The organism is Flavobacterium sediminilitoris, from assembly GCF_023008245.1.
Classification (GTDB): Bacteria; Bacteroidota; Bacteroidia; order Flavobacteriales; family Flavobacteriaceae; genus Flavobacterium; species Flavobacterium sediminilitoris.
In genome coordinates, this window is the sequence record NZ_CP090145.1 from 1,441,788 (window position 1) to 1,499,458 (window position 57,671).

General features: G+C 29.0%; 49 protein-coding genes and 1 tRNA gene (2 of these 50 cut by a window edge). 22 read left to right on the forward strand and 28 right to left on the reverse strand.

Going from position 1 to position 57,671, the window contains the following annotated elements:
• The 6 genes in view from LXD69_RS06495 to LXD69_RS06520 are tightly spaced (at most 43 nt apart) and all read left to right on the forward strand, a layout consistent with a single transcriptional unit that may run on beyond the window.
• Nucleotides 1–641 carry the 3' end of a lysine N(6)-hydroxylase/L-ornithine N(5)-oxygenase family protein gene (locus tag LXD69_RS06495; RefSeq protein ID WP_246918360.1) on the forward strand. The gene continues 691 nt to the left of window position 1, outside the view, so the window shows 641 of its 1,332 coding nt (coding positions 692–1,332); its start codon lies off the left edge, out of view; it ends in the stop codon at nucleotides 639–641.
• Nucleotides 642–648: 7 nt separating this feature from the next.
• Complete coding sequence (locus LXD69_RS06500; RefSeq protein ID WP_246918362.1) at nucleotides 649–1,764, forward strand: heparan-alpha-glucosaminide N-acetyltransferase domain-containing protein; 1,116 nt, start codon at nucleotides 649–651, stop codon at nucleotides 1,762–1,764.
• 43 nt (nucleotides 1,765–1,807) lie between these two features.
• A complete protein-coding gene (locus tag LXD69_RS06505) occupies nucleotides 1,808–4,234 on the forward strand; it encodes a GNAT family N-acetyltransferase (protein ID WP_246918363.1) in 2,427 nt (808 codons plus the stop codon).
• Nucleotides 4,235–4,250: 16 nt separating this feature from the next.
• A complete protein-coding gene (locus tag LXD69_RS06510; RefSeq protein WP_235270949.1) occupies nucleotides 4,251–4,847 on the forward strand; it encodes a GNAT family N-acetyltransferase in 597 nt (198 codons plus the stop codon).
• A 2-nt stretch (nucleotides 4,848–4,849) separates the two neighbouring features.
• Nucleotides 4,850–6,640 (forward strand): IucA/IucC family protein, encoded by a 1,791-nt coding sequence (locus LXD69_RS06515; RefSeq protein ID WP_246918364.1) that lies wholly within the window; start codon nucleotides 4,850–4,852, stop codon nucleotides 6,638–6,640.
• A gap of 21 nt (nucleotides 6,641–6,661) precedes the next feature.
• Nucleotides 6,662–8,059 carry an MATE family efflux transporter gene (locus tag LXD69_RS06520; RefSeq protein WP_246918365.1) on the forward strand — a complete coding sequence of 466 codons (1,398 nt, stop codon included), beginning with the start codon at nucleotides 6,662–6,664 and terminating at the stop codon, nucleotides 8,057–8,059.
• Here the strand turns inward: LXD69_RS06520 and LXD69_RS06525 are convergent.
• Nucleotides 8,056–9,495, reverse strand: coding sequence for a nucleoside recognition domain-containing protein (locus LXD69_RS06525; protein WP_045969809.1), 1,440 nt, complete (start codon nucleotides 9,493–9,495; stop codon nucleotides 8,056–8,058). The genes LXD69_RS06520 and LXD69_RS06525 overlap by 4 nt on opposite strands.
• A gap of 150 nt (nucleotides 9,496–9,645) precedes the next feature.
• Between LXD69_RS06525 and LXD69_RS06530 the strand changes: the two genes are divergently transcribed.
• The gene (locus LXD69_RS06530) at nucleotides 9,646–12,591 is read left to right on the forward strand and encodes a S8 family serine peptidase (protein WP_246918366.1); all 2,946 of its coding nucleotides are present in this window, start codon (nucleotides 9,646–9,648) and stop codon (nucleotides 12,589–12,591) included.
• 47 nt (nucleotides 12,592–12,638) lie between these two features.
• Here the strand turns inward: LXD69_RS06530 and LXD69_RS06535 are convergent, their stop codons facing one another.
• The 4 genes from LXD69_RS06535 to LXD69_RS06550 all read right to left on the reverse strand — a co-directional run bounded on the left by LXD69_RS06535 (nucleotide 12,639) and on the right by LXD69_RS06550 (nucleotide 15,591).
• A complete protein-coding gene (locus tag LXD69_RS06535; protein WP_045969807.1) occupies nucleotides 12,639–13,352 on the reverse strand; it encodes a 3'-5' exonuclease in 714 nt (237 codons plus the stop codon).
• 17 nt (nucleotides 13,353–13,369) lie between these two features.
• Nucleotides 13,370–14,536, reverse strand: a complete 1,167-nt coding sequence (locus LXD69_RS06540; RefSeq protein WP_246918368.1) for a serine hydrolase domain-containing protein — start codon at nucleotides 14,534–14,536, stop codon at nucleotides 13,370–13,372.
• A 58-nt stretch (nucleotides 14,537–14,594) separates the two neighbouring features.
• Nucleotides 14,595–15,065: a methylated-DNA--[protein]-cysteine S-methyltransferase gene (locus LXD69_RS06545; RefSeq protein WP_045969803.1), complete on the reverse strand. Its 471-nt coding sequence runs from the start codon at nucleotides 15,063–15,065 to the stop codon at nucleotides 14,595–14,597.
• A gap of 76 nt (nucleotides 15,066–15,141) precedes the next feature.
• Nucleotides 15,142–15,591, reverse strand: a complete 450-nt coding sequence (locus tag LXD69_RS06550) for a DUF1573 domain-containing protein (RefSeq protein WP_045969801.1) — start codon at nucleotides 15,589–15,591, stop codon at nucleotides 15,142–15,144.
• 180 nt (nucleotides 15,592–15,771) lie between these two features.
• Between LXD69_RS06550 and LXD69_RS06555 the strand changes: the two genes are divergently transcribed.
• Both LXD69_RS06555 and LXD69_RS06560 read left to right on the forward strand, forming a co-directional pair.
• Entirely contained in the window at nucleotides 15,772–17,040 is a 1,269-nt protein-coding gene (locus tag LXD69_RS06555; RefSeq protein ID WP_045969798.1) for a sensor histidine kinase, read from the forward strand.
• Nucleotides 17,033–17,716, forward strand: a complete 684-nt coding sequence (locus LXD69_RS06560; RefSeq protein ID WP_045969796.1) for a response regulator transcription factor — start codon at nucleotides 17,033–17,035, stop codon at nucleotides 17,714–17,716. Before LXD69_RS06555 ends, LXD69_RS06560 begins: the two co-directional genes overlap by 8 nt.
• Here the strand turns inward: LXD69_RS06560 and LXD69_RS06565 are convergent.
• Nucleotides 17,713–18,102, reverse strand: coding sequence for a c-type cytochrome (locus LXD69_RS06565; RefSeq protein WP_246918370.1), 390 nt, complete (start codon nucleotides 18,100–18,102; stop codon nucleotides 17,713–17,715). The two genes, LXD69_RS06560 and LXD69_RS06565, sit on opposite strands and share 4 nt — an antisense overlap.
• A gap of 149 nt (nucleotides 18,103–18,251) precedes the next feature.
• On the opposite strand from LXD69_RS06565, the gene LXD69_RS06570 reads away from it, so the two are divergent.
• Nucleotides 18,252–19,181 carry an HU domain-containing protein gene (locus tag LXD69_RS06570; protein ID WP_045969794.1) on the forward strand — a complete coding sequence of 310 codons (930 nt, stop codon included), beginning with the start codon at nucleotides 18,252–18,254 and terminating at the stop codon, nucleotides 19,179–19,181.
• A 67-nt stretch (nucleotides 19,182–19,248) separates the two neighbouring features.
• A complete protein-coding gene (locus tag LXD69_RS06575) occupies nucleotides 19,249–19,758 on the forward strand; it encodes an acyl-CoA thioesterase (RefSeq protein ID WP_045969792.1) in 510 nt (169 codons plus the stop codon).
• Between the two features lie 51 nt (nucleotides 19,759–19,809).
• Here LXD69_RS06575 and LXD69_RS06580 read toward each other — a convergent pair whose 3' ends face one another.
• Genes LXD69_RS06580 through LXD69_RS06595 form a run of 4 tightly spaced genes read right to left on the reverse strand, consistent with a single transcriptional unit; the run spans nucleotide 19,810 to nucleotide 23,116 of the window.
• Complete coding sequence (locus LXD69_RS06580) at nucleotides 19,810–20,505, reverse strand: ABC transporter ATP-binding protein (RefSeq protein WP_045969789.1); 696 nt, start codon at nucleotides 20,503–20,505, stop codon at nucleotides 19,810–19,812.
• Nucleotides 20,506–20,549: 44 nt separating this feature from the next.
• A complete protein-coding gene (locus LXD69_RS06585; RefSeq protein ID WP_246918372.1) occupies nucleotides 20,550–22,019 on the reverse strand; it encodes a DUF5687 family protein in 1,470 nt (489 codons plus the stop codon).
• A 58-nt stretch (nucleotides 22,020–22,077) separates the two neighbouring features.
• Nucleotides 22,078–22,779: a hypothetical protein gene (locus LXD69_RS06590; protein WP_045969785.1), complete on the reverse strand. Its 702-nt coding sequence runs from the start codon at nucleotides 22,777–22,779 to the stop codon at nucleotides 22,078–22,080.
• A gap of 1 nt (nucleotide 22,780) precedes the next feature.
• Nucleotides 22,781–23,116 carry a PadR family transcriptional regulator gene (locus tag LXD69_RS06595; protein ID WP_045969783.1) on the reverse strand — a complete coding sequence of 112 codons (336 nt, stop codon included), beginning with the start codon at nucleotides 23,114–23,116 and terminating at the stop codon, nucleotides 22,781–22,783.
• 128 nt (nucleotides 23,117–23,244) lie between these two features.
• Between LXD69_RS06595 and LXD69_RS06600 the strand changes: the two genes are divergently transcribed.
• The gene (locus LXD69_RS06600) at nucleotides 23,245–24,297 is read left to right on the forward strand and encodes a ferredoxin--NADP reductase (protein WP_246918373.1); all 1,053 of its coding nucleotides are present in this window, start codon (nucleotides 23,245–23,247) and stop codon (nucleotides 24,295–24,297) included.
• A gap of 38 nt (nucleotides 24,298–24,335) precedes the next feature.
• Here LXD69_RS06600 and LXD69_RS06605 read toward each other — a convergent pair whose 3' ends face one another.
• Nucleotides 24,336–24,557 (reverse strand): winged helix-turn-helix transcriptional regulator, encoded by a 222-nt coding sequence (locus LXD69_RS06605; RefSeq protein ID WP_319800293.1) that lies wholly within the window; start codon nucleotides 24,555–24,557, stop codon nucleotides 24,336–24,338.
• A 10-nt stretch (nucleotides 24,558–24,567) separates the two neighbouring features.
• Between LXD69_RS06605 and LXD69_RS06610 the strand changes: the two genes are divergently transcribed.
• Nucleotides 24,568–24,741 carry a hypothetical protein gene (locus LXD69_RS06610; RefSeq protein ID WP_246918374.1) on the forward strand — a complete coding sequence of 58 codons (174 nt, stop codon included), beginning with the start codon at nucleotides 24,568–24,570 and terminating at the stop codon, nucleotides 24,739–24,741.
• Nucleotides 24,742–24,825: 84 nt separating this feature from the next.
• Here LXD69_RS06610 and LXD69_RS06615 read toward each other — a convergent pair whose 3' ends face one another.
• From LXD69_RS06615 to LXD69_RS06630, 4 genes are read right to left on the reverse strand one after another with little or no spacing between them, the layout of a single operon-like run.
• Nucleotides 24,826–28,311, reverse strand: a complete 3,486-nt coding sequence (locus LXD69_RS06615; RefSeq protein WP_045969778.1) for an efflux RND transporter permease subunit — start codon at nucleotides 28,309–28,311, stop codon at nucleotides 24,826–24,828.
• A gap of 8 nt (nucleotides 28,312–28,319) precedes the next feature.
• The gene (locus LXD69_RS06620; protein WP_246918375.1) at nucleotides 28,320–29,483 is read right to left on the reverse strand and encodes an efflux RND transporter periplasmic adaptor subunit; all 1,164 of its coding nucleotides are present in this window, start codon (nucleotides 29,481–29,483) and stop codon (nucleotides 28,320–28,322) included.
• A 12-nt stretch (nucleotides 29,484–29,495) separates the two neighbouring features.
• Nucleotides 29,496–30,836, reverse strand: coding sequence for a TolC family protein (locus LXD69_RS06625; RefSeq protein WP_045969776.1), 1,341 nt, complete (start codon nucleotides 30,834–30,836; stop codon nucleotides 29,496–29,498).
• A gap of 3 nt (nucleotides 30,837–30,839) precedes the next feature.
• A complete protein-coding gene (locus LXD69_RS06630; RefSeq protein WP_045969775.1) occupies nucleotides 30,840–31,442 on the reverse strand; it encodes a TetR/AcrR family transcriptional regulator in 603 nt (200 codons plus the stop codon).
• A gap of 261 nt (nucleotides 31,443–31,703) precedes the next feature.
• On the opposite strand from LXD69_RS06630, the gene LXD69_RS06635 reads away from it, so the two are divergent.
• From LXD69_RS06635 to LXD69_RS06655, 5 genes are all read left to right on the forward strand, one after another.
• Entirely contained in the window at nucleotides 31,704–34,262 is a 2,559-nt protein-coding gene (locus tag LXD69_RS06635; RefSeq protein ID WP_246918376.1) for a DUF5686 family protein, read from the forward strand.
• A 69-nt stretch (nucleotides 34,263–34,331) separates the two neighbouring features.
• On the forward strand, nucleotides 34,332–36,746 hold the full coding sequence (locus LXD69_RS06640) for an efflux RND transporter permease subunit (protein WP_246918378.1): 2,415 nt from the start codon (nucleotides 34,332–34,334) through the stop codon (nucleotides 36,744–36,746).
• Between the two features lie 31 nt (nucleotides 36,747–36,777).
• Nucleotides 36,778–38,226 carry an asparagine--tRNA ligase gene (gene asnS, locus LXD69_RS06645; protein ID WP_045969769.1) on the forward strand — a complete coding sequence of 483 codons (1,449 nt, stop codon included), beginning with the start codon at nucleotides 36,778–36,780 and terminating at the stop codon, nucleotides 38,224–38,226.
• A gap of 73 nt (nucleotides 38,227–38,299) precedes the next feature.
• Nucleotides 38,300–39,763 carry an RNA polymerase factor sigma-54 gene (gene rpoN, locus LXD69_RS06650; RefSeq protein WP_045969767.1) on the forward strand — a complete coding sequence of 488 codons (1,464 nt, stop codon included), beginning with the start codon at nucleotides 38,300–38,302 and terminating at the stop codon, nucleotides 39,761–39,763.
• 36 nt (nucleotides 39,764–39,799) lie between these two features.
• On the forward strand, nucleotides 39,800–40,411 hold the full coding sequence (locus tag LXD69_RS06655) for a hypothetical protein (protein ID WP_246918380.1): 612 nt from the start codon (nucleotides 39,800–39,802) through the stop codon (nucleotides 40,409–40,411).
• Here the strand turns inward: LXD69_RS06655 and LXD69_RS06660 are convergent.
• From LXD69_RS06660 to LXD69_RS06710, 11 genes are all read right to left on the reverse strand, one after another.
• Nucleotides 40,406–41,083, reverse strand: coding sequence for a porin family protein (locus tag LXD69_RS06660; protein WP_045969761.1), 678 nt, complete (start codon nucleotides 41,081–41,083; stop codon nucleotides 40,406–40,408). The two genes, LXD69_RS06655 and LXD69_RS06660, sit on opposite strands and share 6 nt — an antisense overlap.
• Nucleotides 41,084–41,173: 90 nt before the next feature.
• Nucleotides 41,174–41,644, reverse strand: a complete 471-nt coding sequence (locus tag LXD69_RS06665) for an ExbD/TolR family protein (protein WP_045969759.1) — start codon at nucleotides 41,642–41,644, stop codon at nucleotides 41,174–41,176.
• A 23-nt stretch (nucleotides 41,645–41,667) separates the two neighbouring features.
• A complete protein-coding gene (locus LXD69_RS06670; RefSeq protein ID WP_246918382.1) occupies nucleotides 41,668–42,276 on the reverse strand; it encodes an ExbD/TolR family protein in 609 nt (202 codons plus the stop codon).
• 2 nt (nucleotides 42,277–42,278) lie between these two features.
• Complete coding sequence (locus LXD69_RS06675) at nucleotides 42,279–42,701, reverse strand: hypothetical protein (RefSeq protein ID WP_052705255.1); 423 nt, start codon at nucleotides 42,699–42,701, stop codon at nucleotides 42,279–42,281.
• A 24-nt stretch (nucleotides 42,702–42,725) separates the two neighbouring features.
• Nucleotides 42,726–43,526, reverse strand: a complete 801-nt coding sequence (locus LXD69_RS06680) for a MotA/TolQ/ExbB proton channel family protein (protein WP_045969755.1) — start codon at nucleotides 43,524–43,526, stop codon at nucleotides 42,726–42,728.
• A gap of 78 nt (nucleotides 43,527–43,604) precedes the next feature.
• Nucleotides 43,605–43,692 (reverse strand) — tRNA-Ser (locus tag LXD69_RS06685).
• 74 nt (nucleotides 43,693–43,766) lie between these two features.
• Nucleotides 43,767–44,792, reverse strand: coding sequence for an asparaginase (locus LXD69_RS06690; protein WP_045969753.1), 1,026 nt, complete (start codon nucleotides 44,790–44,792; stop codon nucleotides 43,767–43,769).
• Nucleotides 44,782–45,918: a 1-acyl-sn-glycerol-3-phosphate acyltransferase gene (locus LXD69_RS06695; protein ID WP_045969751.1), complete on the reverse strand. Its 1,137-nt coding sequence runs from the start codon at nucleotides 45,916–45,918 to the stop codon at nucleotides 44,782–44,784. The genes LXD69_RS06690 and LXD69_RS06695 overlap by 11 nt, the downstream gene beginning before the upstream one ends.
• A gap of 65 nt (nucleotides 45,919–45,983) precedes the next feature.
• Nucleotides 45,984–46,751 carry a TatD family hydrolase gene (locus LXD69_RS06700; protein ID WP_200894150.1) on the reverse strand — a complete coding sequence of 256 codons (768 nt, stop codon included), beginning with the start codon at nucleotides 46,749–46,751 and terminating at the stop codon, nucleotides 45,984–45,986.
• Between the two features lie 110 nt (nucleotides 46,752–46,861).
• Complete coding sequence (locus LXD69_RS06705; RefSeq protein ID WP_246918384.1) at nucleotides 46,862–47,593, reverse strand: tetratricopeptide repeat protein; 732 nt, start codon at nucleotides 47,591–47,593, stop codon at nucleotides 46,862–46,864.
• A gap of 1 nt (nucleotide 47,594) precedes the next feature.
• On the reverse strand, nucleotides 47,595–48,179 hold the full coding sequence (locus LXD69_RS06710) for an RNA polymerase sigma factor (RefSeq protein WP_045969745.1): 585 nt from the start codon (nucleotides 48,177–48,179) through the stop codon (nucleotides 47,595–47,597).
• 122 nt (nucleotides 48,180–48,301) lie between these two features.
• Here LXD69_RS06710 and LXD69_RS06715 point away from each other — a divergent pair, with 122 nt between their 5' ends.
• The 4 genes from LXD69_RS06715 (at nucleotide 48,302) to LXD69_RS06730 (ending at nucleotide 54,382) form a co-directional block, all read left to right on the forward strand.
• Entirely contained in the window at nucleotides 48,302–49,330 is a 1,029-nt protein-coding gene (locus LXD69_RS06715; protein WP_246918386.1) for a hypothetical protein, read from the forward strand.
• Between the two features lie 85 nt (nucleotides 49,331–49,415).
• Nucleotides 49,416–51,425, forward strand: a complete 2,010-nt coding sequence (locus LXD69_RS06720) for a DUF7849 domain-containing protein (protein ID WP_246918388.1) — start codon at nucleotides 49,416–49,418, stop codon at nucleotides 51,423–51,425.
• The gene (locus LXD69_RS06725; RefSeq protein ID WP_246918391.1) at nucleotides 51,406–53,985 is read left to right on the forward strand and encodes a CHAT domain-containing protein; all 2,580 of its coding nucleotides are present in this window, start codon (nucleotides 51,406–51,408) and stop codon (nucleotides 53,983–53,985) included. The genes LXD69_RS06720 and LXD69_RS06725 overlap by 20 nt, the downstream gene beginning before the upstream one ends.
• Nucleotides 53,945–54,382, forward strand: coding sequence for a retropepsin-like aspartic protease (locus LXD69_RS06730; protein WP_045969739.1), 438 nt, complete (start codon nucleotides 53,945–53,947; stop codon nucleotides 54,380–54,382). Before LXD69_RS06725 ends, LXD69_RS06730 begins: the two co-directional genes overlap by 41 nt.
• Nucleotides 54,383–54,449: 67 nt before the next feature.
• On the opposite strand, the gene odhB is transcribed toward LXD69_RS06730, so the two are convergent.
• Both odhB and LXD69_RS06740 read right to left on the reverse strand, forming a co-directional pair.
• Entirely contained in the window at nucleotides 54,450–55,670 is a 1,221-nt protein-coding gene (gene odhB / locus LXD69_RS06735) for a 2-oxoglutarate dehydrogenase complex dihydrolipoyllysine-residue succinyltransferase (RefSeq protein WP_246918392.1), read from the reverse strand.
• Between the two features lie 72 nt (nucleotides 55,671–55,742).
• Nucleotides 55,743–57,671, reverse strand: partial view of a 2-oxoglutarate dehydrogenase E1 component gene (locus LXD69_RS06740; RefSeq protein WP_246918393.1) — the 3' portion only. The gene runs 843 nt beyond the window's last position; only the last 1,929 of its 2,772 coding nucleotides appear in the window; its start codon lies beyond the right edge, outside the window; the stop codon is at nucleotides 55,743–55,745.

Sequence of the window (57,671 nt, forward strand, 5' to 3'; positions counted from 1 at the left end):
TGGACTATAGTAAATTAACTCTTGAAATGACCTCTCCGGAGTATGTAGACTATTTTTATAATTTACCCGAAAACAAAAGAGAAGAATTGTTAAAAGAACAAAAAATATTGTATAAAGGAATTAATAAAGATTTAATAGGGAATATTTTTGATACTATATATAGTAAAAAAGTGATTAAAGAAATAGATGTTAATTTAAGAACAAATTCAGAATGTATAAAATCTAATTATAACAAAGAAACAGGAAATTTTGAATTAGAACTTCATCAAATAGAGCAAGATAAAAAATATCGTCATACTACGGAAGCGCTAGTCTTAGCAACAGGATATAACTATAAGCTTCCAGAATTTCTTAACGGAATTAAAAATAGAATTAAGTGGGATAAAAAAGAACGATTTGCTACTCATAGAAATTATAGTATAGATGTAAATGCTAATGAAATATTTGTTCAAAATGCAGAGTTACATACTCATGGTTTTGTTACTCCAGATTTAGGAATGGCATGCTATAGAAATTCTTATATCATTAAAGAACTAACAGGAAAAGAATATTATTCTATTGAAAAGCAAATTGCATTTCAACAATTCGGAGTAGAAAAAGAAGAAGTAATCTCTTCAGAAGTATTTGAATTAATTCTTTAATAAAGATATGGAGAAGAAAAGAATAGCAGCTATTGACTTTGCACGAGGAATTAGTGTTTTATTGGTTATCATTGTTCACACCATGCTTATATATGGAAGTATTCAAACTCAAACACAAACACTTTTAGGAGAAATTATTTTATGGATGGGAAGAGGAACACCTATGTTTCTTGTAATAATGGGAATTTCATTTAACCAATCGAGTAGACAACATTTTAGTGCAATATGTAAAAGAGCATTAATAATCCTTTTAATAGGTTATGGATTAAATATATTAAAATTTTGGGTGCCAGAATATATTTTTGGAGGACTTCCACAAAGGTTTGTTGAGGCATACGGACTAATATCTCAAACACTTGATTCGGCATTGTTTTTCTTATGTTTAGGAGATATTTTACAACTTGCAGGAATTACACTTTTTATTATTGCATGTATTAATCATTTTAGTCAGAATAAATGGATTCCTTTGATAATAGGACTAATAATTATTTCTCTCTCTAAAGAAATGAGTGGATATAGAATAGGTATTGCAGGAATAGACTATTTATGTGATCTCTTCTTTAGTAATAAATTCAATGTTTACTTTCCTGTTTTTCCTTGGAGTTCATTCATTTTAATAGGTGTTTTTTTAGGAAAATGGTACAAAGAACTTAAAGAGAATGAAAACACTTTTTTTAAAAAAATTGCAATACAAGGAATCGTATTCATTTTAGTAGGTGCAATATTAATTAAGATAAACCCTGAATATCATTTTGGTGATTATTATCACTTAGGACCAGGTGGAAGCATAGTATTAATGGGTGTAATGTTACTGTTTTTATGGATTTCAAATATCCTTACAATATTAATAGGAGAATATAAGACACTTTTTAAAGGAATAACTTACTTAAGTAAAAATGTAACTAGTTTGTATGTAATACAATGGATACTTATTAATTGGGGAATGTATGTTTTTGGATTTTGGGAACACAATCAGATAACAGTTGCTCTATTAATACCAGTAATGACCTTGTTGACTTTAATGGTAAATGCTGCTTTTTTAAATTGTAAAAACAAACTAACAAATACGAAAATATTACGTTTTCAAAAAATAAAACAATCTAAAGCTCAGTTAATCGAATAATTGAAGAAATAGTAAAATCATATATTATTAAAACAATATAAAAATGAATACAGACAATAGATTAATGAAGATAAAAGAGAATAGCATTGTCTACGCTAATTTTATCCCAAACTTTGGTCTTATTGAGTTCAGACCTCTATATCTTGAAAAAGATATAACTATTATACATGACTGGGTAAATCGTGAATATGCACAATATTGGGGAATGCAAGGGAAGAAAATGGAAGAAGTGAAACAAGAATATGAAAAAATAACAAAACATTCAGATGTTTTTATAGGACTAGTGAATGGTAATATATCATTCTTATTAGAAAGGTATAACCCAAAATACGATAGTATTAGTAATTATTATTCTGTTAAAGAGTATGATTGCGGAATACATATTATTGTTGCTCCAACAACAAAACCAATTCATCAATTTACGTGGCATATTTTTTCAAGTATTCTGAAATTCATATTTAACGATTTAAGAATACAACGAGTCGTTGTAGAACCTGATATTCGAAATAAAAAAATGTTTAACATCTGTCATCGCGTAGGATTTGTAGATGATAAAATGATAGAATTACCCCATAAAACAGCACTTTTAGCCTTTTGTACAAGAGAGCAATTTGTAAAAGCAATAGATACATTCAATTTAAAACAAACAAAAATGCTATATCATAATCAAATAGAATTTCCAGAACAAGCAGTTCAACATATCAATTCAGAAGTCTGGGAAAAAGCAAATAAATTATTAGTTAAAAAAGCAATTTGCGAATTTTCACATGAATTATTATTGCATCCTAAAGTAGAAAAAAAACAAGATAATTGGAATAAGTATTGTTTAACAACAGATGATAATCAAATAAAATATTCTTTTAAAGCAAAGCTACTTGCTTTAAATCATCTAACAATTGATAGCAATTCTATAATAAAAGAACGTAATGGTGTGGAAATAGAAATTGATGCCATACATTTTATATCTGAATTCAAAGAAAATATAGGAATAAGTGAAGAATTGTTTCCGTCTTATATAGAAGAAATTATTAGTACATTATATGGCAGTGCTTATAAATTAGGTAAAGAGTTTTTAACAGCTAAAGAGTTAGTAAAAGCAGATTTTCAAACTATTGAACAGTCTATGACTGAAGGACATCCGGGTTTTGTAGCTAATAATGGAAGAATAGGATTTAATAGTATGGATTACAAGGCTTTTACACCTGAAACAGGAAATCCATTTCAAATCCTTTGGTTAGCAGGTCATATTGATAGAACAATTTATGCAGGAACAAAAGAGTTAGAATACAAAACGCTATTATCGCATGAACTAGATAATGATACAATTGAAAAGTTTAATGATATAATAAAAAAACAAGGGAAAAATCCAGAAGAATATTATTTTATTCCTATTCATCCATGGCAATGGTTTAATAAATTAGCGAATGTTTTTTCTCCAGAAATAGCAAAAGGGAAATTAATATGTGTTGGATATAGTCCAGATTTGTATCAAGCACAACAATCTATCAGAACTTTATTTAATATTAGCAATCCTAAGAAATTTTACACAAAAACATCACTTTCAATATTGAATATGGGATTCATGCGTGGGTTACCTGTATATTATTTAGGAACAGCACCAGAAATGGCAGAATGGTTGAATAAATTATTAGGGAAAGATAAATATTTACAAGATGTGAATTTTGAAATGTTAGGAGAAATTGCTTCAATAAGTTATATTAATCCTTATTTTGAAGATTATGGAAAGCACAATCCATATAATAAAATGATAGCATCATTGTGGAGAGAAAGCCCTGTTTCTTTTTTACAAAAAGAAGAACAATTAATGACAATGGCAGCTTTGTTACACGTAGATAATGATGGGAAAGCTTTGTTGCCAGAAATTATAAAAGCATCTTCTTTAGAAATTGATTTGTGGTTGAAAGAATATTTTAAAGTATATCTAAGTCCATTATTACATTGTTTCTACCAGTACGATTTAGTATTTATGCCACATGGAGAAAACATAATATTAGGGTTTAAAAATCATATTCCCATTCGTTCGTTTATGAAAGATATAACGGAAGAAGCTGTGATTTTAAATCCTGAAGTTGAAATACCTGAAAATATTATCCGAATTTATGCAGAAGTACCTGAAAAGGTTAAATTATTATCCATTTTTATAGATGTTTTTGATGGTTTTTTCCGATTCATGTCGAGTATATTAGTTGAACATGTAAATTATAATGAAAATCTTTTTTGGGAATTAGTTGCCGAATGTATTCATGATTATCAAGAAACACAGCCGCATCTTGCAGGAAAATTTGAACAGTATGATTTATTTGAAACACAGTTTGAATTATCATGTTTAAACCGTTTGCAAATAAACAATAATAAAACAATGATAGATCTTGATGATCCTGTTGCTTTATTACAATTTAAAGGAAAATTACAAAATCCAATAGCTCCTTATAAAAAAGTAACGGTTTAATTTTTTTCAATATATAATGATAAATACAAGTAAACATCTTACTAAAGATACTTTGGAAGAAGTTGTTTTTACTAAAAATATTTCTGAAATCGGAACTTTTGAATTAAGACCTATAAATTTAGAAAAAGACATTGAGGCTATTCATAAATGGGTAAATAAAGAATATGCAATTTATTGGGGAATGATGGGTTTTTCTTTTGATGAGGTTAAAATAGCCTATGAAAAAATAGTTAAAAACACTCAAGTTTATATAGGAACCTTTAATGGAATAATATCTTTTTTATTAGAATGTTATAATCCAAAGGAAGATGTAATTAACAACTATTACAATGTGGAAAAAGGAGATCGAGGTATGCACATTTTAGTAGCTCCATCAGAAAACCCAATTAAAAACTTCACATGGTCTATTTTTACCGTTATACTTGATTTTATATTTAATGATAGTGAAGTAAAACGAATAGTAGTAGAACCAGATGCTCGAAATTATAAAATCCATCAACTTAATAAAAAAGCAGGCTTTGTTTTTCAAAGAATTGTAGAACTTCCACATAAAAAAGCACATTTAGAATTTTGTACTCGTGAAGACTATTACAAAGCCTTAGAAAAATTATAATTATGAATAATACCATTTTAATTACTCCAAATGATACTATTAAACATATAACTAAAAGTAATTGGGACAAGGCAAATAGGCAATTAGTTAAAAAAGCACTTAGCGAATTTGCTCATGAATTATTAATAAACCCAGCTCTAAACGAGAATAATGAGTATATTGTTTATACACCTGATAAAAATAATAAATACAGTTTTAAGGCTTCTATTTTGTCCTTGAATCATTGGGCAATAGTATCAGAAAGTATTAAAAAAATGACTAAAGATAAAGAAGTGACTTTATCTCTTCCAGATTTTATAATTGAGTTTAAAGATGTTTTTGATATTCCAGAAATATTGTTACCAACATATCTGGAAGAAATTACAAGTACTATTTATAGCACAGCATTTAAAATTGAAAATCAAAAATACTCAGCAAAGGAATTAGTTAATCAAGATTATCAAGAGATAGAACATGCTATGACAGAAGGTCATCCGTGTTTTCTAGCAAATAGCGGTAAAAACGGATTTAATAGCCTTGATTTTATGCAATATTCTCCAGAAGCAAATGCTCCTGTCCAATTAATTTGGTTAGCAGGACATAAAAGTAGAGCAACTTTTTCAAGCATTGACGCCTTGAGTTATAAAAAACTTATACAACAAGAATTAGATGAGGAAACACAAATAGAATTTGAAAATAGAATTAAAAATAAAGGACGTAATAAAGATGATTTTTTCTTTTTCCCTGTTCATCCTTGGCAATGGTTTAATAAATTAACATTAATCTTTTCTCATGATATTGCTTCAGAAAAATTAATTTGTTTAGGATATGGAAAAGATATTTATTCAGCTCAACAATCGATTCGTACTTTTTTCAATATAAGTAATCCAGAAAAAAATTATGCAAAAACAGCTCTTTCTGTAGTAAATATGGGATTTATGCGAGGACTTTCTCCTTATTATATGGAAAGTACACCTGCAATTACGCAATGGATTGATAATTTAGTAAAGGAAGATAATTATTTGCAAGGTAAAAAGTTTATATTGTTGGGAGAAGTAGCAACCTTAGGATATAGAAATTTTTTATATGAGCCTCTTGGAAGAGGAATTGCACATAATAAAATGTTAGCAACATTGTGGAGAGAAAGTCCTATTCCAAAACTTGAAAAGAATGAAAAATGTATGACAATGGCTGCTTTATTACATGTCGATAATGAAGGAGAATCTTTTGTAAAACAGCTTATTCAATCTTCAGGAATTTCAGCTAAAGAATGGATTAATCGTTATTTAGATTGTTATCTTTCTCCATTACTTCATTGTTTTTATCAGTATGAAATAGTATTTATGCCTCATGGAGAAAATGTAATTTTAGTATTAGAAAATAATATTCCTACAAAAGCAATAATGAAAGATATTACTGAAGAGATAATGCTTTTTAATACTAAAACACCATTGCCTGAAAAAGCAAAACGTATCTATGTTGATATGGATGACTCATTAAAGGTACTTTGCATATTAAATGATGTTTTTGAATTTTTTTTTAGATTTCTTGCTTCAATTCTTCATGAAAATGAGATTATATTTGAAAACGAATTTTGGAAATTAGTAGCAAAATGTATTCATAATTATAAAAATGATTATCCAGAATTACAATCGCAATTTAATAAATTTGATTTGTTCGTGAATGAATTTGATGCTTGTTGTTTAAATCGTCTACAATTAAAGAATAATAAACAAATGTTAGATTTAACAGCACCAACAGATAGTTTGCAGTTTGTAGGAAAGTTGCAAAACCCATTGGTTAATTATAAATAAGAAGTTTTATAAATATATAAAATGAAGAGAATAATAAATTTTTTGCGAGAAGTATTAAATGGAGATGGAAACCATGACTTTACTAGTATGAATATGAATAAAGCCATTCTCTTCTTAGCTATTCCGATGGTTTTAGAATTGGTTCTAGAATCTGTTTTTGCTTTAGTAGACTTGTATTTTGTAGGACATTTAGACAAAAGTAATTTAGCAATTCAGATTATAGGACTAACGGAGTCTATAAATACTATTATTTATTCTATTTCTATTGGACTGAGTGTAGCAACCACTGCAATTATATCTAGAAGAGTAGGAGAGAGAAAAACGAAAAAAGCAGGAGTAGTTGCAATGCAATCTATTCTTATATCTGTTTTTATTTCGATAATAATTAGTGTTGTAGGTGTTTTATATTCAGAAGAAATATTTGTTTTTTTAGGTGCATCAAATCAGTCAATTGCGTATGGTATTTTATATCCTAAAATTATTTTAGGGAGTAGTGTTTTTATTATACTAATCTTTCTTATAAATGGAATTTTTAGAGGAGTTGGAAATCCTGCATTAGCCATGAAAAGTTTATGGTTTGCAAACATTTGTAATATTGTTTTATGTCCTATTTTAATTAATGGTTACGGATTTATTCCTGAAATGGGAATTGTAGGAGCTGCACTAGCTACTGCAATAGGAAGAGCATTAGGTGTTTTTTATCAATTGTATTTTTTGTTTTTTAAAGTAAGATTGATAACTATTAAAATGAAATATATTAAACCAAAATATAAAGTAATTATGTCGCTTATTAAAGTATCAACACCAGGAGTTATGCAATATGTAATAGCATCATGTAGTTGGATATTTTTATCACAAATTGTAGCAAAAACAGGTGGAGAAAATGGATCATCTGGATTTCAAACTGCAATACGAATTATGATGTTTTTTATGTTGCCAGCTTGGGGATTGAGTAATGCTACTGCAACATTGGTAGGGTTAAATTTAGGAGCAAAACATAAAGAAAGAGTTAGAGAAGCAGTTGTTTTAACTACAAAATATAATGTTATTTTTTTAGCTATAGTAATGATCTTGTGTTTGCTTTTTGGGAAAGAAATGATTCAGTTTTTTACAAACGATATATATATTATTGAAATAGCTTATTCGGCATTACAAATTGTAAGTTATGGTTATCTTTTTTATGGAATAGGGATGGTGCTTAATAATGCTTTTAATGGAGCAGGAGATACTATAACTCCTACTTGGATAAATTTTGTAGGGTTTTGGTTAATTCAAATTCCTTTAGCTTATATGCTTTCATATACTTTTAAATTTGAGGCTACAGGTGTTTTTATTGCAATTCCTGTAGCAGAAGCATTAATCACAATAATGAGTATTATGATGTATAAAAGAGGGAAATGGATTAATGTAAAAGTTTAAAAAAACCAACTTGCCACTAAAATTCCAGTAATAACACAAATTAAATCAATTAATAACATCATGCCTAAAGTATAACGTGTGTTTTTGATACTTACAGAACCAAAATAGACAGCTATAACATAAAAAGTAGTTTCTGCACTACATTGAAAAATACAACTTAAACGACCAGCAAATGAGTCTGGACCAAAAGTGCGCATTGCATCAATCATAAAACCACGAGAACCACCAGAACTAAATGGTCTTAAAATAGCAACAGGTAGTGAGTCTGTAATTTCTTTGGCTACACCTAAATGAGCAAAAACAAAAGAAATTCCGTAACTTATAATTTCAAATAAACCACTATTTCTCAATAGAGAAATGGCAACAAGCATTCCCATTACATAAGGAAAAATCATTACACCAGTTTTTAATCCATTATTTGCCCCTACAACAAAAGTGTCAAACATAGTTGTTTTTTGAGCAGTGAACTTTTTCTCGTTAATGAAGGAAAAAATTAAAGTAAAACCAATGATTGCTAATAATAATACGCCAGATAAATTAGCGGTAAAATAATTTTTACCTATTAAATCTAAGGTGTTTACATAGAATAATAGACCAATTATAGCTCCAATCAATCCCATTAAAACAGCTAATAAAGAAGTGCTTTTAAAATTGATTTTTTGTTTCATACCAACTAATAAAAAAGCAGCAATCGTTCCTACAAATGAGGTAATTATACAAGGTAACATCACATCAGCAGGATTTGCAGCATTTTCAGCCGCACGATATCCAATTATAGATGTTGGAATCAAAGTTAATCCAGCAGCATGTAAACACATAAACATAATTTGAGAGTCACTTGCTTTATCTTTGTCTTCATTTAATTCTTGTAAACTTTGCATGGCTTTTAATCCAAAAGGGGTCGCAGCAGAATCTAATCCTAAAAAGTTAGCTGCAAAATTTAAGGTCATATAAGAAATAGATTCATGATTTTTAGGGATAGATGGAAAAACTTTAGCAAACATAGGGCTCAATTTTTTAGCTAGTTTTTCAGATGCTCCAGAAATAATTAATAATTCCATAATTCCACAGAAAAAAGCTAGATATGCAATTAGCGGAAGGATTAAATCCATTAAACTGCTTTTACACATTGGTAATAATCCATCAGATTGTTGAATACCACTATATAATTTAACAGTTTGTTTGTTATATATATAGGTAGTGTCGGCATCTTTTGTATTGTAATTTAAAACAAAAGTTTTTTCAGAAGAATTTTGAATACTATCTTGAATAAACTGAGGAATGTCTTTTAAATATTTTTCAGCAATTAATATAGGCTCGTCTTTTTTACCATTTAGAACATAATCAATAGAATAATATTTTGAAGTGAATAATCCTATAATTATAAAAGCAATTGATGAGACGAAAATAGCTAGCCAAAATCTACTTAATACCATAACTTGATTTTTTGTAAATATACAATTTATAGTACAAATATAAATGACAAGTAAAATAGTTGAATGATTTGTGTTTAAATATTATCATTATTTATTTTTTTAAATAAATAATTGGCTATTTTTATTTTTTTTAACACAACACAACGTATTATGATACAAAAAATACTTAAAATGTGTTTTTTTATTCTTTTTGCATCATTTTCTTTCGCTCAAACAAAAGATGATATTCCTAAAATTATAAAAAAATATGATATTGAAAAAATTAAAATCAGGTCTGTTTTCTTTGAAAAGTTAGAAAAGCAAGAAAAAGAAGAAGCAATTAAAGTTGCTAAAATAGAAGGATGGCCAATAATTGTTGAGAAAGTTGATGGTACTTTTGAGGAGTTAATGAAATTAACACCTGATGGATATCCGGTTTATTATTCAAACACAAATGTTAATGCAGCAAAATCTACTAGAGCGAATCATTTAAATAGTGGAGGGAGTTTGGGGTTGAATTTGAATGGACAAGGAATGGTAGCAAGAGTTTGGGATGGAGGAACTGTTAGACGGACTCATAGTTTATTTGAAAATAGAGTTATAACGGTTGATGATGCTACAGGAACAACATATAGTCCTCATGCAACACACGTAACAGGAACTGTAATTGCGTCTGATGCTTCAGCTACAGCAAAAGGAATGGCTTTTCAGGCTACAGCAAGAACATTTAATTGGACAAATGATGAGAGTGAGGCAGCAAATGAAGCATTAGGAGGAATGTTAATATCTAATCATTCATACGGAATTCCTGTAACTAGTTCTACAGGAACAGTTCAGCCAGCATGGTATATTGGAGCATATACTTCAGGATCTAGAAATTGGGATGAAATAGCTTATTTAGCACCATATTTTTTGCCAGTAATGTCTGCTGGGAATGAAGGAAATAATAATGATAATGTGAACCCGATAGCTTTTGGTTTTGATAAGTTAACAGGAGATAAAACATCTAAAAATAGTTTGATTGTTGCTAACGGTAGAGACGCTAATGTTTCAGTTGATGGAACTTTAATTAGTGTACAGATTAATTCTTCTAGTAGTCAAGGTCCTACTGATGATAGAAGAATAAAACCAGACATTACAGGTAATGGAACAGCGTTAACATCTACAGATAGTTCAAGCGATATAGCTACTTCTTCTAGAACAGGAACATCTATGGCAAGTCCTAATGTAGCAGGTACTTTGCTGTTATTACAACAACATAATAGAAATATAACGAATAATTTTTTAAAAGCAGCTACATTAAAAGGATTGGCTTGCCATACTGCTGCTGATGCTGGGAATGTGGGGCCAGATGCAAATTTTGGTTGGGGATTATTAAATGCTAAAAAAGCAGCTGAAGTATTGACGAATAATGGTTTGGATTCATGGGTTTCGGAAGAAAATTTATTGCAAGGACAAACATTTTCTAAGACAGTTATATCTGATGGTGTAAACCCTTTAATAGCTTCAATTACTTGGACTGATCTACCTGGAGAAGCAAATAATGGTAATCGTCCAGATAATGATCCTACTCCTGCATTAGTAAATAATTTAGATATTAAAATCACGAAAGATGGAGTAATATATTATCCTTGGAAACTGCAAAATAATCCAAATGATTTAGCAATTAGAAGTGAAGATAATGATGTTGATAATGTAGAACAAATTAAAATTGATGCTCCTGTTGCTGGTGAGTATCAAATAACAATAACGCATAAAGGAAATTTAGTTAATAATAACCAAGACTTTTCATTAGTTATTACAGGTATATCATCAAATTTTTCATTAATATCTAAGTCAGATGATTTAACGGTTTGTGATAATTCGGATGCTGTTTACTTGTTTGATTATAAGCAGAATGGAACAGGAACAACAATGTTTTCCGCAGTCGATTTACCAAATGGAGCAATTGCTACTTTTAATCCAGCTAGTCTTAGTACGAATGGAGTAGTTACTATGACTATATCAGGACTTGTTAATGTTGTTCCTGATGAATATAGAATAGGTGTTTTAGGAGATAACGGGTTTGAGACAGAAGCAAGGTATAAAACATTGGAGATCTACTCTGCGGTTTTTCAACCTATTGTTTTAAATTCGCCTTCAAATTCACAAAACACTCTTGCTCCTTCATTAGTATTAGAATGGGAAGGTAACAATAATGCAGAATCTTATAATTTAGAGGTTTCAACATCGTCTAATTTTGCAACATTACTTGTTAATGAAGTAGTATCTGTTACAAATTATTTGTTGGAAGGTTTAAATGAAGAAACAACCTATTATTGGAGAGTAATTCCTTCCAATAGATGTGGAATTGGTTCTAATACTAATGCAAATGTTTTTAACTTTAAAACAGGGAAATTGATATGTGGATTTTCATTTATAGCAAATGATTTTTCAGATGCAGTAATAGCTACTGTGGCAAATAGCTCTGCTTCAGTTCCAATTGAAGTTACAGGAGGATTATTGATAGGCGATATTAATGTTGATTTGGATATTTCACATACCTATGTTCAAGATGCAACTTATTATTTAGAAGGACCTGCTTCAATAGGAAGTCCGGTAATTACGTTGTTTAGTCAACCATGCGGAAGTGGCAACGATATTAATTGTACACTAGATGATTCAGGTACGGATTTAACATGTAACCAATCTGATCCAACAATAACAGGTATTGTGAGGCCTTATGAAACTTTAAGTGAATTAAATGGACTAAGTGCTGATGGTACTTGGATATTAAGAGTAGAAGATCCGTTTAATGGAGATGGAGGAAGTATTAATGGCGTAACATTGTCTTTTTGTAATTTAGAAGAATCTTTAAATATAAGAAAGAATATTTTATCAGATATTAATATATATCCTAATCCTGCAAAAAATAGTATTAATGTTGATTTGAATAATTCTTTGGAAGGAGAAACAAATTTTGCATTATATGATATCCAAGGGCGATTGATGTTGAAAAATAAATCTTCTGATATCAATATTATATTAAGTGTTGAGACATTAATAGATGGAGTTTATTTCTTAACTCTTGAGAATGGAGATAATAAAACAACAAGAAAAATTATTATAAAGAAGTAATTTACATTTAATTCATGTATAAAAAAAGGACTTTTAAAGTCCTTTTTTTATACATGAATAATTTCTTCATCAATTAATAATTCTTCTCTACGAAATCGAAGAAAAATTTGAGCAACAGCAATTACATCTTTTTCGCAATATGTAATAATGCGATCTATATCTTTTTCTACATAAAAAACATAAGCTACTTCACTACCATCAATGTCGTCTTTTGGAGAAGGAACACCTAAAATTTTTGTCAATAGTTTTAATGAGGTAAAATGCTTATAGTCTCCAAATTTCCATAATTCTAATGTGTCTAAATGAGCTACTTCCCAAGGTTTTTTCCCAAAAAGATTTAATTTATCAGGTAAAGCAACACTGTTTATAATCATTCTTCGAGCAATAAATGGAATGTCAAATTCTTTGGCATTATGACCACATATAACATGTTGAGGTTGATTAAAGTGATTATTTAGTAAATTAGAGAAATCTTGTAGTATTTTCTTTTCTTCTCCCCAAAAACTAGTAACTCTAAAATTTCTTATATCGGCTTTATTTGTAAAATAACCGACAGAAATAGTAATAATTTTTCCAAACTCAGCCCAAATTCCTGCTCTTTCATAAAAATCTTCAGCAGTTACTTCATCTTTTCGTTGGTATTGTGTTTTATGTTCCCATAGCTTCTTAGCTTCTTCGTCCAAACCTAAATAATTATCATATTCAGGAACTGTTTCTATATCTAAAAAGAGAATATTATTGAGGTTTATTTTTTCAATCATGAATAATTTCTTTAAATCTAATTTTGATTCTTTCTTTGATTTAACATTTTATAAGCTTCTTGTACATAAGTATACAAATCATTACTATGTGGGTCGGTTTCCGTCTGTAATCCTTTAATGTGACCTAAACGAACAATAATTAGTTTGTCTTCTGGGATAACAATAACAAATTGTCCTAAATGACCACGCATATAATAAAGGTTTTTATCGTTAATTTTATTTAGCCACCAGCCATAACCATATTCAGAACTTTCAGGGAAACGAGGTGTAATGCATTTTTGAACAAAAGTGGAATCTAATAATTGCTTTCCGTTCCAGTTTCCATTGTTTAAATAGAGTTTACCAAAACGAGCAAAATCTCTAGCATTACTAGCAATACAGCAATATGCTTTTTCAATACCATCATTCTCATGGTCTAATTGCCACAAAGCTTCATTTTCAGATCCCATAGGTTGCCAAAAATGTTTTGAAACATAATCAGAAACATATTCCCCAGTTGCTTTTTCAATACACATGGCTAATAGTTGAGTTGATCCGCTTAAATATTTAAATGATTGTCCAGGTTTCTCATTAATTTCTAACCCTAGAATTACTTTTTTTAAATCATCATCAAAATAAGCTCTAGTAACAATTGAAAATGGGCTATAATATTTTTCATCCCAACTTAATCCTGAAGCCATAGAAGATAAGTCACCAACTGTTACTTCTTTTGCGAATTTTCCTTTCAATTCTGGAAAAAAATCAACAACTTTTTGATCTAAATTTTTTATTTTCCCTTCCATGATAGCTTTTCCTAATGCCATTGTAATGACACTTTTTGCCATTGAAAAAGAGTTGGATTTGGAATCTTTAGTATATCCATCAAAATAACTTTCATGAAAAATACTATCGTTTTGTATAATTAAAAAAGAAGCGGTTTTGAGTTCTTTATGCGTTTTTTCTAGTGTTTCTGTAGCAGGTATTGTATTGTAATCTTTAGTAATATTCCATGGTTGGGCAGCTCCTTTTTTTATTTCTCTATTAGGAAAATGAGTATAATCTTCTAAGAATGCAGTTGTGTAACCTCTAAAATAAATTGTTCGTACGGCTCTTAATAAATAATCTACATCGAAAATATACATTAATATGATAATGGAAACTATTATAATAGATAACCATTTGAAGAATTGTTTTAAAAATTTCATAAGACACTTATATGTTTGTGACATAAAAGTAACAAAAAACATTGGTCGTTTAAAATTTTTAGAAAAGACTTTGTTGTTTTATAGGGTTTTCATGATCTAGAAGCCATTTTTTCCGCCATAAACCGCCAGCATAACCAGTGAGAGAACCATCAGATCCAATAACACGATGGCATGGAACAACAATCCAAAGAGGGTTTTTTCCATTTGCTGATGCAACAGCTCTAATTGCTTTTACGTCTCCTAATTGTTTAGATAGTTCTAAATATGAAATGGTTTTACCATGAGGAATATTTAATAATAACTTCCATACTTTTTGTTGAAAATCAGTTCCTTTTGGGTTCAATGTGAAGGTGAAATGAGTGCGATTACCTTCAAAGTATTCATTTAATTGTTTTACTGCTTCTTTAAGTTCAAGAGGGATATTTTTTGTAATTTCTCCTTCTTGTAAAATTGAAATAACTGAAATGCCTTCCTCATCTCCTTTTATTTTTGCAGTTCCTAAAGGTGTATTTATAAAAACGGTTTCCATTTTATAAAGATAAAAAAAACCATCTTAATAAAAAGATGGTTTCTTAAAAGTAAGATATAAAAAAATTGTTGTTTTATTATTTAAACATTACTGATTTTCCTTCTTTAGCGTTTTCAGCAATTACTTTTCCTTTAATGATTAAAACTTTTGGAGCTGCTCCTTCTTCACTAGTAGTTACAGTCACTGTTTTATGAAAATTTCCAGGAGATGCAGCATTGTATGTAGCTGTAACTGTTCCTTTTTCACCTGGCTTAACAGGTGTTTTAGTGTAATTTGTAGCAGTACATCCACAAGAAGGCTTTACATTTGTTACTAAAATAGTTTCATTAGTAGTATTTGTAAATGTAAATTCATATGATACTGGCTTACCTTTTTCAATATCTCCAAATTCATGTGTTTCAGCAGCCCATTTGATTGCAGAAGTTTTTGTTTGTGCAATAGTTGAAGGTGCTTTAGTTACTGCTGATTGAGCAAATGATATTGTTGAGATGAATAATGCAACAATTGATAATTTAATAGTTTTCATATGTTTGAATTTTTATTTTAATAATTTTGTTCTACAAAGTTAAAAAGGAATGCTGATTTTGTTGTTAATCAATCCATAATGATTGTTAACGACATGTTAACAGAAGATGTGGAACAATAATTTCTTGTAATATTATATGATAATTGAAGATGTTGAGAAAGAAACTAATCCATTTTATAAATGAAATTAAGTAGATTTAATATTGTAATATTTATAGGTTTTTTTGCTATTCTAGGAGTGATTATAATGCAGTTTTTTTTACTTAACCAAGCATATTCATTTGAAAAAAAGGAAGTAGAAAGTAAGATACATTATGCTTTGCGTGATGTAGTTGAAAGAATTTATATTGATAATAATTCAGAGTTAATAGTTAGTAATCAAATAAAGAAAATAGCACATAATTATTATGTTGTAAATGTAAATGATGTGTTTGAAAATAATATTTTAGAATTTTATTTAAAAAAAGAATTCAATAGAGTAAATCTAGATTTAGATTTTGAATATGCAATATATGATTGTGGATCAAATAATATGGTGTATGGTAATTATATTGATGCAGATGGAGATACAAGTAAAAAATGTGAAGATTGTTTTACTAAAAATCATGATTTAATATATTATTTTGCAATTCGGTTTCCTACATTAAAGCAAAATTATTTCAGTAGTTTAAAACAATATTGGATATATACGGTAGTTTTGTTTATTGTACTTATAATATATGTTTATTCGGTCTTATTAATGTTAAAGCAAAAAAGATATACTGTTTTGCAAAATGATTTTATCAATAATATGACACATGAGTTTAAAACACCATTAGCTTCCATTTTAATTGCATCAAATTATGCTAATTCTCAAGATGAAATTAAAAAAAGTCCAAAACTCTCAAAATATATAGAAATAATAATCAATCAGAGTAAAAAATTAAATCAGCATATTGAGCAAATTTTATCATTAGCAAAAACGGATAGTCATAATATTCAATTAAATAAGACTAAAGTTGAGTTAAGCAACATTGTGAAATTAATAAAAGAAAACATTCTTTTAAAGTATTCAAGAGAAATTACTTTTACATTGTTGTTCCCGAAAAAATATACAGTTTTGGCAGATGAATTTCATTTTTATAATATTTTATATAATATTGTGGATAACGCTATAAAATATACTAAAGGAAATCCAGATGTAACTATGATGATTAATGATAATGTAAAATATGTTACTTTATCTATTTCAGATAATGGAGATGGTGTATCTGAAAAAGACTTGCCATTTATTTTTGATAAATTTTATAGAGTAGAAAGAAAAGATAGCAAAGAAATAGAAGGCTTTGGGATAGGATTAGCTTATGTGAAGAAAATTTGCCAATTACACAATTGGAAAATAAGTGCAAGTTCTACAGAAACAGGTTTAACCATTTCAATACAAATACCTAAAACGGATATCTATGAATAAGAAACGTATTTTATATGTTGAGGATGATGAAACATTGGCTTTTTTAACATCAGATAATTTAGAACAATATTTTGACGTGGTTCATTGTAATAATGGAGCTATAGCTTTTGAATTATTTTGTAAAGAAAGTTTTGATTTATGTGTTTTAGATATTATGCTTCCAGATATGGATGGTTTTGAAATTGCCACAGAAATTAGAAAAAGAGACGAGGAGATTCCTATTATTTTTCTTTCTGCAAAGACAATGAAAGAAGATAAACTTAAAGGATTAAGATTAGGCGCTGATGATTATTTGGTTAAGCCATATTCAATTGAAGAGCTTATACTTAAAATTGAAATTTTTCTTCATAGAAGTCAAAAAACAATAGAAAAAAACAATAAAAGCTATACAATAGGTTCTTATGTGTTTGAATTTGAAAATTATTTATTAAGAAATGATAAAGAAGAACTAACACTAACAGAAAGAGAATCTGCACTTTTGAAACTTTTTTTAGATAATGTTAATACCGTTTTAAAAAGAGAAAAAATTCTGACTTCATTATGGGGAAATGATGATTATTTTTCAGGAAGAAGCTTAGATGTATTTATTTCTAGATTGCGAAAAATTTTAAAAGAGGAAGAGAAAGTGAAAATTGAAAATATACCTAGAATTGGCTTTAAAATGGTTATTGATTAATCGGCAAAGCTAAGCATGTAAGCTTCTAAAGCTTTTAGCTCTTCTTCCGACATTTTTTTGGTAATAGAGAAATTTGTCTTCATTACTTCATATTGATTTTTGTCTACAATAGGTTCGCTCTCTTCTTTTAGGAAAGCAATAATGTTGCCATTTGATTTTTTATAAATTGTAGCAATCTCTTTAATGCTAGGGCCAATAACTTTTGAAGTAGGTTTATGACAAGCAATACAAGTGCCTTTTCCTTCAAAAAGGTCTTTCCCTTTTAAAGTTAAATCAGTATCTACTATTTGAGTGTTTTTTTCTGTAGAATTTGTCTCAGCTTTATTTCCACAATTATAAAGAGTGATTGTGAAAAATATAAATATAAAAAACTTCATTTGTTTCATAGTAAATTCTTTTAAGAAAGATTGTCAAAGATAAAAAGGAAAGACGATATATTTCTTCAAAATTTCAAACTGTTTTATGTTTTTTCAATTGTTAATAAAATTTGTTAATAATTTTTTGAGAAGTCTATTGATTGCTTAACTTTGTGTTTATGATGTTAGACAAATATATATCGGATTTATTATATCGTTATCAGTGTGTTACTATTCCTGGTTTTGGTGCTTTTGTTACTGAAAATCAGTCGGCACAGATAAGTGGAAGCGCATGTACCTTTATTCCGCCTAGAAAAAATGTATTTTTTAATGTAAATATTAAAAATAATGATGGGTTATTAGCAAATCATATTTCATTACAAGAAAAAATCACTTATGAAGAAGCTTTAGAAAAAATTAATTTTGAAGTGAGTCTTTGGATGTCGTCTTTGCAAAATAAAGATAGAGTTGTTTTAACAAACATTGGTGAAATATACACAAATAGTGAAGCTAATTTTGTTTTTGAACCATCAAATTCAATAAATTACTTAGTGTCTTCTTTCGGATTAAATAGTTTTGTTATTCCAGAGATGAAACGAGAAATTTTAAAAGAACAAGTTGAGGCTATAGAAGTTAAAGCTCCTATTGTATTTACACCAGAAAAGAAGAAAAATTATTCGTTTTTGAAATATGCTGCGGTTATAACTTTGTTTTTTGGAGCAGGAATTACAGCGTATAAAATTCAATATGATCAACAAGTAAAAATAGATACACTTTTGGTACAAAAAGAAGTACAAGAAAAAGTGCATGATAAAATTCAGGAAGCAACTTTTTTTATAGATAATCCTGTAGCTACAGTTGAATTGGCAGTAAAAGAAGAGAAATTATCATATCATTTAATTGCAGGAGCTTTTAGAAGTGAAGAAAATGCTAAAAAAGCATTGAAAATATTAAAAGATCAAGGCTATGACGCTCATTTGCTAAACAAAAATAGTAATGGACTAACGCCTGTTGCTTATGGAAGTTTTAAAACTGCTGAAGAAGCTGAAGCTGAAAAAAGTAAACTATATAAGGAAGATAATGCCGATGCATGGCTTTTAATAGAATAAAAAAATCCCTTTTTGGGATTTTTTTGTATTGAATTATTATGAGCTTACTATCTTTGCAAAAAAAACAATGCAAACAAAATATCCTTCAGAATCAGTTACTACATTAACTGATTTAGTTTTACCAGGAGAAACGAATCCTTTAAACAATCTTTTTGGTGGGGAATTATTAGCCAGAATGGATAGAGCAGCAAGTATTACCGCTAGAAGACATTCTAGAAGGATTTGTGTAACTGCTTCAGTAAATCACGTGGCTTTTAATAGAGCAATTCCTCTAGGAAGTGTTGTGACAGTTGAATCTAAGGTTTCTAGAACATTTAATACATCAATGGAGATTTTTATAGATGTATGGATTGAAGATAGGGAATCTGGAGTTAAAAATAAGGCAAATGAAGCTATTTATACATTTGTAGCAGTAGATGAAACAGGAAGACCAGTGCAAGTAGCGCCAATTGAGCCTCAAACAGAACTAGAAAAAGAAAGATTTGAAGCTGCTTTAAGAAGAAAACAATTAAGTTTAGTTTTAGCAGGAAAAATGATGCCTAGCGAAGCTACAGAGCTAAAAGCATTATTCTCATAAATTTTAAAAAAATCCGATTAAAACTTTAATCGGATTTTTTTAATTACTTTTTTAAGCTGAAAAAAACATTTCTAATTCTTTTAGTGTTTCTGTAGTAGGAATTAAATCTTTCACAACATCACCTTTTTCTAGGACTACAATTCTATCTGAAACTTCAACAGTGTGTTGTAGATCATGACTAGATACTAAAACAGTAGTGTTCTTATCTTCTGCTAAAGATTTAATTATTTTTTTTAATCTAATTTGAGTTGTAGGATCAAGATTTGCAAAAGGCTCATCAAGAATAACAACTTCAGGATTGCCAATTAAAGCACCTACAATACCTGCTTTTTTAGCATTACCTTTTGATAGATCACGTAAATATTTTTTGTTGTTTAAAATTTCTCCGTTAAAGAAATCTTCGTAATTTTTAAGGAAACTATCTACATCAGCTTTGTTCCAACCTCTTAATTCTCCTATGAAATAAAAATATTCTTCAGGAGTAAGATAGCCTATTAAGAAAGTTTCATCAATAAAAGAACTAGTAAAAACTTTCCATGATTCACTAGTGTTTATTTGAATATCATTAGATGTTATTTTTCCATCTGTAGGTTGAATTAAATCTAAAAGTAAGCTAAAAAAAGTAGTTTTTCCAGCACCATTATTACCTACTAAACCAAAGCTTTGACCTTTTGGAATTTCAAGATTTTGTATATTTAAAACGGTAGTTCCGTTGTATGTTTTTTTGAGGTTTGAAACTTGTATCATTATATAATATGTTTTAAAGTTTTTAGCGTATAAAATTAAAAAGGTTACTTTTTTTGCTTGTATGCTTCAATAGTAGCATATTTCTCTTTTTTGTAAATAGATTCAATAAGTTCAAATACTTTATTTTTAAAGGTAAAACCTAAAATACCAGTAATTGCTACAAATAAGTAGCCATATTGCCATCCTAATGTATAATGACCTATTGCATATACAATCATTGGTAAAGCTAATTTTGGTAATGAGATTAATAGTGTTTTTATATTGAACGATTTTTTATCTCCAAAAGCATTTTTATTTGAAGTTAAATCGATAGGTGTTTTTATATAAGCACCACCTAATAAAACTAAATGCGAACTTACTCCAATATTGAAAATTGCACCTACAACAATAGCTAAATAAACTTCCCAGCCAAAATATAAATAAAAGGAAGCTAACAATGTTGAAATGACTGTTGCAATAACCATTAGCCACCATTTTGATGATAAATAATCTCTATAAGTTATGTTTTGTGTCATCATTAAAGGATAATAAGAACTATCCCAACTTGGAACAAACTGTCCAAAGTTTAATAAAAAACCACCAGAAACAAATATTCCCGCAAAAATTTTCCAAACAGGAGCATCATAAGCTTCTATTGATTTTGTAAAAAAGAGTAGCCCATAAAATAGAAACATAACACTCATTAACAAAGTAGATTTTGCTCTTTTGTTTCTTTTTAAAAGACGAATGTCATTCTTCAAAAATGTAGCTAAACTTCCTAATTGGTCTAGCCAAGTGAAATTTTCAGTAGTTGCATCATCTTGCTTTACAGATAATCCAGCATCTAAATAAAGGTTGGATTTGAAAAATTTAAAAGTAAAGTAGTATAATGTACTAAGAATAAATAAAGGAATCAAAATGGTATAAGGATAATTGTAGAAGTTTTCAAAAAACAGATTTGTGTATTGAGTAATATCAAAAACAGCATAGTATTGAAGGATTCCTAAAACTCCGAAAATAGCAGCTACAATATAAAAGACAATATCTTTTTTGTCTATCAATATAGCAATAAAGTTATTGCAGTATATTAAAAGTAATATGCTTAAGCCCCAAAACAAACTGTTTAAAGGAGGAAATCCTTCTTTAATTAATACAATCGTAAATGGAATAAAGAAGAACCAATGAATAAAATTAAAAAAGGAAAGTATTGTTTTATTTAAAGTATAATGTACGATTTTATTCTTTTTAATATTCTGATTTAAAAAAGGACGAATCGTGAGTGATGGCATTTTTTGAAAAAAGAACCGTATGAATAAATCAAATACTAAGTAATAAATAATGAATTGATTAATAGTAGGAAAAGGTTCTAATCCAGCTTTCTCTATTAGAAAATAAGAACCAATACCTAATAGGATAAAAGTACCGATAAAGTATATTGCCCCAAAAATCATTAGAATTTTTAAAGCCAAATTAGACGAAAAGGATGATGATCTAAAAAAGGCTTTCCATTCTAGAGTAATGAATTGTTTAATCATATTTTAGATTGTTAGTTTAGTTATATGATTAGTAGCTATAAATTGAAAATTGTTACGATTAATCTACTAATTCATATTCAGGATATGTCTCTTTTAAATAAACTTCAGCTTTAGAAGGTATAATTTTGATGATTACATACATTATTAAATAGTAGGAAACAATAATAAATGAAACAAGTAATAATAGAATCGGTTTTTCAATTATTGTTTCGTTAAAAATGTTTGCGCCATTTACTATTTGAAGAGGAATAAATAGTAAGCCAGAAAAGTGACCATAACTATAAATAATTTCTTCAAAAAGCCATCTTTTTTTATCTTCTTTCTTTTGTTGATTAATTTTTCTTTTTGTAAAAGAAAAAAAGAAAATTGATATTAGAATTCCAGTTAGGAATATAATAGGAAATATAGCATCAAAAAAGAGAATAGATAAAATTTTTGATAGAATATAAGTTGCTAAGAAAGTACCAATGATTTGAGGTAATTTGAAGAAATCTTTAAAATGTTTCCAAATAATCATATTGTATTTTTTACTTAAAGAAGCTTGTCTTTTTTCTACAACATCCATGAAACCAAAAACACCAAATTTTTTAAACTCTAATTGTAGTACATCTTCAAAAGGGATTTTTGGATTTTCTAACCATTGCTTTTCAATGGCATTGGCTAAATGATCAACAAGTTCTGTTTGTAAATCGTACCATTCTACATAATGTTGACGTGTAAACTCATATAGTCGATTTATTTGTTCAGTAGTTAATTGCATTTTAATAATTCAATTTTGGATTAACAATAGTTTGCATATTTTTTATAAATTCTTCTAATTCAGAAAGCTTATTAATGGTCTCTTTAGTTCCTTTTTCAGTTAACTTATAATATTTTCGTAAACGATTATCTACTTTTTCTACTTCAACAGTGAGCAATTCTTCAGCTTCAAGTTTATGTAAAGCAGGGTATAAAGCACCTTCAGTAATCTTTAATTCACCTTTTGTAATTTCTTTTACTTTTTGAGTAATTTCATAGCCATACATTCTTCCATTTTCTTCAAGAAGCTTCATTATTATTGTATTTAGACTTCCTTTATACAGTTGAGAGTTTTTCATTAGATTTTGTTTTAGCTTTAAAAGCAAACTCAAATATACATAAATTTCTTATGTATAATATTTTTAGGTATATATTTTTTCAGTTTTTCTTAATTAGGTTTCTTATTTTTGTATAAAATATTAAAGTAATGTCAACATTCTATAAATTAGTTATAAAAGAAATAAAAAGAGAAACCACATCATGTGTTTCTATACTTTTTAATGTGCCAGATGAATTAAAAGCGTTTTATAAATTTATTTCAGGTCAATATGTTACACTTAAGTTAACATTAGATGGGGAAGAAGTGAGAAGGGCTTATTCAATTTGTTCATCTCCAAAAAGTGGAGAATTACGAGTAGCGATTAAAGCTGTAAAGAATGGTTTCTTTTCAAAATTTGCAAATGAGAAGTTGAGTGTAGGAAACGTAATCGAAGTAGGATTACCAGAAGGAAAATTTGTTTTTGAACCTCAGGCCGATAGGTTAAGGAATTATGCTGCATTTGCTGCGGGAAGTGGTATAACACCTATTTTATCTATTATTAAATCAGTTTTAGAAGAAGAACCAAAGAGTACGTTTGTACTAGTTTATGGAAATAAAACACCTCAGGATGCTATTTTTCATGATGAATTACAAGCATTGCATTTAGAATATGTCGGTCGTTTTTTTGTTCATTATGTATACAGTCAAGTTAATGTTGAAAATGAACTTTTTGGTAGAATAGATAAATCAGCGGTTAATTTTATTATAAACAATAAGCATAGCGAAAAGTCTTTTAATAAGTATTACTTATGTGGCCCAGAAGAAATGATAAATACAGTATCTGCTGTTTTAAAAGAAAATCATGTTTCTGAAAAAGATATTAAATTTGAACTGTTTACTACATCATCATCAGAAAATACTTCAGCGTCATTGTTAGAAGGACATTCAAAGATTACGGTTGTTGTAGATAATGAAGAAACTATTTTTGAAATGAGTCAGAAACAAACCATTTTAGAAGCCACATTAAAACAAGGAGTAGATGCTCCATATTCTTGTCAAGGAGGAGTTTGTAGTAGTTGTATTGCAAGAGTAACAAAAGGAGCTGCAATTATGAAGAAAAATTCAATTTTAACCGATGGAGAAATTGAAGAAGGATTAATATTAACTTGTCAAGCTCAACCTACAACACCAGATATTTTTGTAGATTTTGATGATGTATAAATTTTAATTAGATAAATAATCAAATCTGAGATGTCTTTCTAAGATGTCTCAGATTTTTTTTTTTGATTAACTAAATAAGCCTGATCAGGTTTTATATCTTTGATATAATCAACTCCCCATTCGTATAAAGGGTCAAATATTAAACATAACTTTTTACCTCTTTCAGTTAACGAATATTCTACTTTTGGAGGAACTTCTGCATAAACTTTTCTGTTTATAATATCATCATTCTCTAATTCTCTTAATTGACTAGTTAACATTTTCTCAGTTATGTTCTCACAGTCTCTTTTAATCTCACCATATCTTTTTGTATTTCCATTATCAAGAGTAATTGCTGTTCATACGGATGCTATAAATCACTGTAGTCTAACCAAAGTAGAATTAGATGCTTATATTGAAAAAGAGAATATTAATACCCAGAGAAGGAGATATTCTTCTTTATAACCAAGTAATTAAATAAAAAACAAACCACAACAAAATAGTTTGTTGTGGTTTGTTTTTTATTCTGTCTTTTTCAAGAAAGATTTTTTATATATTTTCTAATTGTGTGTGTTTTCTTTTATGTAACCAAATTTTTAATAAGCTTACTAAATAGAATAATACAGGGACAACTACTAATGTTAGGAATGTAGCAAATACTAATCCGAAGATTACAGTCCATGCTAAAGGTCCCCAGAAAATAACATTATCACCACCCATATATATTTTAGGATTAAACTCGCTAAATAATGAGAAGAAATCAATATTAAATCCAATAGCAAGAGGAATTAAACCTAAAACAGTTGTGATTGCAGTTAAAAGTACAGGACGTAAACGAGCTTTTCCACCTTTAACAATGGCATTAAAAACATGTTCCTTATCTAAAACAGCTCCTTTAGGTAATTTTAATTCTTCAGTTTTACGATCTAATAGTAATTGAGTATAATCGAGGAGGACAACTCCATTGTTTACAACAATACCAGCGAGCGATATAATTCCCATCATGGTCATCATAATTACAAATGGCCAACCTGTTATCATTAATCCTAAGAATACTCCGATGAAACTTAAAAATACAGCAACCATAATGATAGAGGGTTTCGAAATAGAGTTGAATTGGAATACTAAGATTAGCATAATTAATCCTAATCCAGAGAATAAGGCACCCATTAAGAAAGCCATTTGTTTATTTTGTTCTTCAATTTGTCCAGTAAAGTCAAATTTAACTGTTTTTGGAGCATCGAAGTTTGACATTTCAGATTGAATTTGAGTTACAACTGCACCAGCATCTGTAAATCCAGGAGATAAAGCAGAATATAAAACAACAACACGATTTAAATCACGGTGCTTAATAGCACTAAATGAAGAAGTGTTTTTCTGTGTAGCTACTGTTGAAACGGGAATTTCTTTTAATTGTCCAGAAGCCATGTCTCTAAAGGTGATATTCTGATTAAAAATAGCACTTTGATTATAGCGATTGTCTTCGTTGAAACGAACATAAATATCATAATCGTCTCCATCTTTTTTATAAATTCCGGCTTTTTCTCCAAAAATAGAACGACGCAATTGATTTCCAACTTGTCCAGCAGAAACGCCCATTTCTCCAGCTTTTTCTCTATCAACCATTACTTTCATAGCAGGTTTTCCTTTATTGACATCAACTTTTAATTCGTCAATTCCAGGAATATTTTTCCCATTAAGAAAGTCTTTCATTCTTTCAGCTGTAACGATTAATTCTGTATAATCATCACCTTTAATTTCTATATTAATTGGGTATCCTGCTGGTGGACCAACAGCATCTTTTTCAACAGAAATAGAAACACCTGGATAAATATCTTTTAATGATTCTTGAACTTTTAAACGTAAGTCTTCAGAACTTCTACCATCTCTAAATTTGTATTCACGCATTGACATGGTGATTTTTCCTTTATGTGGCATTTCTGCTGAAGAACCTCCATCAGTTTGAGGGTTTCCAGCTCCTTCACCAACTTGAGAAACTGCTGATTCAACTAAGTAATTGAAATTTTGATTTTCTTTGTCAATGAAATCATCAGAATTCATAACAGCATAAACGCGTTTCTCAATATCTTTAGTAATAATATTTGTTTTCTCAATATCTGTTCCTTGTGGATACTCTATGTAAACAATTACTTGATTTGGTGTGTTATCAGGAAAGAATTCTACTTTAGTTCTTCCACTACCGACACTCCATCCAAAATAAAGGAATAACACAATAAAAAACATAAGAAACATACCAATAACCACAAAATAAGGTTTTTTCCCTCCAAGAAAATAACGCAACCATTTTTCATAGCCATTTTCCCAACGTGTTAAGATGGAGTTTTGGAACTTAGTAGTTAATTTTTTAATTAGATATTTATATAGCCAAAACATAATTGCTGTAACAATCATTACAGATCCTAAAGCACGCATTGATCCTCCAAAAATTAGAATAAATATTCCAAATCCACCTAGAAGAATGCTCAAACGAATAAGTTGCTTTCTAGATAATATTTTTTCATTTACATCCATAAATTGAGAAACCATCACCGAATTGAAGAAAACAGCAACAAATAATGATGAACCTAACACTACTGAAAGTGTAATTGGGAAATATTTCATGAATTGTCCCATTGTTCCAGGCCACATTCCAAGAGGTACAAAGGCCGCAACAGTTGTAGCTGTTGAGATGATAATAGGTAGTGCAATTTCACCAATACCTTTTTTAGCAGCTTCAATGCGACTCATCCCTTCTTCGTCCATCAATCGATATACGTTTTCTACTACCACAATTCCATTGTCAACAAGCATTCCAAGTCCCATAATCAATCCAAAAAGGATCATTGTATTCATGGTGTATCCAAATGCATTTAAAATCATGAATGACATAAACATAGACATTGGAATAGCAAAACCAACGAAAAGAGCATTTCTGAATCCTAAGAAGAACATTAATACTCCTACAACTAGTATAATACCAAAAATGATATTGTTAACTAAATCATCAACTTGGTTTAATGTTCGAGAAGATTGATCGTTTGCAAATGTTACTTTTAAATCGGTTGGTAATACATTTTCTTGTGCTTCTGCAACTATTGTTTTAATTTTCTCTGATGCTTCAATCATGTTTTTACCAGCACGTTTTTTAACGTCTAGCATCACAACACTTTTTCCAAATTCTCTTGCGTAAGTAGTTTTGTCTACATCTTTAAAAGTCACATTAGCAATATCCTTTAGGTAAACAGCACCACCAGTTGTTTTTACAACAAAATTGTCTAAATCAATTGGTTTTTCAATTTCACCTTCAATACGAATAGTACGTCTTTGTCCACTAGCAATTAAATTTCCAGCTGACATTGTTACATTTCCATTTCGAATAGAATTAATTACATCATCAAAACTTACTTTTGATGCCATCATCTTATAAATATCAACCGCAACTTCTACTTCCTGTTCTTGAGCTCCACGGATATCAACTTGTTTAATTTCGGTTAAGCCTTCAATTTCGTCTTCTAGATGTTCTCCATATTTTTTTAACTTGTTTATAGGATAATCCCCAGAAAGATTGATGTTAAGAATCGGAATTTCTTCTGAAAGATTTAAATCGAAAACATTTGGTTCGACTTTAGCACCATTAAATGTTGGCCAATCTTCACCTGCCTTTTTAGAATCGACTTTGTCTTTTACTTTTTGTTTTGCAGCTTCAACCGATATCTTTTCATCGAATTCTATAGTAATAATACCATAATCTTCTTGAGAAGTTGATAAAATTTCTATTACATTACTAACGTTTTTAAGCTCTTCTTCTAATGGATCTATGATAAGACGTTCAATGTCTTCGGCTGTATTTCCAGGATAAAGAGTGCTAATATAAATTTTAGTTTCTTTAATTTCAGGGAAATCTTCTCTTGGCATTCCATAATAAGCTGAAAGACCAAGGATGAAGAATAATGCCATCATTACATAAATGGACATTTTATTTTCAATTGCCCATGATGATAGCTTAAATTCTTTTTCTGTATTGTTTGTACTCATAATGAGAATTATTTTATAATCGTTACTTTTTGTCCGTCTTTAACGCTTCTAGCACCTTCTTTAATAATTAAATCTCCATCTTTAACACCTTCTAAAACTTCAATTAAGTTTCCTTGTGTTTTTCCTGTCTTAATAATTATTTTTTTCGCTACAGCGTCTCCTTCTTTAGTTGCATTTTCTGCAATGTATAAGTATTGTTCTCCTTCTGCATTTTCAGAAATGATACTTAAAGGAACACTTATAGAATTTGGATTTGTATAATCTTTAATTTTTATTTTCCCAGATAAATTAGGCTTTATTTTTCCATTTTTATTTGGAACATTAATTTGAATCATGAAAGATCTATTTCCTGGATTAATATAGTTTCCAGCTTGAGATATTTTAGTGTCTAATGACTCTCCTAAAATTGGGAAATCTACAATTACATCAGAACCTTTTTTAATGCTACTTACATATTTTTCAGGAACTTCAGCTTCTAAATACATATTGTTTAGACTAACAATTCTTACAATTGGAGTACCTGGTCCAACAACAGATCCTTTTTCTGAAATTACATCATCAATTGTTCCGCTAAAAGGAGCTCTAATAGTTGTTTTTGATAATTGATTTCTCATTTGAGCTACAGCTTTCGATTGTGCTTCATAAGAAGATTTAGCTTGTAAGTATTGAATTTCAGAGCCAATTTTTTGATTCCATAGGTTTTGTTGTCTTTCAAATGTAGTTTTAGCTAAATTAGCTTGAATTTCTAATTGAGATAATTGTTGACTTAAACCACCATCATCAATTTTAGCTAATGTTTGACCTTTAGTAACTTTTTGTCCTTCGGTAACATAAACTTGTAATAAAGTTCCACCATATTCTGCATTTAAAACTATGTTCTCTTTTGTTTGAACATTAGCCTGTAATTCAAGATAATGATTGAAAATAGTATCTTTTGCTGTAATAGTTGTAATTAAAGCTAATTTATGATTAACATCTAATTTACTGATTGCATCATCTATTAGTTCTAATTCCTTATTTAAAGCATCTGCTTGAGTAACAATTTCAGTACGCTTTGTTCTTAATTGTTTTAGATCTCCTTTCTCAATTACAGATTCTGTAGAATTTTTTTTGTCTCCACCACAAGAAGAAAGGACTATTAATGTGATGATGCTTATATAAAACTTTTTCATTTTTATGATTGATTATTTATTGTTAGTTATTTTATCTAATGCAGTTTTTTTGTTGATTACATCTATCATTGCTTGAAGATAGGTTTGTTGAGCTGAATATAATTGACGTTGAGCTTCTGTATATTCAAAACTGCTTGATAATCCTTCTTTGAATTTTACTTGTTGTTTTTTCTCAATTCTTTCAGATAATCGTAAGTTTTCTTTTGAAAATGAATATTGTTCAATGCTATATTCATAATCACTTTTTGTATTTTGATATTCTAAAAGTAGAGTTTGTTCTGTTTCTTTTAGTTCTGTTTTAGCTTGTTCGTAAGCAATTTTTGCTTGTTGCGTTTTTGCTGTTCGTCCTAAGCTACTAAAAATAGGAATGTTTAATGCAACACCTAAATTTGAATAATTAAACCATTTTTGATCTTGATTAAAAAATTGGAATTCGTTTCCAAAAGCATTGTATCCAAAATTTACATTTGCAGATAGAGAAGGTAATGCTTTACTTTTTTCTAATTTTAATAATAAACGATTTGATTCTTCCTTATTTTGACCTATTTTATAATCAATAGTATTGTTAACATTGAAATCTGATCCTAAAACACTTAAATCAATGTTTTTAGTGGCTAAATTGTCTAAGTTGTCTGTTAATTGTAAGTCTTCTTGAATGTCAATCCCTAAAACTAGTTTTAACATATTTAAAGCAATTTCGGCTCTTCTGTTTGCATTTGAAAGGGAACTGTTTACTTGACTTAAAGTAATTTGTAGTTGCTCTACATTTTCTTCTTCAACTAAACCATTTTTATATGTTTCATTTGTTTCAAATAAGGTTTTTTCTAATGATATTTTATTTTCATTTAAAACTTTTGCACTTTCTCTTGCAAGAAGGACATTTCCATAAGAGTTAATTACAATTGAACGGATTTCTAAATCTGTTTTCTCTTTAGCATTTTGAGAAATTTCTAAATATACTTTAGCCGATTGTAGTCCTACTAAATAAGAACCATCAAAAATCAACTGGCTTAAAGTTGCATTTGCAGTCATATTATGTTTTGTTCCGAATTCAACTTCGGCAAATTCACCAGGATTTCCACCAAAAAACTCAGCAGGAACCACAGATTTTTGCAAAACGAAGTTGTTTTGGTAATTAATATTTGCATTTAATTGGGGTAACCCTATAGTTGTTGTTTCCCATTTTTTCTTTTTTGCAATTTCAATATCTTTTGAAGCATTAATTGCAGTATAATTGTTTTGTAAAGCATGTTCAATAGCTTCTTGTAAAGAAAGAGAATAACTCTTCTTTTCTTCTTGCGCATTGATAAGGCTCGCAAACAATAAAAAGATAATAATGATTTTATGTTTCATTGTTTAATTATTGGTTTTTATTAATTGATTTAAAAATTCGATTCCTTTTGGACTACAAATACCACGTAAATGATATTCTAAGTATTGATTTTGTAATTCTTTTGGGTTAAACATTGTATTAGGGAATAATTCTCCATCTTTAATGGAAGTCATGCCTGCAAAATAAAATCTACTTATGGCATCTACCATTATTTCTTTTCTATATAAGCCTAGGGAAATTCCTTTTTGTAAATTATAAACAATACAATCGTCCATTTTTTCAAATTGTTTACTCCTTAGTGTAATGTATATTTTTGGATAATATTTTTGTAATTGATATATGGGAGAAGTGCCTTCGTCTTTTAAATGTTGTAAAACAAAGTTTTTTATTTCAAAAAGTTCTTCAATAGGGTTTTTTTCAAAGGCTCTAATGGAGTCTATCCCACATGAAATTGTTTCAAAAAGGCTAAAAGTGGCATGTTTTACTAGTTCTGGTTTTGTTGAAAAATGCAGATAGATAGTTTTCTTTGAAATTCCTAATTCTGCTGCAATATCATCCATTGTAACACTTTTAAAACCAAGTGTTACGAACATTTCAGTTGCTTTTGATAAAATTTGCTCTTTCATTTTATTGGATTATTTCATTAGATTACTTACTAAAAAATACTTTGCAAATGTAGACAGGAAACTTTAAACACAAAAATAGTTTCCAAAGTATTTATATAAATTTAACATAGATTTAAGATTAGTCGTTTTTGTATTTAATTTATTATATTCTAAAAAATACATTTGTAAGATTTTCTTATTGTAGCTCTTTAAAATTTGACTGAAAATACTTGGTCAATTAAACTTTTGAAAATTAAGTGCAATTTTAAGTCTCGATTAACATTGGAGATTTTTAATTTTGAATACATTTGCAATATCATCAATTCAAATATTATTATCAATTCAATTAATTTAATGAGGTATTTTACGCTATTCGTTTTTCTTTTTTTCTCTACATTGTCTATTAGTCAAACCCGAATTAAAGCGCAAATCATAGATATTGACACTAGAGTTCCGCTTGCTTTTTGTAAAGTGGAATATCTAAACAAAACCATTACAGCTGACTGGGAAGGAAAGTTTAATATGGAAATTACAGCTTTTGACAAACCTTTAGTTATTGCTTACAAAGGGTATCAAACGAAAAATGTATATATTTCGAGAGATGAAGAATTAGTAATTATTAAGATGACTATTGATTTAAATACTTATAAAAAAGTAGAAATATATACTGATAATCGAGTTAATAAAATTGTTAAAAAAGTTACTGAAAACAAGAAGAAAAATCAACCAGAAAAAGCTTTAAAAAGTTTTCAATATAAAAATTATGAAAATTTATTAATTACGGCTAATCCTGATTCTATTTCAAGTAAAATTGATACCATTTACAAAAAAAGACTTTTTAGTAAAACTAAAATAAAATTAGATTCTGCAAATTATAAATTTAAAGAGTTGATAACGAAACATCATTTATATCAAACAGAAAAAATAAATTTAATTCAATATAATAAAACAGGATATAAAGAAACAGTTTTAGCTAGTAGAATGGCTGGTTTTAAAAATCCGTTATATGAATATTTGGGCTTAAAATTAGTTTCTTATTCGGTTTATGAGAATCCGTTTGAAATTCTTGAAACACCTCTTCAAAACCCTATCTCAAATTATGGTCGTCGATTATATAATTTTTACCTTGTAGATTCTCTTGAAATACAAAATCGAAAAACATATAAAATATTCTTTCAGCCAAAAAAACTTCAATCAAGTCGATTAAGAGGGTTGTTTTATATAGATGCTCAAACATTTGCTATTGCAAAGGCTTATTATAGGATATATGGTATTGTAAATATAAATGCTGATTATACTTTTGAATATCGAAAAGAAGAGAATCTTTGGTTTCCTAAGAAAAGGAAATTTACTGTTTTAAAAGGTAATAATGCTGACGATATAAAAATCTTAGGAAACACAATAAAATTCAATTCTTCATTAGAAACGAATCCGAATACAAATGCTACGGATCAAATTTATTTAACCATTGAATCTATTCCTTTTGATATTGAATTAAACAAAGAAATAGATTTCGAAAATAATGGAATTAAAATTGAAATTGATGAAAAAGGATTAGATAAACCTGAAAACTATTGGACTAAATTTTCAAAAGATACTTTAGATTATAGAAGATTAAATACTTATAAGTCTATCGATAGTCTTTCTTTTTCGAAAAAAATTGAAAGAAAAATTTTCTTAGGTAAGAAAATATTAAACGGTTATTATCCTATAAAACTTGTGGATTTAGATTTGAGAAGCCTTGTAAAATATAATAATTTTGAAGGTTTTAGGCTTGGAATTGGAGGCGTAACGAATGCTGAATTATCTGAAAAATATAAAATAGCTGCTTATGGAGCTTATGGAATAAAAGATAAAGAATTTAAATTTGGTATAACTCCATCATATTTAATAGATAAGAAAAGTGAAACATGGATAAGTGCATCTTATACAGATGATTTAAATGAGATTTCTCAAATTAATTTTGCTACGGATTCGCGCCGATTTAAAATATATGATCCAAGGCCTATTAATATTTCAACTTTTTACTCAAATAAAACAACATCTGTTTTCATAGAAAGTAATTATTTTGCAAAATCTGATACTTATTTTGCATTGTCAAAAAGTAGAATAGATCCAAAATTTGATTACACTTTCATAAATCAAGGGATATCGTATACAAAATACAATATTACGACAGCTCAACTTGCTTTTCAATGGAATCCATTTAGTAGTTATATGCAAACTCCTAAAGAAAGAATTGAGATTGAAAAAAGGCACCCTAAATTTTCAATTCAATTTACACAAACATTACCAAATGTACTAGAGAATGATTTTAATTTTACCAAAATCGATTTTAAAACATTTTATGAAATTCCTTTTATTTCAGGACATAAAAGTTCTGCCCTTTTGCAAACAGGAATTGCTTTTGGAGATGTTCCTTTAACGCATTTATATAGTTTACAGCCTAATAATCTTAACAGAGACGCTATATTACAAAGGATAACATTTGCTGGTAAGAACAGTTTTGAGACGATGTATTTCAATGAATTCTTTTCAAACAAATACGTTTCATTACAACTAAAACACACTTTTAATAAAATTAGACTTGGATACCGAATAAATCCAGAATTTTCAATAGTTACTCGTATGGCTTGGGGAGAAATAAATAAAGAAAATACGCACATAGGATTAGAATTCAATTCTTTAGAAAAAGGATTCTTTGAAAGTGGAGTAGAGTGTAATAAAATTTTTAAAGGTTTTGGACTTACCGCATTTTTTAGATATGGTCCATATCAGTTATCAAATATCGAAGACAATTTATCGTTAAAAATATCATATTATATAGATCTTGGGTTTTAATTCTTTTTTTTGTTGTAATCTAACTATTTAAGTAAGAATCATTACCTTTGCGCTTCAAATTTTTCAGCAATGTTAAAATGGTTAACCACTAGTTTTTGGGATTTTATAGCAAGTAGAATTTTACGCAACCGTGTAGTATTACTAATTACTCTTACCCTTTTTACTATTTTCATGGCATTTCAGTGGAAAAACATGCGTTTTACTTATACTGAAGCAAATCTTTTACCCGATCATCATGAAGTAAATATTCAATATAATTCTTTCTTAGAAAAGTTTGGAGAAGAAGGGAATTTAATTGTTATTGGCTTTAAGGATTCTACATTTTTTACCCCAAAAAATATAAAACTTTGGGAAAATTTCATTGGCGAAATTAAAAAAGACAAAGCAGTTGAATTGTCGCTTTCAATTGAGGATTTACGCGTTTTACAAAAAGATACTTCTGAACAAAGTTTTAAGTTAGTTCCTTTTATTAATAATGAAAAAATTTCTGAAAGTTATCTTAAAGAAAAGGAGCAGGAGTTTTTTAATAACCTTCCTTTCTATGAAGGAATGCTTTTTAATAAAGAATCAGGAGCGATACGATTTGCCATATATATTGATAAAAAAATAGTAAATACTTCAGCTCGTAAAGATTTTGTAATAAAATATCTTAATGATGATAGGATTGAGGCTTTTGAAAAAGCATCTGGAATTGATTTGAAAATTTCGGGAATGCCTTATATCCGAACTCTAAATTCTCAAAGTATCATTGATGAAATTGGACTTTTTGTAGGTGCTGCATTATTAATTACATCTTTGCTTTTCTTTTTCTTTTTTAGAAGTTTTAGAGCTACATTAATTTCAATGTTAATTGTAATCATTGGTGTTATGTGGTCATTCGGAACACTTGGATTATTAAATTACGAAATTACTGTTTTAACAGCAATTATTCCTCCTCTGATTATTGTTATAGGTATTCCTAATTGTATATTTCTGATCAATAAATATCAACAAGAAATAAAAAAACATGGTAATAAAGCAAAATCATTACAACGCGTTATTTCTAAAGTAGGAAACGCAACTTTAATGACAAACCTTACTACCGCTGCTGGTTTTGCAACTTTTATTATTACAGATAGTGAACTTTTAAAAGAGTTTGGAATTGTTGCTTCATTAAATATTCTTTTCTTATTCTTTTTATGTTTAATTATCATTCCAATTATATATAGCTATATGCCATTACCTAAAGAAAAGCATTTAGCGCATTTAGGAAAAAATTATATCAACTCATTTGTTAAGTGGATAGAAAATACTATTCGTAAACATCCTATTGCAATTTATATATCAGCCATAGCCTTGTTAGTTTTTGGTATTATTGGAATTTATCAAATTAAAATTTCAGGAAGTATCATTGAAGATATGCCTAAAAAAGCAGGTTTTTTTCAAGATATTGTGTTTTATGAAAAAGAATTTGACGGTGTAATGCCTTTGGAAATAATGATTGACACAAAGAAACCAAAGCGAGCATTAAAATCTGCAACATTAAAGCGAATTAATGAATTACAGGAAACTATAGAAGAAATCCCAGAATTATCAAAACCAGTTTCTGTTGTAAATTTAGTTAAATATGCTAAACAATCCTTTTATAATGGCAATCCTGAATATTATGAATTGCCTACAAAACAAGAGGAAACTTTTATTTTATCTTATATAAAAAATTCTACTAAGAAGGGCAATGAAAACATGCTGAAAAGCTATGTAGATAGTACAGGGCAATATGCAAGAGTTACTACTTTTATGCGAGATATTGGAACTGATAAAATGAAAAAAATTGAAGATCGATTACAAGAAAAAATAAATACCCTTTTCCCTTCTGAACAATATACTGTTACTATGACAGGAAAAGCGTATGTGTTTGAAAAAGGAACACATTATCTTGTGAAAAACTTAGTGTTATCATTACTCTTTGCTATTTTTCTAATTTCATTGCTAATGGCTTATTTGTTTAGGTCTTTTAAAATGATTATCATTTCATTGTTACCAAATATTCTACCATTAATAATTACTGCGGGAGTAATGGGCTTTTTTGGGATTCCTATAAAGCCTTCAACAATTTTAGTTTTTAGTATTGCCTTTGGAATTTCTGTTGATGATACTATTCACTTCTTAGCAAAGTACAGACAAGAATTAAAAGCAAACAATTGGAAAATAAAAAAGTCAGTTTTTAACACTGTTAAGGAAGCTGGAATTAGTATGTTCTATACATCTGTTGTGTTGTTTTTTGGATTTTCAGTATTTACATTATCAAGTTTTGGAGGAACAGTAGCTTTAGGTAGCTTAGTTGCGGCAACTTTATTGTTTGCTATGTTGGCTAATTTAATATTGCTTCCTGCATTGTTGTTAACGTTAGAAAAAACAATTGCTAATGAACAAGAATTTATAGAGCCTAAAATTGATATCTTAGCAGAAGATAAAGAAGAGGAAGAAGAAAACAAAAACGAATAATTTTATATTTGCACTTTAAAACGTTTACAAAATGAAACATACAAAAGTTATAGACCTTTTAAACAATACAAAAACATTACAGGAAGTTACAGCTAAAGGTTGGGTAAGAAGCTTTAGAAATAATCAATTTATAGCTTTAAATGATGGTTCAACAATAAATAATATTCAGTGTGTAGTTGATTTTGAGAATACATCTGAAGAAACATTAAAAAGAATAACAACAAGTGCTGCTGTTTCAGTTACAGGAACATTAATAGAAAGTAAAGGTAAAGGACAATCTGTTGAGATACAGGTAACGAAACTTGAAATCTTAGGAGATAGTGATCCTGAAAAATATCCTATTCAATTAAGAAATCGTCCAAGTTTAGAGTTCTTAAGAGAGCAAGCACATTTAAGAGTTCGTACTAATGCATTTAGTGCAATTATGCGTGTACGTTCTACATTGTCATTTGCTGTGCATCAATATTTTCAAGAAAATGGTTTTTTCTATGTAAATACACCTATTATTACAGGTAGTGATGCTGAAGGAGCTGGTGAAATGTTTAAAGTTACAGCATTGCCATTTGATGGAACTCCAAGAACAGAAGAAGGAAAAGTAAATTATAAAGAAGATTTCTTTGGTAAAGAAACAAATTTAACTGTTTCGGGGCAATTAGAAGGAGAAACATATGCAATGGCATTAGGTCAAATATATACTTTTGGACCAACTTTCCGTGCTGAAAATTCTAATACTTCTCGCCACTTAGCAGAATTTTGGATGATTGAGCCTGAAGTAGCCTTCAATGATTTAGATGCTAATATGGATTTAGCGGAAGATTTTATTAAATATGTTATCAAGTATACACTTGAAAAATGTGAAGATGATTTAAAATTCTTAGAAAGTAGATTACTAGAAGAAGAAAAATCTAAACCACAAGCGGAACGCAGTGAAATGAGTTTGCTTGAAAAATTAAAATTTGTTTTAGAAAATAACTTTAAACGTGTTTCTTATACTGAAGCGATTGATATTTTAAAGAATTCTACTCCAAACAAAAAGAAAAAATTCAATTATATTATTGAAGAATGGGGTGCAGATTTACAAAGCGAACATGAGCGATTTTTAGTTGAAAAACATTTTAAGTGTCCTGTAATATTGTTTGATTATCCAGCTAATATTAAAGCATTTTACATGCGTTTAAATGAAAATACTGAGCCTGGTAAAGAAACGGTTCGTGCAATGGATATTTTATTCCCAGGAATTGGAGAAATTGTTGGAGGTTCTCAACGTGAAGAACGTTTAGATGTTTTGGTTGAAAAAATGAAAGCTTTAGGTATTGAAGAAGAAGAATTATGGTGGTATTTAGATACTAGAAGATTTGGTTCGGCCGTACATTCAGGATTTGGATTAGGATTTGAGCGTTTAGTATTGTTTGTAACTGGAATGACAAATATTAGAGATGTTATTCCTTTCCCGAGAACACCACAAAACGCAGAATTTTAATTTAATGTTTAATCGTTTAATCGTATATTTGTTTAGTCGATTAAACGATTAACTGTTATACGATTCAACAAAAATGTTAAGACAAAGTTTACAATTTAAATTATCACAGAAATTATCTCCTCAACAAATTCAATTGATGAAGTTAATTCAATTGCCTACACAAGCATTTGAACAAAGACTTCAAGAAGAATTAGTAGAAAATCCAGCATTAGAAAACGGGAAAGAAGAAAATTTAGATTATGATGATGAGTATGGGGATTCTAATGACGATTATGATGATTATGAAGGAGAAAGGATTGAGGCAGAAGATATTAATATTGATGAATATTTAAGTAATGACGAAACGCCTGATTATAAATATCAAGCTAATAATTATAGTGATGACGACGAAGATAATAGTATGCCCTTTATTGCAGGAGTCACTTTTCATCAAGATTTATTAAATCAATTAAATACATTTATTCTAAGTGATGATGAACGAGATATTGCCGAATTTTTAGTTGGTAGTATTGACGATATGGGCTATATAAGAAGATCTGTTCAAGATATAGTAGATGATATGGCTTTCACGCAAGGAATATATACAAACGAAGCTACTGTTGAAAAGATTTTAAGTATTGTACAAGAACTAGAGCCTTCTGGTGTTGCAGCTAGGGATTTGCAGGAATGTCTTCTTTTGCAGTTAAAGCACAAAACGCCTACAGATAGTATTGAATTAGCTATTGATATTATAAAAAATCAATTTGATGCTTTTTCCAAAAAACACTATGATAAGTTGCTTCAAAAATATGAGATATCTAAAGAACAACTAAGAAAAGCTATAGACGAAATTGAAAAATTAAATCCAAAACCAGGTGGTGCATACGACGGCAATCAGAAGCCTATAGAGCATGTTGTGCCTGATTTTACCATTAGAATCGTAGATGGCGAATTAGAATTGTTGCTAAATGGTCGTAATGCTCCTGAATTGCATATTTCTAAAGATTATCAGGAAATGCTTCAAAGCTACAAGGATAGTAATGAGAAGTCTAATTCACAAAAAGATGCGGTTCAGTTCATAAAACAAAAATTAGATTCTGCAAAATGGTTTATTGATGCTATAAAACAGCGACAAGAAACATTATTTGTTACCATGAATGCTATAATGCATTATCAAGAAGAATATTTTTTAGATGGGGATGAAACTAAACTAAAACCCATGATATTGAAAGATATTGCTGATTTAGTTGGGTTGGATATTTCTACCATTTCACGTGTTGCAAACAGTAAATATGTAGACACTCCTTATGGAACTAAATTAATTAAAGATTACTTTAGTGAGGCAATGAAAAATGATCAAGGAGAAGATGTTTCTACTATTGAGATTAAAAAAATACTAGAAACCGTTATAAGTGATGAGGATAAGAAAAAGCCTTTACCAGACGATAAACTTGCTGAAATTTTAAAAGAAAAAGGATATCCTATTGCTAGAAGGACTGTTGCGAAATATAGAGAACTAATGGATATTCCTGTTGCGCGTTTAAGAAAAAAGATATAGATAGAAATTAGAAAAACAGAGCTATTTTCCTAAAATATGGATTTAAAAAAAGTATTACCTTTATTTTCTTATGTTTTTCATCCAATATTTATTTCTTTATATGGAACTCTTTTTTATTTCATAGTATCTCAGACTTATATTTATGAATCTCAGGTTCTTTTGACTTTAATACAGGTAGGTATTTTGACTTTGTTTTTGCCTATTTCATTGTATTATCTCTTTATTTCTCTTGGGATTGTAGCATCATTTACAGAAGCCAGTTTAAAGGAGCGGAAATTACCTTTGATGACACAAGCAATATTGCTTTTTTTATTACTAAAGTTTAGTACGTCATTAAATGCTTTGCCAGAGTTGTTCTATTTTTTTCTAGGCGGTTTTTCAAGTTCAATATTGGCTTTTATTTGTGTTTTACTGCGATTTAAAGCCAGTTTACACATGATTGGAATATGCTCATTGGGAACATTCGTATATGGATTATCTATTCACTTAGAATTACCTTTAGTTAATACTATAGCTTTTTCTGTTATGTGTATAGGTTTTGTTGCTTCATCTAGGCTTTACATGAAATCCCATACGTCAATAGAATTAATTGTTGGAGGATTTATAGGAGTGCTTTCACAAGTGATATTCTGGTATTTTTGGTTATAAAATATAGAAAATAAAACCTACATTAAAAGAATTTAATCTCATGTCTTTATCTCCAATTTTGGCATCACCAAAGTGAGATTTTAATCCATAATAAGCATATAGATTTACGGTATTGTATCCTACGCTTAAATAAGGACCATATTGCAAATTAACAATTTCGTTACTTCTATTAATTGTATAACTCTCAGAATTTGATTCAAAAATACTTTTACTAGCAAAAAGATAACTAAACTTAAACCCAGTGTATATTCTCCAAAATTTATGACTAGTATATGTAGCATTTCTCCATCTAATCTCAATTGGTAGTTCAGCATAGTGTAAGATAAGCTTGCTTTTATCATAAGAGTTGTCTATGCTATAAATGTTGTTTGGAGAAGAAGGGATAATTTTTAAATTATGTTTAATGTCATTGTAAGAATAGCCAAGGCCTAATCCTATAGACCAATTTCTGTCTTTTGTTATTGGCATATCTCTTAAAAATCCCAATGTTACACCTGAAGAAAAAGAATACTGAGAATAGTTGTTAGGACTATTTCTAAGCAAATTATAACTCAATGATACATAGAATTGATCTTCTCTAAATAAAGAATCTACAGCGATTTTATTTTCAGTATCCTGAGAATAAGATGCTGAAAACATTAAAATATATAAAAGCAAAATAATTGTACGCATTGATCTGTAAAGATTAGGTATAAAAATAATAAAAAAAGGTACGCAAAACGCGTACCTTTTATATTTTATAAATGAAAAGAATACTTTTATTTATTTAATAGGATTTCCTTGAGTTGTAGTATAATTTACTTTCAACTGATCTACTTTACGTAATTCAGTTTTAATATCTTGTACTAGTGCCATTTTAACATCTTTGTCAATTTTTAAAGATGCTGTTAAATACTTCTCGTCTTCAGAATTTCTTTCTGCTCTTTCAGTGATTACAAAACTTCTAAGATCTCCTACTGTAGAAATTTTATCATTTAACTGAATACGATCAGATGAACCTAATGATTTATAACCTTCTTTAGGTTTACCAGCATATATATACATAATATATTGTTTCTTATGCAACTTTGCCGTTTGATCTGCTTTTGGTAATCGATTCTCGATTTTTAAATCACTATCTTTCATAGTTGTAGCAGTCATAAAGAAGAACAAAAGCATAAACACAATATCTGGTAATGATGCTGTAGAAATTCCTGGAGTACCTCCCGTTTTTTTCTTTTTAAATTTAGACATAGTTTCTAAAACTTAAAGGGTTATTAGTTCTTTTTTGATTCTGCTTCTGAAAGTCTCATTGGAAACATTTCTTGAATTTTCTTTACTTTCGGTTCTAGTTCTTCAACTAGACCTTCAATTGCTTTTGATGCTGGATCATTTGCAACGTATTCTAATTCAGTGTATTTCTTTCCATATCGTTTCATACTTTCTCTATCTCTTAAAAAATAATATGCAGCTACTAATTCATTTTGAACCGCTATATACGTTTCATAACTAGTTTGCCCATCATTCATTAATGATATTACTGCCTCATCTGGATTATCAGAAGATTTAGAGTTTTTCTTCCCTTCACAATATGTACAAGTCCCATCGCCATTATTTTCTAAGAAATCAATTGCAGCTTGCCTAACATCTTCAATCTTCATAACTTGGTCATTAACCAAAAGTTGATTGTCCATGTTAACAAGAACTCTCATTATGTTTCTTTCATTAATAGGTGGCACAGGAGGGTTCTCTTCATATCTAGGCAATAATCTATTGATTCCTTGATCAACTCCAATGGTAGTTGTGACCAAGAAGAAGATTAAAAGAAGGAAAGCAATATCTGCCATGGAACCAGCATTTACCTCTGGTGCTTCTCTTTTTGCCATAATTATTTTTTAAGTTTATTTAAAAATGCCCAAACCATTGTTCCTAATGCAACAAGAGTAAGTAAATAAAAAGCATTTAGACCAGCTCCTACTAATTTTGAAGTAGAACCTGAATGCATAATACCATTAGCTTTAACTTCTTCATCGCCAGCTAATACGTATGATATCAATATTACACCTAAAAATAATCCTAATGAAATTATTGTTCTTTTAAAATTTTCTTTGTTAGAAAATAAATTTTTCAAAACATATATCAATACAATAGCAATACAAATTACAAGTACGATATACGACAAATATATTAAAGGTGAAATCCAGCCATTATTGGCGTCATCATCACTTGAAGACATTAATCCTGCCAAGAAAATAATACCTAAAATGGCAATGACAATAGCTGCAAATTTTGTTAAATTGTGTAATTTCATGACAATTGTCGTTTTATAAGGTTATTATTTTTTGTAATCAGATAAGATGTCAATTAAACTAATTGAAGCATCTTCCATGTCATTAACTATAGAATCAATTTTTGCAATGATATAGTTATAAAATACTTGTAAAATAATAGCTACTATAAGACCAAATACAGTTGTTAATAAGGCAACTTTAATACCTCCAGCAACTAAAGATGGTTCCATAGATCCTGCAGATTGAATTTGGTCAAATGCTTCAATCATACCAATTACAGTTCCCATGAACCCTAACATCGGTGCTAGTGCAATAAATAAAGAAATCCAAGAAACATTTTTCTCTAATTGTCCCATTTGAACACCACCATAAGCAACTACTGCTTTTTCTGCTGAATCAATTCCATGAGAATGTCTATCTAAACCTTGATAAAAGATAGATGCTACTGGACCAGATGTATTTCTACATACTTCTTTTGCAGCTTCAACTCCACCAGATTTTAATGCGTCTTCTACATTAGAAATCAATTTTTTAGAGTTTGTAGTAGAAAGATTTAAATAAATAATTCTTTCAATAGCAATTGCTAATCCTAAAATCAAACAGATTAATACAATTCCCATAAAACCAGGACCTCCTTCAATGAAACGTTGTTTCATTTTTTGAGTAAAAGTCGGCTCAGCTTCAATTTCTGTTGCATCATCAACAACTACAGCTTCTTCATCAGTTGTTACTTCTTCTTGAACTTGTTCTGTCGCAGGTGTTTCAGTTGCTGTAGAATCTTGAGCTTGAATGTTACCAAAAGTCATAAGCCCTGTGATTGCTAAAATAGAAAATAATCTTTTCATCGCTTTTGTTCTTAAATTTAATTAGTTAATTTGGTTAAAAGTATAAAATAATTTATGAAATTAAAAATATTTCTTACGCGGAGAGGAAGGGATTCGAACCCTCGATGCTCTTTCGGAGCATACATACTTTCCAGGCATGCTCCTTCGACCTCTCGGACACCTCTCCATTGATATGTCAATTTCAAGGGCGCTAAATAACGTAAAAAAATTCAGGAATAAAAATTTTAATAGCATTTTTTACTATAGTTCGCCCCTTAAACTGGTTTCAAAAATAGTTTTAAATACATTAAAAGAAACTTTTTGTCCCAATAAATACATTAATTTTGTTATTGCAGCTTCTGTTGTGATATCAAATCCTGAAATAACTCCTATGTCCCTTAATTGTGTGCTTGTTTCATATTGTCCCATAGCGACAGCACCTCCGCTACATTGCGTAACATTTATAACGTGAATTTTTTTATTTATTGCCTTTTTTAATTTTTCTATAAACCATTTTTCTGTAGGAGCATTTCCTGAGCCATAAGTTTCTAAAACAATTCCTTTTAAATTTGTTATATTTATGATTGCCTCAACAACATCCTCATTAATTCCGGGAAAAACTTTTAAAATAACAACATTTTTATCGAAATTCTTATTGACTTTTAGTTTTTTATTTGCTATTTTTCTTAATAAAATATCTTTGTTTATCTTTAAATGGACTCCTGACTCTGCTAATTCTGAAAAATTTGGAGAGGCAAAAGCATTAAAATGTTCAGCACTAATTTTGGTTGTCCTATTTCCTCTGTATAGTTTATATTCAAAGTACAGGCCAACTTCTTGAATAATAGCGACTCCATTTTGTTGTAATGAAGCAATTTGAATTGCTGTAATTAAATTTTCTTTAGCATCCGTTCTTAGGTCTCCTATTGGTAATTGAGAACCTGTGAAAATAACTGGTTTTTCAAGGTTTTCAAGCATGAAACTTAATGCTGAAGCGCTATAAGACATTGTGTCAGAACCATGAAGAACAACAAAACCATCAAATGTTGAATAATTTTCTTCTATTATTGTTGCTATTTGTTGCCAATACTGAACATTCATATTAGATGAATCTATTGGAAATTCAAAAGAAATGGTGTCAATATTGCAATCTAAAAGTTGTATTTCAGGGATTTTATTAAGTAATTTTTTAAAATTAAATGCTTTGAGAGCACCAGTAGAAAAGTCCTTAACCATTCCAATGGTTCCTCCAGTATAAATAAGTAAAATTTGTGGCTTATTCGGCATTATTATATTTCATTTTATTTACAACTGGATTAGCATACATTGCCAAAAATCCGTCTCTTAGTGTTTTGTTATCTGTGTCAATTCTCATTTCAAACCTTCTTTGGAATAATTGTTTTTCCTCAGTTGTGTAGAATTGTGAATATTGAGTGGTATTATTTAATATATCATAAGCAATATAGTTTGTTGGCCACAATTTATAATGCTGTAATATAGAATCGTCTATTACATTAGCTAATGCTTGAACTTGTTTGTTTGTGTTATCATTATGAATTTTAATATAGTCAAGTTCTTTGTTAATAACATTTCCTACATGGATATGGATACGTTTTTTTTGCCCTATAATTCCACTTAGAAGTGTAATGAAATCTTCGTTTTTATTTTTTATATAAACTTCATCCTTAGCTTGTGCTAATAATTGTGGCATTTTTAATGCATCGGTTGGGTCATATTCATAAGAAATAGAGACTGGAACGATTTTTATTTTTTTGAAAAAATCGGTAACTTCTTTTTCATCTGAAGCCATTCCTAGCATTTTTAAGACACCTTGATGTGTTGCATCATTTCCATCTTTAGTTCGTCCTTCTCTTTGCGCAATCCAAACGGAACGATTTTCCTTTGATAGTAAATGGTACATGTATTCAGACATTAATTTAGAGCTTTGGAGTAATTCACGAGGTGTTAATCCTCTTTGAACTAGGAAGTTTCTGTTTAATTTTGATAAGTTTAATACAAAATCTTTTTGTACTAAATTATCTCCAATTGCAGAAGCTGTCATAACTAATCCATGGTCGAACAATGAAACATTAAGTAATGATGTATCTAAAATAATATCTCTATGATTTGAAATAAAAAGATAAGATGTATTAGGTTCTAATTTTTCAAAGCCAGAAGTAGTTAATCCATCTGAGCTTTTTTCTAATACTTTCATTATAGATTGATACACAAAATTAACTTGAAAATCACGTATTGAGTGTGTTTTTTTTAATTGTTCTTTCCAAACTTCTTCTTCAGTATCTGGAAAGGTAAAATTCATCATCGCTTTCATCATAGGATGATTTAATGAAGAACACAAGGCTTCGTTAACCTCAGAATCATAAAACGGACGAATAGAATCAAATTTAGACATAAGGATTTTTAAAAAATCGGTACACAAAAGAACAAAAAAAATAATAAATGGCGGTAAATTCTTCGTTAAATTCCGAAAATTGCTTTCGAATTTTCCGTAGTAATATTAGCAATTTCTGCTACTGACACGTTATAAATTTCTGCTAATTTCTGCGCAACTAATAAGGTATAACTACTTTCATTTCTTTTTCCACGATAAGGCACTGGTGCTAAATAGGGAGAATCTGTTTCTAAAACAATATTTTTCAAATCAATTTCTTTTAAGAATTGGTCTATTTTTCCATTTTTAAAGGTAGCAACTCCTCCTATTCCTAATTTCATATTTAAATCTATTGCTTTTTTAGCTTGCTTGAAATCACCAGTAAAACAATGGAAAATACCAAATAAGTCATCGCTTTTTTCACTCTCTAAAACTTCAAATACTTCATCAAATGCATCTCTACAATGAATATTGATAGCTAATTTGTGTTTTTTTGCTAATTGTATTTGATGTTTAAAAACATATTGTTGTTCTTTTAGGAATGTTTTATCCCAGTATAAATCAATTCCAATTTCTCCTATTGCATAGAATTTTCTTGAAGCTAATTCTTTTTCTACATGAGCTAATTCTTCTAAATAATTTTCTTTAACATAAGTAGGGTGTAAGCCTATCATTAAAAATATATTTTCAGGATATTGTTGCTCTAAATCATACATTTTTTGGGTATAATTAGAATCAATTGAAGGAATAAAAAAACGAGAAACTCCAGCGTTAATAGCATTTTGAATACTTTCATTTCTGTCTTGATCAAATTCTTCAGAATATAGATGTGTATGAGTATCTGTAAGCGTAATAGGATTGTTCAAAATAAAAAATTTAGAGTGCAAATTTAAAATCTTTATTGGTATATAACCAAAAAAGCTACTGAATGTTCAGTAGCTTTGGTTCCTTTTTCATTTATGTGTTATAATTCTTTCAAAATTCGTTGTGCTTTCTGATAATCTTCTGCACTTTCAGGTAATAATTCTAAGTATTCCTTACATTTTGAATATTCTTTTTGTTTCAATTTGGATAGACCTAAATACCAAATAGCTTTTTCTTTGTATACCGATTTGCCATTTTTTAATGTATTTAATATATTTTCAGCCTGGTCATATTGATTGATTTCTATTAATGAAATGGCATAATATAATTCTTCTTCTAGTCCTAAATTGTTAGTTTGTTTTGTTTTTTTAAAATAAGAAACAGCTTCTTTGAAATTTTTTGCATTGAAGGCGTCTTGAGCTTGTTTTAAGCTTTCATTTACATCACTTCTTTCTGTGAAATATGCTTTTTGATGTTCATTATAATCAGTATATTTAGGATTAGAAGTTTGAATAAAAAACCAAATTGAAATGAATAGAAGTATTGTAGCAGCTATAGTAAACCATTTTTTATGTATTGAAATAACTTTTGGTTTGCTAGAAATTGTTTCATGAGAAGCATAATTCTTAGCAATTTCCTTTAAGTTTTCTTCAAACATTTTACCTTCTTGAGAATATTTAGTTTTTAAAAACTGAGTAGTCTCTTTGTATAATTCTAGTTTTTCCCTTAAATCATTATCATTTAGAAGTTGCTCTTCAAAAGCAGCTTTTTCTTCGAAAACCATTTTGTTTTGTAAATAATTTTCAAAAAGGATATATATATCTTCTTGCATTCTATTGTTTCGTTAAGGATTTATATTCTATAGATTCTCGAATCATTTCAGTTAGTTTTCCTGTACAAAGTGATTTTTTCTTTCTTGCATAAGCGTAAGAAACATTCAAAGTTGTTGCTACTTCTTCCATCGTCTTTAATATAAAACTCAGTTTGAGTAATTCTTTACATTTTTCTCCTAATTGTAAAAACATTTTTTCAAACAACGCTTGTTTTTCATTAAATAGTTCTGTTTCGAATAGCATTTCTTGAAGTGATTCATCTTTAGATACATTATCATCTTGTAATGTTACCTCTTTATTTGAAGATTTTTTCAATTCATTTAACCATTTTCTTTTACATAATAGGAAAAAATAAGCATCAAAAGGGCAAGTTATTTTTAAATTATTTTGTTTTGCCTGATTGTAAATTGTAATCAATACTTCTTGAATAACATCTTGAGCTTCATCTTCACTTCCATTATTCATTTTTATATAATGAGTAACCTTTGGAGCAAATTTTTTATATATAGCATGAATAATTTTAGTATTATTATTTAATAATCCATCTATATATAATTGATCTTGATGTGCATTTTTTTCTACCATGAACAATTTATTTAAGTAGCTAAGATAAAAAGATATCAATAGAATTAGAAAATAAATAAAAGGAGTAGGGTAACATTTTAATGTTTTGATTGATATATTAATAGAATTTAAAAACAAAAATTATGAAAAAGTTATTTTTTTTAAACAGAAAAGCGGAAAATAGATCGATTTTTTTTAAAGCCGCATTAATTATTGTATTATCAATGACAATTCTTACTAGCTGTGAAAAATCGGATGATAATGACTGTGATGGACTTTGTGATTTACCTTCAGCAGCAGAATTTAACGCATTAAGAGAAGATGCATTAGAGAATATTACTCAAGAGTTCCAATTAAATACTGCGAATGGGATAACTACTTTTACTTCTGCTAATGGAGTTGAAATTGATATTAATCCTTCATGCTTAACATTGAATGGGAATGCTATTACAGGAACAGCTGCTATTAAATACATAGAGGTTTTCGATGGAGGAACAATGTTGGTAACCAATAAAACAACAATGGGAATGATGCCAAATGGAGATATGGCAATGCTTATTTCTGGCGGAGAATTTTTTATTAATGCTACCCAAAACGGACAACAATTAGAGATTAACTGTAGTATGAATTTGAGAATCCCTGCAAGTTTAACTACTGTTGAAAATGATATGATTCTATGGGATGGAACTATTGATGAAGATGGAAATTTAGACTGGAGAGAGCAGGAAGATCCTAATGGAAATCAAGGAGGTGTTTTCTTTGAACAAGATACGGCAGGAGGTACATACTATGCTTATTTTAATAACTTCGGTTGGACAAATGTTGACAAATTTTATAATTATACTGGTCCAAAAACTGAAATTTTAGCAACTGTTCCTTCTGGATATAATTTTGAAAATAGTGCTGTTTATTTACATTATGATGGAGAAGGTAGTGCTTTAGCAAAATTAGATACTTATAATGCATCTACAGGTCAATTTTCTGAACATTATGGTCAAATCCCAATTGGATTAGCTTGTCATGTCATTTTTGTGACTGAAGAAAGCGGACAATGGAGATATGCTATTAAATCTGTAACTATAACTGAAAATGCGGTCTATGATTTTACTCTTGCTGAAACAATTTTAGGTGATGAAACGCAATTAATTGCTGATATAAATGCTTTACCATAATTTAGTTAAGTTTGTTTTTGAAAAAGTGATGAATAGCTCATCACTTTTTCTTATATTTAATTTAAATTCCAAAAATCTGATGATTATGTTTAAAAAAATAGCTACACTTATTGTTTTAATAACTTCTGGTGTGCTTTTTTCTCAAACTAAAGTTCAGGATACAGTTACTAGGAAAGCAACTATACTTCCAAGTCAGAACCAAAATACGTTTATTTTTAATTCGGAAACACCATCTTTAAATCAAATTGCAGGTGCTCCAAAAGCTTTTTATAGTTATTATTGGGAGTTTGGAGATGGAAGCTACAGTACTAAAAAAGAACCAAAGCATACTTATAAAAAACCAGGTGATTATGAAGTAAAATTATGGGTTACTAATAATTATGATACAGGGAAAACACCTACCACTCGTCCGAAAAAAGTGAAAACAAATGAAACAGCAGATGTTTCGGACAATGAAATTCAAATTTTAAAAGATCCTATTGAATTAAGGAGAAATAGGGAGCCACTACCTGATGAAGATTTTGTAATAACATTGAGTTATAAAAATGAAAAAGAATATGTAACTAATGGCACGATTTATTTTTATTACAACGAAAAAGAATTTAAAAATGATAATTTTGAGTTACTTGAAATTAGAAATTACAATGATGAAAATATTAGTGATTTAGGAAGTGATTTAGTTTATAGTAACGATTATGACGATCAATTTTCTGCTTATGCTTCTTCTGAGAATAGAATGTACACTGCTGTTAAATTTCAAGATACAACAGAAAGAAAGAATCTTCCTTTGAGTATTGAGGAAGCAAAACAAGTCTTTAAAAAAGGAAAAAAAATAACATTTAAGAATTTAAACCCAAATGAGCAACGTAATATTTTCTTCAGTTTAAAAACAACACCAGAAATGATTAAAGACACAAGTGCTATTTTAAAAGTAAGAAGCATTTACGTTCCTGATGATAACTATGAAAATCACAGAGTAAAAGATATGGAAATGGAGATTGTAACATCACATGATCCTAATAAAATGTCTACTAGTGGTTTATTTATAAATTATAGATTAGTTCGTTTTAAACGGATTAAATTTAAAACTCGTTTTCAAAATGATGGAGAAGGACCAGCAAGAACTATTCGTTTAGAAACAGATGTCCCTGATATGTTTGATAAATCAACTCTGCAAATAGAAAATATGTATCCAGAATGTCCAATTTGTCCAAAAAACGAAGAGGTAAGATATAGTTGTTTAGATACTATTATCAAACAAAAACAAATTATTTTTACTTTCAAAAACATATATTTACCTGGTACACAGCAAAAAAATGTAACAGAGAAAGATTCTACAAAGGGATTTGTAAAATATAGTTTGAAATTTGGAAAAGACTTCCATAAACAAACCACTAAAAGTAGAACATCTATAATATTTGATAAAAACGAACCTATTATAACTAATTATTCCAGAACTCGATTTAATCCAGGAATTTCTATAGGAATAAAAGCGGGTTATAATTATTATCCAAGATTAAACAACTCTAGAAGTTATTTTACTGGAATTACAATTTCACCATTTAAATCGTATCGTTTTTATTGGCAAAGCGAGTTATATGCAAATAAGCATGACTTTGAAAGTGAGAGAACAACCTCTATTTCTAATGATCCAGAAGTTGTTGGACCATTTGATTTAAATAATGGAACTGTTATTGACAATGCTTTTGTAGGTAGAGAAAACACTTCACAAAAATCACAAAAAATTATAGAAACTGTTCCTGTTTCTCTCCGATATAATATAAATAATTATATAGGAGTTGGTTTTGGACCACATATAACAACTATAATTTCATCTGAATTAGAAAGAATTAATACAATTCGTTATTATGAGGTTACCCAGAGTCCTTCTGGTTTTGTTCCTGGAAATGAATATGGAGAATTAACTCGAAGTAATTCTCAATTTATCAAAGAAAAAACAGAAGTGCAAACACAATTTTTTTTAGACACAACTTTTGGTTTTGCTAGAATTGGGCCTAGTGTAGGTATTAGATATTATAAAAATTTTAAAACTGATTTTGATTCTTGGCACTTTTATGCAATTTGGAAATTTTAATTTTTTCTGGTTTCTCTTCTTTTTTTCTATATTAGGGTTTTCCCAAAATTTAGAAGATCAAATATATGATGCAACCGATATTTTTATTGCTAAACCATCTGTTTCAGGCTTAGAAATATTAAGAAATAAAGAAAACCAATTTGTTTCTGAGGTTAATACAAAAGAAGAACAATTAGCACTAGTTATTTTAAGTTGTAATAAAGCATTTTATGAAAAGAAATTCAATCAAATCAATAATGCTATAAAATCGTATGAATTTGCTTGGAAAAACTACTCGGTTAATAATTTGGCAAACTATGATATTATTGAATATTGTTTAAAACCTTTAGCCCATTTATACACTATAACAGGAAATTATACTCTTGCAGAAAACACTATTAAAAGTTACTTGTTTTTAGCAGAGAAAGAAGGGAATTCGTTTCAAAAAACAGCAGCAATTTTAAATTTATCTGTTGTATATCATAATACAGGAAATCACAAAATGGCTGCTTCTATTTTAGAGAAGGAGCTTCAGAATAAAAACATTTCTACAAAACAAAGAGCTGATTTAGAAAACAATTTAGCAGTTAATTATATTGCCTTAAAAAAATATGATGATGCTTCAAGCTTATTAACACTTAATAAAGATGATTATCAATCAATAAAAAACAAAGCCTTTATTTCGTTGCAAAAAGGGAATTCAGTATTAGCAAGAAGCGAATTTGAAAAAGCAAAAAATCTGTTTTTTCAGAATGAAAATAATACAGCTCGTGATATTGCTAATTTTTATATTGATGAAGCTTCTCTTTTTTTAAAACTTAACAATAATGTATTAGCAAAACAAAGTTATACGAATGCTTTAAAAAGTTTATTACCGTTTTTAAAACAAAATATACTTCCTGAAAAAAGCAATATATATGGAGAAACAGCATTTATAAACATTTTTGATGGATTAGCATTTCTTGAAAAATCAACTACGAGGAAATTGGCATTTTATGATTTAAGTTTTCATGCTAGTAGTTTAATTAACGAAAACCTTGTTTCACAAGAATCACAAATTTTACAACAAGTTGAAGACCGAAAGCGTACAGAAAAATGTATTGATATATTATGGAAAGAATATGAAAAAGAGAAATCAAGCTTGCTCTTAAAAATGGCATTCAAATATGCTGAAAATAGCAAAAATACTGTTTTAAAAGAAAGAAATAATCAAAAAACATTACTTCAACGATTCCCTAATAATAAAGATTTAAAACTTCAAAATGTATTGCTTTCAAAGCAAGAATCTTTAATTAATGAATATGTAAGATTACAAATTACACATGATAATCCAACGAAGATTGTAAAGCTAAATGATGATTTAACTACGTTAAGTATCGAATTAAAAGAGGTTAATGAGAGAATAAATAAAACGTTTAAAAAGAATGAGGATTTTTCTTTATCATTAGATACTTTAGAAGTAAAGCTAGAGAAGGATAAAGCGCAAATGTTATATTATTTTTGGGGTAAAGACTGTTTTTATTCATTTTATTTTAATCATAATAAAATTCATTGGGAGAGAATAGCTTTAGATAAAAAGAACATTGATATATTGCAAAAATTCATTCATTACTTTGATGATTCAAATGCGATAAACAACGATGTTCTTGCATTTTCATCAACTGCATTTTCATTATTCAATCTTTTAAATCTAAAACAATTAGAACAACATAAAACACTTGTGATTATTCCTGATGGAATTTTACATTTTATTTCTTTTGATGCATTGGTTACACATAAATCTGAAACTACAACTTTTTCAAAAATCCCATTTCTACTCTTCCAAAATAAAATGGCATATCAAACAAATGCTGCTTTTTATATTCAAAACAATACTTCAAAGAAAAACAATAAAATAGCAGGTTTCTTTCCTGTTTTTAAAAATACAAATGCCTTTTTAGAATATTCTATAGATGAAGCGAAAGTATTAGAAAAAAATAATGCAGTATTGTTTATGAATAAAAATGCAAATAGAATGAACTTCAAAAAGAATACTACTCAATATTCCATTTTGCATTTATCGACACATGGTACAAGTGGTTCATTTACAACTCCTGCAACTTTGGTTTTCTATGATGATGTTATGCTTGTCAATGAATTATACGGACTTGAAAATTGTAATCCTGATTTAGTGATTTTAAGTGCTTGTGAAACAGGAGTAGGGAAGTTGCAAAAAGGAGAAGGTTCTATCAGTATTGCTAGAGCTTTTCAATATGCTGGTGCTAAAAATATCTTGTTTAGTCTTTGGAAAATTAATGATTATGCTACTGCTGAAATTATGACTAATTTTTACACGAACTATTTTAATAATCATTCCTTTTTTGAGTCTAATTATAATTCTAAAAAAGATTATCTTCAGAATGAATCCATCTCTAATGCTAAAAAATCTCCTTATTATTGGAGTGCTTTTGTGTATTATGGTGTAATTGATACTCCTAAAACCTCATATTTATATTATTTACTATTAGGATTAATTACCTGTATTGTGCTATTTTTGATTTATGGAAGATTTACAAGATTTCTTAAAAGGAAAGAAATATAAAAAAATTAAGTTTACTATTTTAAAAACACAGCATTTATTAATTAAAGCCTCTATAAATACAGTAAAAGGCACTTTTATATTAGATACTGGTGCAAGTAATAGCTGTGTAGGACTAGAAGGAATTGAGAAATTCCAATTATTTGCAGAAAATTCTGAAACCAAAGCTGCTGGTGCTGGAGCTATTGGAATGGATACTCAATTATCTAAAAATAATAAATTACAGTTAAGTAGATGGAAAACTAGTGATTTTAATTTAATTATTTTTAATATGAGTCATGTTAATGAAGCTTTAAGACTATATAAAACAAAACCTGTAGATGGTATTATTGGTGCGGATATTTTATTAAATGGAAAAGCTATTATTGATTATAGTAATCATTATTTGTATTTGTTATAATATAAAAAAAACCGACAGATTTTTAAATCTGTCGGGCAATATTGTAAATCTAAAAGACAACTTTATACTATAATTCTAAAGCTTTTTTAGGATTGTTATCCATTAATAATTCTACTGGATTTTCTAAAGCTTCTTTCACAGCTACTAAGAATCCTACAGACTCACGACCGTCGATAATTCTGTGGTCATAAGATAATGCAACATACATCATTGGGTGAATTTCAACTTTACCATTTACTGCAATTGGACGCTCAATAATATTGTGCATTCCTAAAATTCCAGATTGAGGAGGATTAATAATTGGAGTAGATAACATACTTCCAAAAACACCACCGTTTGTAATAGTAAATGTTCCACCTGTCATATCATCAACTGTAATTTGGCCATCACGAGCTCTAAGTGCTAATCTTTTGATTTCCGCTTCAACACCTCTAAATGTTAAGTTTTCTGCATTACGAACAACAGGAACCATTAAACCTTTTGGTCCAGAAACTGCAATTGAGATATCAGCAAAGTCGTAAGCTACTTTATAATCGCCATCCATCATTGAATTTACGTCTGGATAAAGTTGTAAAGCTCTTGTAACTGCTTTTGTAAAGAAAGACATATATCCTAAGCCAACACCATTGTGTTTAGCTTTGAATTCATCTTTATATTGATTACGGATAATATTAATAGGTGTCATGTTAACTTCATTGAAAGTCGTTAACATTGCTGTTTCATTTTTAGCTGCAACTAAACGCTCTGCTACTTTTCTACGTAACATTGATAATTTAGTTCTTTCAGAACCACGAGATCCACCTGTTGGAGTTCCCATTGATGGTACAGCATTTAATGCATCGTCTTTAGTGATTCTTCCATCTTTCCCTGTTCCTATAATGTCAGAAGGTTGAATGTTTTTCTCGTCTAAAATTTTTCTTGCTGCAGGAGAAGGAGTTTGAGAAGCATATGTTTTTTCAGCAACTGGAGCTGCTTTTGGAGCTTCTGGTTTTTTCTCTTCTACTTTCGCTTCTGTTTTTGGAGCTTCAGATGTTGATCCTTCTGGTTTTGCAGCACTTGTATCAATTAAACATACAATTGCTCCAACAGCTACTGCATCGCCTTCTTCAGCTTTAAGTGTAATAATTCCACTTGCTTCCGCAGGTAACTCTAATGTTGCTTTATCTGAATCTACTTCAGCTATAGCTTGATCTTTTTCTACGTAATCACCATCTTGTACTAACCAAGTTGCAATTTCTACTTCTGTAATTGATTCACCCGGTGAAGGGACTTTCATTTCTAAAATCATATCTTAATAATTTTAATCTTTTAGGACTATATTCTATTTGTGTTGTTTAGCTACTTTTTAAAGGTAGTTAATTTATTGAAATAATGTTTTATCAAAAACCATTGCAATAGCATTCTTCTGACGTTTTTTAGAACGTTCATAACTTCCTGCTGCTGGTGCACTATATGCTTTTGGTGATGCTAAACGAAGTTTAACTAAATCGAAATTCATCAACATATAACTATAAGCTCCCATGTTTTTTGGTTCTTCTTGTGCCCAAACATAGTCATCAACATTTGGATAACTTGCAATTATCTCTTTTATTTGGTCTATTGCTAATGGGAATAACTGTTCTAAACGAACAACAGCTACATCATTTCTTTCTAACTCTTCGCGTTTTTCAATAATATCGTAATATACTTTTCCTGTACACAATACCAATGTTTTAATTGCTTTTTTGTCAGTTACATTTGGATCGTCCAAAATTTCTTGGAATTGTCCATTTGCCATTTCATTAGATGTTGAAACTGCTAATGGATGACGTAATAAGCTTTTTGGTGTAAATACAATTAATGGTTTACGGAAATTAGTTTTCATTTGTCTTCTCAACAAGTGGAAGAAATTAGCTGGAGTTGTACAATCTGCAATATACATATTGTGCTTAGCACACATTTGTAAATAGCGTTCCATACGAGCTGATGAATGCTCTGCTCCTTGATTTTCATAACCATGAGGCAATAACATTACTAGTCCATTTTGATTGTTCCATTTGTCTTCACCAGCAGAAATATATTGGTCAATCATAATTTGAGCACCATTTGAAAAATCTCCAAATTGTGCTTCCCAAATTGTTAATGTTTTTGGAGAGGCTAATGCATAACCATATTCAAAACCAACAACTCCATATTCTGAAAGGTGAGAGTTGTAAACATAGAATTCTCCTTTTTTGTCTTTAATATTATTAAGTAGGATTACTTCTTCTTCTGAATCTTCAACTTTAACAACAGCATGACGGTGTGAGAATGTTCCACGTTCTACATCTTGACCTGAAATACGAACATCAAATCCTTCTTTTATAAGTGATCCATATGCTAATAATTCACCCATTGCCCAATCTAGAGTATCTTTTTCGAAATACATATCATTTCGATCCTTGATAATCTTTGTGATTTTATTGATGAATTTTTTATCTGAGGGTAATTCACAAATTGTTGTTGCGATTTCAGTTAATGAATTCTTATCGAAGGAGGTATCATACTTTTTAAGCATTTCCCCATCAGAAACTTGTTCAAAACCAGTCCATTCGTTTTGCATAAATGGAGTAATTACCGTAAGGTCTTTTTTACGAGACTCTTCTAAACTCTCATCTAAATCGGCTTTATATTTTGCTTCTAATTCTTTAACATAGTTAGCATCAATAATTCCTTCCTGTCTTAATTTCTCCGCGTAAATATCACGTGGATTTTTATGTTTCGAAATTGCTTTATATAAGATTGGTTGAGTGAATTTTGGTTCATCACCTTCATTATGACCATATTTTCTATATCCTAACAAGTCGATAAATACATCTGTGCCAAATTCCATTCTGTAATCTAAAGCAAATAACATAGCGTGAACTACTGCTTCAGCATCATCTGCATTAACATGAAGAACTGGTGATAGTGTAACTTTTGCAATATCTGTACAATATGTAGACGAACGTGCATCTAAATAATTTGTTGTAAAACCAACTTGATTGTTGATTACTAAGTGAATTGTTCCACCTGTTTTGTATCCATCAAGTTTTGCCATTTGAATAATTTCGTAAACAATTCCTTGTCCAGCAATTGCAGCATCACCATGTACTGCAATAGGCAAAACTTTAGAAACATCTTCTTTGTAAAAACGATCTTGTTTTGCTCTTGTAATTCCTTCTATTACTGCTCCAACAGTCTCTAAATGTGATGGATTAGGTGCTAAGTTTAAGTTTATTTTTTTTCCTGAACTAGTTGTCCTGTCTGACGTTAATCCTAAATGGTATTT

Bases quoted from the DNA above. Each gene is read 5' to 3' on its own strand.
- LXD69_RS06500 (WP_246918362.1), top strand. From the start codon at position 649: ATGGAGAAGAAAAGAATAGCAGCTATTGACTTTGCACGAGGAATTAGT.
- LXD69_RS06505 (WP_246918363.1), top strand. From the start codon at position 1,808: ATGAATACAGACAATAGATTAATGAAGATAAAAGAGAATAGCATTGTC.
- LXD69_RS06510 (WP_235270949.1), top strand. From the start codon at position 4,251: ATGATAAATACAAGTAAACATCTTACTAAAGATACTTTGGAAGAAGTT.
- LXD69_RS06515 (WP_246918364.1), top strand. From the start codon at position 4,850: ATGAATAATACCATTTTAATTACTCCAAATGATACTATTAAACATATA.
- LXD69_RS06520 (WP_246918365.1), top strand. From the start codon at position 6,662: ATGAAGAGAATAATAAATTTTTTGCGAGAAGTATTAAATGGAGATGGA.
- LXD69_RS06525 (WP_045969809.1), bottom strand. From the start codon at position 9,495: ATGGTATTAAGTAGATTTTGGCTAGCTATTTTCGTCTCATCAATTGCT.
- LXD69_RS06530 (WP_246918366.1), top strand. From the start codon at position 9,646: ATGATACAAAAAATACTTAAAATGTGTTTTTTTATTCTTTTTGCATCA.
- LXD69_RS06535 (WP_045969807.1), bottom strand. From the start codon at position 13,352: ATGATTGAAAAAATAAACCTCAATAATATTCTCTTTTTAGATATAGAA.
- LXD69_RS06540 (WP_246918368.1), bottom strand. From the start codon at position 14,536: ATGAAATTTTTAAAACAATTCTTCAAATGGTTATCTATTATAATAGTT.
- LXD69_RS06545 (WP_045969803.1), bottom strand. From the start codon at position 15,065: ATGGAAACCGTTTTTATAAATACACCTTTAGGAACTGCAAAAATAAAA.
- LXD69_RS06550 (WP_045969801.1), bottom strand. From the start codon at position 15,591: ATGAAAACTATTAAATTATCAATTGTTGCATTATTCATCTCAACAATA.
- LXD69_RS06555 (WP_045969798.1), top strand. From the start codon at position 15,772: ATGAAATTAAGTAGATTTAATATTGTAATATTTATAGGTTTTTTTGCT.
- LXD69_RS06560 (WP_045969796.1), top strand. From the start codon at position 17,033: ATGAATAAGAAACGTATTTTATATGTTGAGGATGATGAAACATTGGCT.
- LXD69_RS06565 (WP_246918370.1), bottom strand. From the start codon at position 18,102: ATGAAACAAATGAAGTTTTTTATATTTATATTTTTCACAATCACTCTT.
- LXD69_RS06570 (WP_045969794.1), top strand. From the start codon at position 18,252: ATGATGTTAGACAAATATATATCGGATTTATTATATCGTTATCAGTGT.
- LXD69_RS06575 (WP_045969792.1), top strand. From the start codon at position 19,249: ATGCAAACAAAATATCCTTCAGAATCAGTTACTACATTAACTGATTTA.
- LXD69_RS06580 (WP_045969789.1), bottom strand. From the start codon at position 20,505: ATGATACAAGTTTCAAACCTCAAAAAAACATACAACGGAACTACCGTT.
- LXD69_RS06585 (WP_246918372.1), bottom strand. From the start codon at position 22,019: ATGATTAAACAATTCATTACTCTAGAATGGAAAGCCTTTTTTAGATCA.
- LXD69_RS06590 (WP_045969785.1), bottom strand. From the start codon at position 22,779: ATGCAATTAACTACTGAACAAATAAATCGACTATATGAGTTTACACGT.
- LXD69_RS06595 (WP_045969783.1), bottom strand. From the start codon at position 23,116: ATGAAAAACTCTCAACTGTATAAAGGAAGTCTAAATACAATAATAATG.
- LXD69_RS06600 (WP_246918373.1), top strand. From the start codon at position 23,245: ATGTCAACATTCTATAAATTAGTTATAAAAGAAATAAAAAGAGAAACC.
- LXD69_RS06605 (WP_319800293.1), bottom strand. From the start codon at position 24,557: ATGTTAACTAGTCAATTAAGAGAATTAGAGAATGATGATATTATAAAC.
- LXD69_RS06610 (WP_246918374.1), top strand. From the start codon at position 24,568: ATGTTCTCACAGTCTCTTTTAATCTCACCATATCTTTTTGTATTTCCA.
- LXD69_RS06615 (WP_045969778.1), bottom strand. From the start codon at position 28,311: ATGAGTACAAACAATACAGAAAAAGAATTTAAGCTATCATCATGGGCA.
- LXD69_RS06620 (WP_246918375.1), bottom strand. From the start codon at position 29,483: ATGAAAAAGTTTTATATAAGCATCATCACATTAATAGTCCTTTCTTCT.
- LXD69_RS06625 (WP_045969776.1), bottom strand. From the start codon at position 30,836: ATGAAACATAAAATCATTATTATCTTTTTATTGTTTGCGAGCCTTATC.
- LXD69_RS06630 (WP_045969775.1), bottom strand. From the start codon at position 31,442: ATGAAAGAGCAAATTTTATCAAAAGCAACTGAAATGTTCGTAACACTT.
- LXD69_RS06640 (WP_246918378.1), top strand. From the start codon at position 34,332: ATGTTAAAATGGTTAACCACTAGTTTTTGGGATTTTATAGCAAGTAGA.
- asnS (WP_045969769.1), top strand. From the start codon at position 36,778: ATGAAACATACAAAAGTTATAGACCTTTTAAACAATACAAAAACATTA.
- rpoN (WP_045969767.1), top strand. From the start codon at position 38,300: ATGTTAAGACAAAGTTTACAATTTAAATTATCACAGAAATTATCTCCT.
- LXD69_RS06655 (WP_246918380.1), top strand. From the start codon at position 39,800: ATGGATTTAAAAAAAGTATTACCTTTATTTTCTTATGTTTTTCATCCA.
- LXD69_RS06660 (WP_045969761.1), bottom strand. From the start codon at position 41,083: ATGCGTACAATTATTTTGCTTTTATATATTTTAATGTTTTCAGCATCT.
- LXD69_RS06665 (WP_045969759.1), bottom strand. From the start codon at position 41,644: ATGTCTAAATTTAAAAAGAAAAAAACGGGAGGTACTCCAGGAATTTCT.
- LXD69_RS06670 (WP_246918382.1), bottom strand. From the start codon at position 42,276: ATGGCAAAAAGAGAAGCACCAGAGGTAAATGCTGGTTCCATGGCAGAT.
- LXD69_RS06675 (WP_052705255.1), bottom strand. From the start codon at position 42,701: ATGAAATTACACAATTTAACAAAATTTGCAGCTATTGTCATTGCCATT.
- LXD69_RS06680 (WP_045969755.1), bottom strand. From the start codon at position 43,526: ATGAAAAGATTATTTTCTATTTTAGCAATCACAGGGCTTATGACTTTT.
- LXD69_RS06690 (WP_045969753.1), bottom strand. From the start codon at position 44,792: ATGCCGAATAAGCCACAAATTTTACTTATTTATACTGGAGGAACCATT.
- LXD69_RS06695 (WP_045969751.1), bottom strand. From the start codon at position 45,918: ATGTCTAAATTTGATTCTATTCGTCCGTTTTATGATTCTGAGGTTAAC.
- LXD69_RS06705 (WP_246918384.1), bottom strand. From the start codon at position 47,593: ATGCAAGAAGATATATATATCCTTTTTGAAAATTATTTACAAAACAAA.
- LXD69_RS06710 (WP_045969745.1), bottom strand. From the start codon at position 48,179: ATGGTAGAAAAAAATGCACATCAAGATCAATTATATATAGATGGATTA.
- LXD69_RS06715 (WP_246918386.1), top strand. From the start codon at position 48,302: ATGAAAAAGTTATTTTTTTTAAACAGAAAAGCGGAAAATAGATCGATT.
- LXD69_RS06720 (WP_246918388.1), top strand. From the start codon at position 49,416: ATGTTTAAAAAAATAGCTACACTTATTGTTTTAATAACTTCTGGTGTG.
- LXD69_RS06725 (WP_246918391.1), top strand. From the start codon at position 51,406: ATGCAATTTGGAAATTTTAATTTTTTCTGGTTTCTCTTCTTTTTTTCT.
- LXD69_RS06730 (WP_045969739.1), top strand. From the start codon at position 53,945: ATGGAAGATTTACAAGATTTCTTAAAAGGAAAGAAATATAAAAAAATT.
- odhB (WP_246918392.1), bottom strand. From the start codon at position 55,670: ATGATTTTAGAAATGAAAGTCCCTTCACCGGGTGAATCAATTACAGAA.